This window comes from Xanthomonas sp. NCPPB 1132 (assembly GCF_056629235.1).
This window is the reverse complement of the sequence record NZ_CM152819.1, coordinates 2411151-2468628: the sequence shown is the minus strand read 5'-3', so window position 1 is coordinate 2468628 and position 57478 is coordinate 2411151. Positions and strand designations below refer to the sequence as shown.

General features: G+C 69.4%; 46 protein-coding genes (2 of these 46 only partly in view). 16 read left to right on the top strand and 30 right to left on the bottom strand.

Features of this window, described 5'->3' with window-relative positions:
- The 3 genes in view from cheD to AC1G9L_RS10460 are tightly spaced (at most 4 nt apart) and all read left to right on the top strand, a layout consistent with a single transcriptional unit that may run on beyond the window.
- Positions 1-443: the 3' portion of a chemoreceptor glutamine deamidase CheD gene (gene cheD / locus AC1G9L_RS10470; RefSeq protein WP_010343316.1), read on the top strand. 160 nt of this gene lie to the left of the window's left edge; the window shows 443 of its 603 coding nt (coding positions 161-603); the start codon falls outside the window, past its left edge; its stop codon occupies positions 441-443.
- Positions 440-1513: a protein-glutamate methylesterase/protein-glutamine glutaminase gene (locus tag AC1G9L_RS10465; protein WP_041500147.1), complete on the top strand. Its 1074-nt coding sequence runs from the start codon at positions 440-442 to the stop codon at positions 1511-1513. Before cheD ends, AC1G9L_RS10465 begins: the two co-directional genes overlap by 4 nt.
- Positions 1514-1517: 4 nt before the next feature.
- Positions 1518-4115: an EAL domain-containing protein gene (locus tag AC1G9L_RS10460; protein WP_019802521.1), complete on the top strand. Its 2598-nt coding sequence runs from the start codon at positions 1518-1520 to the stop codon at positions 4113-4115.
- Between the two features lie 136 nt (positions 4116-4251).
- On the opposite strand, the gene acnB is transcribed toward AC1G9L_RS10460, so the two are convergent.
- The 8 genes from acnB to AC1G9L_RS10420 all read right to left on the bottom strand — a co-directional run bounded on the left by acnB (position 4252) and on the right by AC1G9L_RS10420 (position 13123).
- Positions 4252-6843: a bifunctional aconitate hydratase 2/2-methylisocitrate dehydratase gene (acnB, locus tag AC1G9L_RS10455; RefSeq protein ID WP_019802520.1), complete on the bottom strand. Its 2592-nt coding sequence runs from the start codon at positions 6841-6843 to the stop codon at positions 4252-4254.
- A 52-nt stretch (positions 6844-6895) separates the two neighbouring features.
- Positions 6896-7303 (bottom strand): type II toxin-antitoxin system VapC family toxin, encoded by a 408-nt coding sequence (locus AC1G9L_RS10450; protein WP_010343321.1) that lies wholly within the window; start codon positions 7301-7303, stop codon positions 6896-6898.
- Positions 7300-7563, bottom strand: a complete 264-nt coding sequence (locus tag AC1G9L_RS10445) for an AbrB/MazE/SpoVT family DNA-binding domain-containing protein (protein WP_010343322.1) — start codon at positions 7561-7563, stop codon at positions 7300-7302. The genes AC1G9L_RS10450 and AC1G9L_RS10445 overlap by 4 nt, the downstream gene beginning before the upstream one ends.
- Before the next feature lie 158 nt (positions 7564-7721).
- Complete coding sequence (locus AC1G9L_RS10440) at positions 7722-9155, bottom strand: OprO/OprP family phosphate-selective porin (RefSeq protein WP_481070958.1); 1434 nt, start codon at positions 9153-9155, stop codon at positions 7722-7724.
- Between the two features lie 119 nt (positions 9156-9274).
- Positions 9275-10051, bottom strand: coding sequence for an ABC transporter permease (locus tag AC1G9L_RS10435; RefSeq protein WP_010343324.1), 777 nt, complete (start codon positions 10049-10051; stop codon positions 9275-9277).
- Positions 10035-10868, bottom strand: a complete 834-nt coding sequence (locus AC1G9L_RS10430) for an ABC transporter ATP-binding protein (RefSeq protein ID WP_209248420.1) — start codon at positions 10866-10868, stop codon at positions 10035-10037. Before AC1G9L_RS10430 ends, AC1G9L_RS10435 begins: the two co-directional genes overlap by 17 nt.
- A gap of 11 nt (positions 10869-10879) precedes the next feature.
- Positions 10880-11932: an ABC transporter substrate-binding protein gene (locus AC1G9L_RS10425; RefSeq protein ID WP_019799929.1), complete on the bottom strand. Its 1053-nt coding sequence runs from the start codon at positions 11930-11932 to the stop codon at positions 10880-10882.
- A gap of 84 nt (positions 11933-12016) precedes the next feature.
- Positions 12017-13123 carry a 4-oxalomesaconate tautomerase gene (locus tag AC1G9L_RS10420; RefSeq protein WP_019799930.1) on the bottom strand — a complete coding sequence of 369 codons (1107 nt, stop codon included), beginning with the start codon at positions 13121-13123 and terminating at the stop codon, positions 12017-12019.
- A gap of 104 nt (positions 13124-13227) precedes the next feature.
- Here AC1G9L_RS10420 and AC1G9L_RS10415 point away from each other — a divergent pair, with 104 nt between their 5' ends.
- The 4 genes from AC1G9L_RS10415 (at position 13228) to AC1G9L_RS10400 (ending at position 20387) form a co-directional block, all read left to right on the top strand.
- Positions 13228-14130, top strand: a complete 903-nt coding sequence (locus tag AC1G9L_RS10415) for a LysR substrate-binding domain-containing protein (protein WP_019799931.1) — start codon at positions 13228-13230, stop codon at positions 14128-14130.
- Between the two features lie 170 nt (positions 14131-14300).
- Positions 14301-17060 carry an aconitate hydratase AcnA gene (gene acnA / locus AC1G9L_RS10410; protein ID WP_019799932.1) on the top strand — a complete coding sequence of 920 codons (2760 nt, stop codon included), beginning with the start codon at positions 14301-14303 and terminating at the stop codon, positions 17058-17060.
- Between the two features lie 619 nt (positions 17061-17679).
- A complete protein-coding gene (rpfB, locus tag AC1G9L_RS10405) occupies positions 17680-19365 on the top strand; it encodes a fatty acyl-CoA ligase RpfB (RefSeq protein WP_019799933.1) in 1686 nt (561 codons plus the stop codon).
- A 149-nt stretch (positions 19366-19514) separates the two neighbouring features.
- Positions 19515-20387, top strand: a complete 873-nt coding sequence (locus AC1G9L_RS10400) for a crotonase/enoyl-CoA hydratase family protein (RefSeq protein ID WP_019799934.1) — start codon at positions 19515-19517, stop codon at positions 20385-20387.
- A gap of 52 nt (positions 20388-20439) precedes the next feature.
- On the opposite strand, the gene AC1G9L_RS10395 is transcribed toward AC1G9L_RS10400, so the two are convergent.
- The 13 genes from AC1G9L_RS10395 to dapB form a co-directional block, all read right to left on the bottom strand.
- Complete coding sequence (locus AC1G9L_RS10395; RefSeq protein ID WP_019799935.1) at positions 20440-22620, bottom strand: ATP-binding protein; 2181 nt, start codon at positions 22618-22620, stop codon at positions 20440-20442.
- Between the two features lies 1 nt (position 22621).
- Positions 22622-23758, bottom strand: coding sequence for a cyclic di-GMP phosphodiesterase response regulator RpfG (rpfG, locus tag AC1G9L_RS10390; RefSeq protein ID WP_481070954.1), 1137 nt, complete (start codon positions 23756-23758; stop codon positions 22622-22624).
- Positions 23759-23904: 146 nt separating this feature from the next.
- Complete coding sequence (gene lysS, locus AC1G9L_RS10385) at positions 23905-25422, bottom strand: lysine--tRNA ligase (protein ID WP_019799937.1); 1518 nt, start codon at positions 25420-25422, stop codon at positions 23905-23907.
- Between the two features lie 95 nt (positions 25423-25517).
- Positions 25518-26643, bottom strand: a protein-coding gene (prfB, locus tag AC1G9L_RS10380; RefSeq protein ID WP_100224025.1) for a peptide chain release factor 2 whose coding sequence is annotated in 2 segments (ribosomal slippage) — positions 25518-26567 and positions 26569-26643 — 1125 coding nt in all. Because the reading frame shifts where the segments join, the coding sequence is not laid out codon by codon here.
- 68 nt (positions 26644-26711) lie between these two features.
- Entirely contained in the window at positions 26712-27608 is an 897-nt protein-coding gene (locus AC1G9L_RS10375; RefSeq protein ID WP_481070952.1) for a LytTR family DNA-binding domain-containing protein, read from the bottom strand.
- Positions 27609-27658: 50 nt separating this feature from the next.
- Positions 27659-30580 (bottom strand): VIT domain-containing protein, encoded by a 2922-nt coding sequence (locus tag AC1G9L_RS10370; protein ID WP_481070950.1) that lies wholly within the window; start codon positions 30578-30580, stop codon positions 27659-27661.
- Positions 30581-30877: 297 nt separating this feature from the next.
- A complete protein-coding gene (recJ, locus tag AC1G9L_RS10365; RefSeq protein ID WP_481070948.1) occupies positions 30878-32611 on the bottom strand; it encodes a single-stranded-DNA-specific exonuclease RecJ in 1734 nt (577 codons plus the stop codon).
- On the bottom strand, positions 32608-33528 hold the full coding sequence (locus tag AC1G9L_RS10360; protein ID WP_209248437.1) for a phosphoglycerate mutase: 921 nt from the start codon (positions 33526-33528) through the stop codon (positions 32608-32610). Before AC1G9L_RS10360 ends, recJ begins: the two co-directional genes overlap by 4 nt.
- Before the next feature lie 4 nt (positions 33529-33532).
- On the bottom strand, positions 33533-33997 hold the full coding sequence (gene greA, locus AC1G9L_RS10355) for a transcription elongation factor GreA (protein WP_026143501.1): 465 nt from the start codon (positions 33995-33997) through the stop codon (positions 33533-33535).
- An 8-nt stretch (positions 33998-34005) separates the two neighbouring features.
- Complete coding sequence (carB, locus tag AC1G9L_RS10350) at positions 34006-37248, bottom strand: carbamoyl-phosphate synthase large subunit (protein WP_019800831.1); 3243 nt, start codon at positions 37246-37248, stop codon at positions 34006-34008.
- A 9-nt stretch (positions 37249-37257) separates the two neighbouring features.
- Positions 37258-37701, bottom strand: coding sequence for a DUF6973 domain-containing protein (locus AC1G9L_RS10345; protein ID WP_481070946.1), 444 nt, complete (start codon positions 37699-37701; stop codon positions 37258-37260).
- Entirely contained in the window at positions 37701-38825 is a 1125-nt protein-coding gene (carA, locus tag AC1G9L_RS10340) for a glutamine-hydrolyzing carbamoyl-phosphate synthase small subunit (RefSeq protein WP_481070945.1), read from the bottom strand. Before carA ends, AC1G9L_RS10345 begins: the two co-directional genes overlap by 1 nt.
- Positions 38826-38987: 162 nt before the next feature.
- Positions 38988-39704, bottom strand: a complete 717-nt coding sequence (dapB, locus tag AC1G9L_RS10335; protein WP_481070944.1) for a 4-hydroxy-tetrahydrodipicolinate reductase — start codon at positions 39702-39704, stop codon at positions 38988-38990.
- A gap of 362 nt (positions 39705-40066) precedes the next feature.
- Between dapB and AC1G9L_RS10330 the strand changes: the two genes are divergently transcribed.
- Positions 40067-40990: an IS110 family transposase gene (locus AC1G9L_RS10330; protein ID WP_481070942.1), complete on the top strand. Its 924-nt coding sequence runs from the start codon at positions 40067-40069 to the stop codon at positions 40988-40990.
- Positions 40991-41106: 116 nt separating this feature from the next.
- On the opposite strand, the gene AC1G9L_RS10325 is transcribed toward AC1G9L_RS10330, so the two are convergent.
- From AC1G9L_RS10325 to AC1G9L_RS10305, 5 genes are all read right to left on the bottom strand, one after another.
- Positions 41107-41820, bottom strand: coding sequence for an MOSC domain-containing protein (locus tag AC1G9L_RS10325; RefSeq protein WP_019800558.1), 714 nt, complete (start codon positions 41818-41820; stop codon positions 41107-41109).
- A 20-nt stretch (positions 41821-41840) separates the two neighbouring features.
- Positions 41841-43049 (bottom strand): aminotransferase-like domain-containing protein, encoded by a 1209-nt coding sequence (locus tag AC1G9L_RS10320; protein ID WP_481070940.1) that lies wholly within the window; start codon positions 43047-43049, stop codon positions 41841-41843.
- 73 nt (positions 43050-43122) lie between these two features.
- Positions 43123-43377 (bottom strand): DUF6587 family protein, encoded by a 255-nt coding sequence (locus AC1G9L_RS10315; protein WP_148828380.1) that lies wholly within the window; start codon positions 43375-43377, stop codon positions 43123-43125.
- Between the two features lies 1 nt (position 43378).
- Positions 43379-45238 (bottom strand): ferrous iron transporter B, encoded by a 1860-nt coding sequence (feoB, locus tag AC1G9L_RS10310; RefSeq protein WP_481070938.1) that lies wholly within the window; start codon positions 45236-45238, stop codon positions 43379-43381.
- Positions 45235-45486: a FeoA family protein gene (locus AC1G9L_RS10305; protein WP_010343348.1), complete on the bottom strand. Its 252-nt coding sequence runs from the start codon at positions 45484-45486 to the stop codon at positions 45235-45237. The genes feoB and AC1G9L_RS10305 overlap by 4 nt, the downstream gene beginning before the upstream one ends.
- Positions 45487-45610: 124 nt before the next feature.
- Between AC1G9L_RS10305 and AC1G9L_RS10300 the strand changes: the two genes are divergently transcribed.
- The 6 genes from AC1G9L_RS10300 (at position 45611) to AC1G9L_RS10275 (ending at position 49860) form a co-directional block, all read left to right on the top strand.
- Positions 45611-46399 carry an enoyl-CoA hydratase-related protein gene (locus AC1G9L_RS10300; protein WP_481070936.1) on the top strand — a complete coding sequence of 263 codons (789 nt, stop codon included), beginning with the start codon at positions 45611-45613 and terminating at the stop codon, positions 46397-46399.
- The gene (locus tag AC1G9L_RS10295) at positions 46396-46800 is read left to right on the top strand and encodes a VOC family protein (RefSeq protein ID WP_481070934.1); all 405 of its coding nucleotides are present in this window, start codon (positions 46396-46398) and stop codon (positions 46798-46800) included. Before AC1G9L_RS10300 ends, AC1G9L_RS10295 begins: the two co-directional genes overlap by 4 nt.
- A gap of 164 nt (positions 46801-46964) precedes the next feature.
- Positions 46965-47861 (top strand): hydroxymethylglutaryl-CoA lyase, encoded by an 897-nt coding sequence (locus AC1G9L_RS10290; protein ID WP_019802472.1) that lies wholly within the window; start codon positions 46965-46967, stop codon positions 47859-47861.
- Between the two features lie 112 nt (positions 47862-47973).
- Positions 47974-48744, top strand: coding sequence for an SDR family oxidoreductase (locus AC1G9L_RS10285; RefSeq protein WP_019802473.1), 771 nt, complete (start codon positions 47974-47976; stop codon positions 48742-48744).
- Positions 48745-48857: 113 nt separating this feature from the next.
- Positions 48858-49424 carry an elongation factor P-like protein YeiP gene (gene yeiP / locus AC1G9L_RS10280; protein WP_010343353.1) on the top strand — a complete coding sequence of 189 codons (567 nt, stop codon included), beginning with the start codon at positions 48858-48860 and terminating at the stop codon, positions 49422-49424.
- Between the two features lie 4 nt (positions 49425-49428).
- Entirely contained in the window at positions 49429-49860 is a 432-nt protein-coding gene (locus tag AC1G9L_RS10275) for a hypothetical protein (RefSeq protein ID WP_481070932.1), read from the top strand.
- A 342-nt stretch (positions 49861-50202) separates the two neighbouring features.
- On the opposite strand, the gene AC1G9L_RS10270 is transcribed toward AC1G9L_RS10275, so the two are convergent.
- The 3 genes from AC1G9L_RS10270 to AC1G9L_RS10260 all read right to left on the bottom strand — a co-directional run bounded on the left by AC1G9L_RS10270 (position 50203) and on the right by AC1G9L_RS10260 (position 53944).
- Positions 50203-52080 (bottom strand): Lnb N-terminal periplasmic domain-containing protein, encoded by a 1878-nt coding sequence (locus AC1G9L_RS10270; protein WP_481070930.1) that lies wholly within the window; start codon positions 52078-52080, stop codon positions 50203-50205.
- 41 nt (positions 52081-52121) lie between these two features.
- A complete protein-coding gene (locus AC1G9L_RS10265) occupies positions 52122-52439 on the bottom strand; it encodes a DUF2388 domain-containing protein (RefSeq protein ID WP_010341821.1) in 318 nt (105 codons plus the stop codon).
- 116 nt (positions 52440-52555) lie between these two features.
- On the bottom strand, positions 52556-53944 hold the full coding sequence (locus tag AC1G9L_RS10260) for an FAD-linked oxidase C-terminal domain-containing protein (RefSeq protein WP_019802505.1): 1389 nt from the start codon (positions 53942-53944) through the stop codon (positions 52556-52558).
- Between the two features lie 261 nt (positions 53945-54205).
- Here AC1G9L_RS10260 and serA point away from each other — a divergent pair, with 261 nt between their 5' ends.
- Entirely contained in the window at positions 54206-55447 is a 1242-nt protein-coding gene (serA, locus tag AC1G9L_RS10255; protein WP_019802504.1) for a phosphoglycerate dehydrogenase, read from the top strand.
- Positions 55448-55634: 187 nt separating this feature from the next.
- Here the strand turns inward: serA and AC1G9L_RS10250 are convergent, their stop codons facing one another.
- Complete coding sequence (locus tag AC1G9L_RS10250; protein WP_481070928.1) at positions 55635-56210, bottom strand: NUDIX hydrolase; 576 nt, start codon at positions 56208-56210, stop codon at positions 55635-55637.
- A gap of 169 nt (positions 56211-56379) precedes the next feature.
- On the opposite strand from AC1G9L_RS10250, the gene AC1G9L_RS10245 reads away from it, so the two are divergent.
- Positions 56380-57478: the 5' portion of an amino acid permease gene (locus tag AC1G9L_RS10245; RefSeq protein WP_019802502.1), read on the top strand. 374 nt of this gene lie beyond the right edge of the window; 1099 of the gene's 1473 nt are visible here — the first part of the coding sequence; it begins with the start codon at positions 56380-56382; its stop codon lies off the right edge, out of view.

Sequence of the window (57478 nt, the reverse complement as noted above, 5' to 3'; positions counted from 1 at the left end):
ACCCGCTGCTGAAGATCGGCGGCATGAATCACTTCATGCTGCCCGACGGCCAGAGCGGCGACGGTGCGCCGGCGCGCTACGGCAGCTATGCGATGGAAGTGCTGATCAACGACCTGCTCAAGCGCGGCGCCGCCCGCAACCGCCTGGAAGCCAAGGTGTTCGGCGGCGGCAACGTGCTCAAGGGGTTCACCAACAACCCGGTCGGTACGCGCAATGCCGACTTCGTGCTGAACTATCTGAAGGCCGAGCAGATCCCGGTGGTGGCCGAGGACCTGCGCGGTATCCATCCGCGCAAGATCTGGTTCTTCCCCGGCACCGGCCGCGTGGTCGTGCAGCGCCTGCCGCACGCGCACGAGGAGGCCGAAATCGCCGCGGCCGAGTCGGCGGTGCGTGCCCGTCTCACCAAAGCCCCCGTCACCGGCGCCGTGGAGTTGTTCGAATGAGCCTGGAAGCCCCTTGCCGCGTGCTGATCGTCGACGACTCCGCGGTCGTGCGGCAGATCCTCACCGAGATCCTGTCCGGCGCCCCCGGCATCGAAGTGGTCGGCTCGGCCGCCGATCCGCTGCTGGCGCGCGAGAAGATCAAGCGCCTGAACCCGGACGTGATCACCCTGGACGTGGAAATGCCGCGCATGGACGGCCTGGCGTTCCTGGAAAACCTGATGCGGCTGCGGCCCACGCCGGTGGTGATGATCTCCTCGCTCACCGAGCGCGGCGCCGACACCACGCTGCAGGCGCTGTCGCTGGGCGCGGTCGATTTCGTCTCCAAGCCCAAGCTCGACGTGGCCCGCGGGCTGGAGGGCTACGCCGAAGAGATCGTCACCAAGGTCAAGAACGCGGCCAAGGCCAAGGTCCGCGCGCTGGACCGGCCGGCCGCACCGAAACCGGCCGGCGCCACCGCCACGCCCGCCGCGGTGTCCTCGCTGAAGTTCCGCACCACCGACCGGCTGATCGCCATCGGCGCGTCCGCCGGCGGCACCGAGGCGCTGCGCGTGGTGCTGGAAGGCATGCCGGCCGACGCCCCGGCGGTGGTGATGACCCAGCACCTGCCGGCCGGCTTCAGCACCGCCTTCGCCGACCGCCTCAACCGGCACTCGGCGATGGCCGTGCGCGAGGCCACCGAGGGCGAAGCGATCCTGCCCGGCCACGCCTACCTGCCGCCGGGCGGCAAGCACCTGCAGGTGATCCGCGACGGCGCACGCTGGCGCTGCAAGATCGACGATGGCCCGCCGGTCAACCGGCACAAGCCGGCGGTGGACGTGCTGTTCCAGTCGGTGGCGCGCAATGCCGGCGCCAATGCCATCGGCGCGATCCTGACCGGCATGGGCGACGACGGCGCCCGCGGCCTGCTGGAAATGCTGCAGGCCGGCGCCAGCACCCTGGTCCAGGACGAGGCCACCAGCGTGGTCTGGGGCATGCCCGGCACCGCCTTCCGCATGGGCGCGGCGCAGGAAGTGCTGCCGCTGGACAAGATCGCCGAGCGGCTGATCGCGCTGTCCGTGCAGGCCCGCTGAGACCATGCCGGGCCGCCGCCTCGTCACGTCGAGCGCGCCCAGCGACGCCAGCGTGGAAGCGGCGCGGGTCGCATCGGCCCGATCCGAACTGGATCTGCTGCTGTGCCTGCAATACGCGCCCGAAGGCGTGCTGATCGTCGATCCGCAGGGGCGCGTGGTCGCCTTCAACCACACCGCCGAAGCGCTGTGGAACCGTCCCCGCGCGCAGGTGCTGGGGCGTCCGCTGGGCGAGCTGGCCGATGCCGAGGTGCGCGACGACTTCCTCGCGCATTGCCTGCACGACAGCGGCAGCGGCAGCTACGAACTGCTGACGCACGACTACGAGGGCGCGGCGCGCTGGCTGGCGGTGAGCGCAGCGCGGGCCCCGCAGCACTACAGCCAGCTGCAGGTGCTGTTCGTCCGCGACATCAGCGCCGAGCGCGCCCGCGATGCCAGGATGCGGCTGCTGTCGCTGGCACTGGACTCCAGCGACGCCGCCATCGTCGTCTGCGATCCGCAGTTGAACATCCTCTACGTCAACGCCGGCTTCAGCCAGGTGTTCGGCTATGCCGAGAGCGAAGTGCTGGGGCATCTGCCGAGCAACGTATTGGCCGGCCCCGGTACCGACCTGCAGACCGTGCAGCACACCCGCGAGCGCGTGCGCGCCGGTTTCGGCCACCAGACCGACATCCTCGCCTACCGCAAGGACGGCACCCCGCTGTGGGCCACCCTGGTCGCCACCCCTATCGCCGGCGAGGACGGCAGCCAGCAGCACTACATCCTCTCGTTCACCGACATCACCCAGAGCAAGATGCACGAGGTGCTGCACAAGAACGTGCTGGAGGCGCTGGTCCGCGAACAGCCCTTGGTCGAGGTCGCCACGCTGATCTGCAAGGAGGTCGAGCGCATCGCGCCACAGCTGATGGCCGCGATCGTCAGCGTCGACGGCAGCGGCCGCCTGCAGCCGCTGGCGGCGCCGAGCATGCCGGTGCGGTTCGGCGAGACCATGAGCAACATGCGCGCGGGACCGCGTGCCGGCGCGCTCGGCACCTCGATCTGGCGCGGCAAGCAGGTGCTGGTGCTCGACCCGCGCACCGACCCGCTGTTCGCCGACTACATGGGGCTGGTGGACCATGTGCAGTTGGGCACCTGCGTGGCCACCCCGATCAAGTCCAGCAGCGGCCGCGTCCTCGGCAGCTTCGCGCTGTGCTACCGGCAGGTGCGCGAGCCGCTGGCCTGGCACCTGCGCCTGATCGAACTGTGTGTGCACCTGTGCGCGCTGGCGCTGGAACGCGAGCAGACCAGGGCGCGCGTCCACCAACTCGCCTTCTACGACTCGCTCACCGGCCTGCCCAACCGGGTGATGTTCAGCGCCCGTGCCGAGCAGGCGCTGGCCGCCGCCGAGCATCAGGGCACGCCGGTGGCGATCCTGTTCGTGGACATCGACCGCTTCAAGCGCGTCAACGAAACCCAGGGGCATACCGCCGGCGACGGCCTGCTGCGCGACATCGCCCGGCGCATCTGCGACACCCTGGGCGTGACCGACCTGGTCGGCCGCCAGGCCGGCGACGAATTCGTGCTGATGTTGCCGCACTGCAGCGCCGAGCACGCCGCCGGCGTCGCCGAGCGCCTGCTGCTGGCGCTGGCCGAACCGGTGGTGGTGGGCCAGATGACCCTGCATCCCAGCGCCAGCATCGGCGTGGCGATGTTCCCCGAGGACGGCACCGACATCGAGACCCTGCTGCGCCATGCCGACCTGGCCATGTTCCGGGCCAAGCACGAGGGCGGTCACAGCGTGCGCTACTTCAGTTCCGACATGAACCGCATGGCGCAGGAACGCGTGGCGATGGAGACCGCGCTGCGCGAGGCCCTGCATCGCGACAGGCTGCAACTGCACTACCAGCCGCAACTGGACAGCCAGGCGCCGCATGCGCTGTACGGCGTGGAAGCGCTGCTGCGCTGGGAGCATCCGAACCTCGGTGCGATCTCGCCGGCGCGGTTCGTGCCGATGGCCGAGGAATGCGGCCTGATCGACGAACTCGGCCACTGGGTGCTGCGCGAGGCCTGCCGGCAGATGGCCGACTGGCGCCTGCGCGGCGTCCCGGTACCGCGCGTGGCGGTGAACCTGTCGGCCAACAATTTCGCCGATCCGCAGCTGCCGGCGCGGGTGGAGGGCCTGCTCGCCACCTTCGGCCTGCAACCGGCCGACCTGGCCCTGGAGATGACCGAGAGCGTCATGCTCTCCAACCCCAACGCGGTGCTGGCCAACCTGCGCCAGTTGCAGGCCAGCGGCGTGCTGCTGTCGCTGGACGACTTCGGCACCGGTTACTCCAGCCTCAGCCATCTGCATCAGTTGCCGGTCAACGAACTGAAGCTGGACATGAGCTTCGTCAGCGACCTGGAGCACTGCCAGACCTCGCGGACCCTGACCACCTCGGTGCTGCGCATCGGCGAGACCCTGGGCCTGCATACCGTTGCCGAGGGCGTGGAAACCGAAGCGCAACGCGCGTTCCTGGCGCGGCTGGGCTGCCGCGTGCTGCAGGGCTTCCTGTTCGCGCCGGCGCTGCCGGCCGCGGCGCTGGAACACTGGCTCCACGGGCGTGCGCCCGCGCTGCCGGCGTGAGCGTAGCCTCAGCGCGGCCAATCTGTCGCGCGTCGCAACGCTGGCAACACCCACGAAAAAGCCCGGCACTGCCGGGCTTCTTCGTTGCGACGGTGCCGCATGCGCGGCACCTCGCGTCAGCGCATCGCCGGGGCGATCAGGCCGCGACCGTGGCGGCCACGTCCTGGTAGTCCTGGATCTGATCGAAGTTCATGTAGCGATAGATCTGCTCGCCACTGGTCTTGATCACGCCCACGTCGGCCATGTATTCCTCCTTGGTCGGGATCCGGCCCAGGCGCGAGCAGATCGCCGCCAGTTCCGCCGAGCCCAGGTACACGTTGGTGTTGCGGCCCAGGCGGTTGGGGAAGTTGCGGGTGGAGGTCGAGAACACCGTGGCGCCCTCGCGCGCCTGCGCCTGGTTGCCCATGCACAGCGAGCAACCCGGCATTTCCATGCGCGCGCCGGCGGCGCCGAAGGTGCCGTAGTGGCCTTCCTTGGTCAGCTCCGAGGCGTCCATCTTGGTCGGCGGCGCAACCCACAGGCGGGTCGGGATGTCGCGCTTGCCTTCCAGCAGCTTGGCCGCGGCACGGAAGTGGCCGATGTTGGTCATGCACGAACCGATGAACACTTCGTCGATCGCCGCGCCGGCGACGTCGGACAGGGTCTTCACGTCGTCCGGATCGTTCGGGCAGGCCACGATCGGCTCGTGAATGTCGGCCAGGTCGATCTCGATCACCGCCGCGTACTCGGCGTCGGCATCGGGCTCAAGCAGCTGCGGATCGGCCAGCCACTCTTCCATCTTCTTGATCCGCCGCGCCAGCGAACGCGCGTCGGCATAACCTTCGGCGATCATCCACTTCAGCAGGGTGATGTTGCTGGTCAGGTACTCGACGATCGGTTCCTTGTTCAGGCGCACCGTGCAGCCGGCGGCCGAGCGCTCGGCGGAGGCGTCGGACAGTTCGAACGCCTGCTCCACCTTCAGTTCCGGCAGGCCTTCGATCTCCAGGATGCGGCCGGAGAAGATGTTCTTCTTGCCCTGCTTGGCCACGGTCAGCAGGCCCTGCTTGATCGCGTACAGCGGGATCGCGTTGACCAGGTCGCGCAGGGTCACGCCCGGCTGCATCTGCCCCTTGAAGCGCACCAGCACGCTCTCGGGCATGTCCAGCGGCATGACGCCGGTGGCGGCGGCGAAGGCCACCAGGCCAGAACCGGCCGGGAACGAGATGCCGATCGGGAAGCGGGTGTGCGAGTCGCCGCCGGTGCCGACGGTGTCGGGCAGCAGCATGCGGTTGAGCCAGCTGTGGATCACGCCATCGCCCGGACGCAGCGACACGCCGCCGCGGGTGGAGATGAACTCCGGCAGGGTGTGGTGGGTCTTGACGTCCACCGGCTTCGGGTACGCCGCGGTGTGGCAGAACGACTGCATCACCAGGTCGGCGGAGAAGCCGAGGCAGGCCAGGTCCTTCAGCTCGTCGCGGGTCATCGGGCCGGTGGTGTCCTGCGAACCCACCGAGGTCATCTTCGGCTCGCAGTAGGTACCCGGGCGCATGCCCTGGCCTTCCGGCAGCCCGCAGGCGCGGCCGACCATCTTCTGCGCCAGCGAGAAGCCCTTGCCGGTATCCGGCGGGTCCATCGGCAGGCGGAACAGGGTCGACGCCGGCAAGCCCAGGAACTCGCGCGCCTTGGCGGTGAGGCCGCGGCCGACGATCAGCGGGATGCGGCCGCCGGCGCGCACTTCGTCGAACAGCACGTCCGATTTCATCGCGAACTCGGCGATCACCTGCCCATTCTTCAGCGCCTTGCCCTCGTACGGACGCAGCTCGACCACGTCGCCGTGCTCCATCTGCGACACGTCCAGCTCGATCGGCAGCGCACCTGCGTCTTCCATGGTGTTGTAGAAGATCGGCGCGATCTTCGAACCCAGGCACACGCCGCCGAAGCGCTTGTTGGGGATGTACGGGATGTCCTCGCCGGTCCACCACAGCACCGAGTTGGTCGCCGACTTGCGCGAGGAACCGGTACCGACCACGTCGCCGACGTAGGCGACCAGGTGGCCCTTGGCCTTGAGGTCGGCGATGGCCTGGATCGGGCCGCGCTTGCCGTCCTCTTCCGGCTCGAACGGCGCGCCGTCGCGCTTGTTCTTCAGCATCGCCAGGGCGTGCAGCGGGATGTCCGGGCGGGTGGTGGCGTCCGGCGCCGGCGACAGGTCGTCGGTGTTGGTCTCACCCGGCACCTTGAACACGGTGATGGTCAGGCTCTGCGGCACTTCCGGCTTGCTGGTGAACCACTCGGCCTCGGCCCAGCTCTGCAGCACCGCCTTGGCGTGCGCGTTGCCGGCCTCGGCCTTTTCCTGCACGTCGTGGAAGGCGTCGAAGATCAGCAGGGTGTGCTTGAGGCCTTCGGCGGCGACCGCGCCCAGCTCGGCGTTGTCCAACAGCTCGACCAGCGGATGGATGTTGTAGCCGCCGAGCATGGTGCCCAGCAGTTCGGTGGCGCGGGTGGGCGAGATCAGCGGGGTGGTCTCGCTGCCGAAGGCGACCGCGGCCAGGTACGAGGCCTTGACCTTGGCGGCGTCGTCGACGCCGGCCGGCACGCGTTGGCTCAGCAGTTCGACCAGGAACTGCTCTTCGCCGGCCGGCGGATTCTTCAGCAGCTCGATGACCTGCGCGGTCTGCTGCGCGCTCAGCGGCAGCGGCGGGATTCCGAGCGCGGCGCGCTCTGCAACGTGGTGGCGGTAGGCTTCCAACATGCGGGTTCTCCGGAAAAAAACGGTGGGGATGAGCGGTAGCGGTTGCGCGGCGTCAGCCGGCGGGCTTGGGCACGATGATCTTCAGGCCCTTGAAGTAATCGCGGAAAAAACCGTCGTCGCGGGTGATCAGGCCATCGCATTGCAGCAGCGCATGCGCCCCGATCAGGAAATCGGCCACCACCCGCTCGCGCTTGCCGCCGCGGGCGCGGAAGCGGCGCTGCATCTCGCCGGCGCGCAAGGCCGACTTGGCCTCCAGCGCGCTGAAGCGGATGCTCATGTCCTCCAGCACCGACAACGCCTCCGCGCCGTCGCGCAGCGCGCTGCAGACTTCGGCCAGGACGATGTCGCAGACCACCACCGGGCCGGTGCTCAGGCACTGGCGCAGGCAGGCTTCGGCGGCGTCGGCCTGCGGGCCGTCGGCCAGCAGGTCCACCAGCACGGAGGAGTCGATGGCGATCATGCGCCGGCGTCGGGTTCGGGCTCGAACGGATCGCCCGGGGCGCGGCCGCGAATCGCGCGCATCGCCTCGTCGGTGCTGGCGAAGCCGTCGAGCTTGAAGCGGCCGCGGGCGCGCGAGATGGCATCGTCCACGCTCTTGCGCAGGATGATCCGGCCGCCGTCCAGTTCCACTTTCAGGATGGTGCCCTTGCTCAGGCCCAGCGCATCGCGCACGGCCTTGGGAAGGGTGATCTGACCGCGTTCGGCGACAGTGGCTTCCATCGGTGTAGGCCCGGTTCGGTATGCACGGATTATACATACCCAAGCGGTCATACCGCCAGCGACGGACGTGGTGCGGCACAGCGCCCGGTCAGCTGGCGGGCGCCGTGCCGCCGGTGCGGAACGACCTGGCGCCGGCCGCCCTGCCCTCGCTCAGCGGCTCAGAACGCCACCTGCAGGCGGGTATTGAAGGTGGTGCCCTGGTCCCGGCCCTGCACCGTGCCGCTGCGGTTGTCGGTCTGCCAGCGGATCACGTCGAGCATCAGCCGGCTGACATCGTTGAGGTACCAGTTGGTCCCCAGCGTCCAGGCGTTGCCGCGGCCGCCGCCCGGCAGTTCGGCGTAGTCCACATCCTCGTAGCGCAGCTTCAGTTCCCAGGCGCCGGCGCCGCCGGCGGTGACCGGGTCGGCGACCTTGACCCGGCCCCAGGTGCCGGTCTTGCCGGCATACGCGGGCAGCGCGCCGGACAGGAACCAGCCAGCCGATACCGCCCAGGCCTGGTGATCGAGATCGTAGCCGCCGGCCGCGCCACGCCCGCGCAGGTTGCGCGTGCCCCACTCGCCGCTGGCCCAGGCCGGGCCGAAGACGCCGGCCAGTTCCGCACCGTAGGCGTCGCTGCGCTGCGCGCCCAGCAGCGTTCCCGGCGCGATCCGGACCTGGTCGTTGAAGTGCCCGGCGATCGCCGAACTGCGCAGCACCCCGTTGGCGCCAGCGGCGATCTCCTCGTGGAAGGCCCAGGCGCCCAGGTGCACGGTCGCGGCCTTGCCGGCCAGCGGATTCCAGTGCGCGCGCGCCGCCCAGGTCAGGCTGTCGTTGTCGTCGCCGGCGTTGTTGAGGTCGTTGCCGGCCACCGACAGGCTGGCGTGCCAGTCGCGCCCGTAGAGGCGCTCGGTCAGGCCGACGCCGAACAGGCCGCGTTGCGGCAGGATCAGGGTGCCGACCACGTTGCGGTCCTGGAACGGGGTGTTGGAGGTGCTGCTGGCGCCGTCGATGCCGCGATCGTTCAGGCGATTGCCCACGCTCAGCTCGGCCGGCAGGCCGAACAGGCGATGGTCGATACTGGCGTACACCGATTTCCAGGCCACCGCGTTGTCGGCGAAGTCGCCTTCCACCACCCAGCCGAGCTGCCCGTAGCGGCCTTCGGCGCCTAGCCGCACCGAGCGGATCTCGGTGCCGGACAGGTTGCGCTGGCTGGCGGCGGAACCGTCGGTACTGGAGGCATCGACGAACAGGCGGCCGCGCGGACGGAACACCACGTTGCCATCGGCGCTGGCGAACTCCGGCGCGCCCTTCGACCACGACACCTTCGGCGCCTTGGTCTGCGCCGATTCGAGCGCGGCGACGCGACCTTCCAGCGCCGGTGCGGTGGTGGCGGGCGCCGGACTCGGCGCGGCGGGGGCCTGCAGCGCGTCGAGCCGCGCCTGCAGCTGCTGGATCTGCTGCGCCTGCTGCCGCACCAGCACGGTCAGTTCGGCCTGGCTCAACGTGGCCGGCGCGGCCGGCACGGTTTGCGCAGCGGCTTCGTTGGCGCCGCCGAGCAGCAGGCCGAGCGCGAGCGTCAGCGCTGCGCGGGGCAGCACGGGATGGGGATGCATGGATGGGTCTCTCCGGCCAGCCGGGCGCCTGGCCTGGCGCTGGCCCGTTGCGATGGTGCGGGGGATGCGATGCGCGCGACAAGCGCGCCACCGGCCGGGCCGGCGGCGCGCGGCCGCGGTCAGCTGGTGGCCTGGTTCTGCGCGTTGGGACGCCAGGTGATCAGGCGGTTCTCGATCACGTCCAGCAGCGCATCGATGAGCAGCACGAAGGCGGCCAGGATGATGATGCCGGCGAACACGCCCACGGCATTGAAGTTGCCCTCGGCCTGCGCGATCAGGTAGCCCAGGCCGGCGGAGGCGCCCAGGTATTCGCCGATGATCGCGCCGACCACGGCAAAGCCCACCGAGGTGCGCAGCGACGACAGGATCCAGCTCGCCGCCGCCGGGAAGTACACGTGGCGCAGCAGGTCGCGGCGATTGGCGCCGAGGATGCGCGCATTGGCCAGCACCACCGGATTGACCTCGCGCACGCCCTGCATGGCGTTGAAGAACGTGGTGAAGAACACCAGGGTCACCGCCAGCGCCACCTTCGACCACAGGCCCAGGCCCAGCCACAGCACGAAGATCGGCGCCAGCACCACGCGCGGGATCGCGTTGAAGCCCTTGATGAAGGGATCCAGGATCCGCGCCGAGCGCCGGCTCAGGCCCAGCCATACGCCGCCGGCCACACCCAGCGCGGTGCCGATGACGTAGCCGAGCGCGGTCTCGGTCAGGGTGATGTAGACGTGCTGGTAGAACCCGGTGTCGGACAGCCAGGCCCAGGCCTGCTGCACGATCGCCGTCGGCGCCGGGAAGAAGAACGGGTCGATCAGACCCAGGGCGATGCCGCCCTCCCAGCCGCCGAACACGGCCACGACCAGCGCGAGCTGGATGAGTTTGTCAGTCTTGGCGTGCATAGCTCTTCTCCACTTCGCCGCGCAGGCAGGCCCAGATGTCGCGGTACAGGTCGGTGAAACGCGTGTCGAGCTTGATCTCGGCGACGTTGCGCGGGCGCGGCAGGTCCACGTCGAAACTGCGCACCACGCGGCTGGCGGGACCGGAGGACAACACCACCACGCGATCGCCCAGCGCGATCGCCTCCTCCAGATCGTGGGTGATCAGGATCACCGAGCGGCGCTGCTCCTGCCACAGCCGCAGCAGTTCGTTCTGCATCAGGTGGCGGGTGTGGATGTCCAGCGCCGAGAACGGCTCGTCCATCAGGATCACCTTCGGCTCCACGATCAGCGCCTGCGCCATCTGCACGCGCTTGCGCTGGCCGCCGGAGAGCTGGTGCGGGTAGCGGTGCTCGAACCCGGCCAGGCCGACCTTGGCCAGCCAGGCATTGGCGCGCTGCTTGCGCTCGGCGTCGGCCACGCCGCGAAAGCGCAGGCCCAATTCCACGTTCTGGAAGGCGGTCTTCCACGGCAGCAGCGCGTCCTGCTGGAACAGGTAGCCGACCGCCTCCTGCACACCGGCGACCGGGCGGCCGTCGATGACGACCTGGCCAGCAGACGGCGACAGCAGCCCCGCCACCGAATTGAGGATGGTGCTCTTGCCGCAGCCGGTGGGGCCGACGATGGCGAGGAATTCGCCATCGGCGACCTGGATGTCCACGTCGCGCACGGCGGTGAAATCGCCGAAGGACATGGTGACGTTGTTGATCGCGACCATCGTCTGCGCCGGATCGAGGTGTGGCGCGCCGTTGAGGCGCTGCACGGTAGCGTTGCGTGCCATGGTTCCTCCGCTCACGGTTGGGCCGCCTTCGCCGCACCGCTGGCGCGATCCACGAAGGCGTTGGTGTAGGTCCTGGTCAGATCGATGTCCGCGCGCGCCACGTCCTTGTTGAACTCGCGCAGCACGGTCAACGGCGTTTCCAGGTCGGCGGCGACGAAGCGTCCGTCGCGGGTGAAGATGGCACGGGCGTTCTCCACCGCACGCGCATAGGTGGCGCGGTCGCCGGAGACATAGGCATCGGGCAAGGCCGCGACGATCTCCTCGGCGGAGTGGTCGGCGATGAAGCGCAGCGCCATCTGCTCGGCACGCACGATCTTCTCCGCATCCTGCGGCCGCTGTTCCAGGAAGCTGCGGTTGGCGTACATCACCGAGGTCGGGTACAGCCCACCGTAGACCTGGCGTGCGCCGGCATCGCTGCGCGCGTCGATCAGGATCCTGCCGATCTTGCGCTCGCTGATCAGGGTCGCCGCCGGGTCGTAGTTGACCAGCAGGTCGATCTTGCCCTGCTCCAGGGCCGCCACCGCGGCCGCGCCCGAGCCCACGCCGATCAACGACACCGCGCTCTCGGCGATGCCGTTGCGCGAGAGGTAATGGCGCACGAAGAAGTCGGACGAGGAGCCCGGCGCGGTGATGCCGACCTTCAGGCCCCTGATGGTCTGCGGCTTGGCCGGATCGAATGCGGTGTCGTTGCGCCCGGCCAGCACCAGCCCGGAATTGCGCGAGAGCAGCACGAAGGCGACCACGTCCTTGCGCTTGGACTGCATCTGGATGGTGTGGTCGTAGAAACCCACCGCCACGTCGGTGGAGTTGGCCACCAAGGCCTGCAGCACCTTGGAGCCGCCCTGGGCGAAGTTCTCGGTCTTGACCTTGACCCCGACCTGGTCGAAGTAGCCGTTGGCGTCGGCGATGAAGAACGGCAGGTTGTTGAGATTGTAGGACCCGACGCTGATGCGCACGGGGGTGGCGTCGGCGCTCGCCGCATCGCCGCGGCCCTTGCCGCAGGCGGTGAGAAGCAGCAGGCCGGCCGCGGCGAGCGCCACGGTGAAGAACGTTCTGGACAACATAGATCCCTCCCAGGATTGAAGCGTGTGCGTTGTCGGTCGCGGACGCCGTGCGTGCGTGCAGGCGCCCGGCCGGTTCGGGTCATGTCATGCCGCGGAGATCCATTGGCGGGCCTCGGTGGACACGGGCGAGGTCGCGAAGACCCGCCCTTCGAACAGCCGGCGGGCGGTGCGCACCACGCTGGCGACGATCGGCGCATCGGCCGCGGTGCGGCTCAATCCCACCTCCAGGGCGCCGCTTGGATGTTCCAGGACGACGTGGCGCGGCAGCACCGCATCGCCGACGAAGGCATTGGCCAGGGTACCCGGCGTGGCCGCCGCGGTGGCGATGCCGACCGCGCCGGTGATGGCCAGCGCGGTGTGGCACTGCTGCGGCATGAAATAGCGCACCTGCAGGTCGCCGCCATGCTGCGGCGCCGACAGCAGCACCGGCTTGGGAATCACCTTGCTGCCGGCGTCGGCGATGCCCATGCGCGCGCCCGCCTCGATCCGCAGCGCCTCCAGCCGCGCCAGCAGCGCGGCATCGGCATTCAGCTCGGCAGGCGAGGCATCGCCGCGCACGCCGAGATCGGCGGCACGCAGCAGCATCATCGGCATGGCGCAATCCACCAGACTCGTCGCGACCCCGTCGATGGTGTCCTGCGCATGGCCGCTCGGCAACAGCTTGCCGGTGCGCGCGCCGGCCGCGTCCAGGAACGACAGCCAGATCGGCGCGGCCGCGCCGGGCGCACCGGCGATGCGCGTCTCGCCACGGTACACCACCCGGCCATGCGGCGTTTCCACCGTGGCCACGATCAGCTTGCCGGTATTGACGTTGTGGATGCGCACCTGGGTGCGCGGATGCTGCGCCTGCACCAGGCCGCGCTCGATCGCGTACGGCGCCACCGCCGCCAGCATGTTGCCGCAGTTGGGCGAGGTGTCCACCACCTGCTGCTCGACCCGCACCTGCGCGAACAGATAGTCCACGTCCGCGTCGGCGCGGCTGGAGCGGTCGATGATGGCGACCTTGCTGGTCAGCGCGTTGCCGCCGCCGATGCCGTCGATCTGCAGCGGATGGCCGGCGCCCATCACCTCCAGCAGCAGGCGGTCGCGGCGGGCGGGATCGGCCGGCAGGTCCGGCGCGAAGAAGAACGGCCCCTTGGAGGTGCCGCCGCGCATGAGCACGCAGGGAATGCCGAGCAGATCGTTGGACATGGTGTAGATTGATGCGCCATGAAGATGAATGTCTTCGTCTGATTCGATACTGGCATGACCCCAATTGATCTGTGAATTGCTAATTTCCCGATGATTGATTACCTATGAGCATCAATTGCGAAATCCTCGACCTGCGCGCGTTCCTGCTGGTGGCCGAGACGCGCAGCTTCCACCGCGCGGCCGAGGCGCTGCACATGTCGCAACCGGCGCTGAGCCGGCGCATCCAGAAGCTGGAACAGGCGGTGGGGTCGCCATTGCTGGAGCGCACCACCCGCAGCGTGGCCACCACCGCCATCGGCGAGAACCTGCTGCCGCTGGTGCGGCGCATGATCGAGGAGTTCGACGGCTCGCTGTTCTCGGTGCGCGGCCACAACGATGCGCGCGGCGCCACCGTCACCATCGCCTGCCTGCCGACGGCCGCGTTCTACTTCCTGCCCAGCGTGATGGCGCGCTTCCGCGAGGCGCATCCGCACGTGCGCTTCCGCATTCTCGACATCCCGGCCACCGAGGGCCTGCAGGCGGTGGAACGCGGCGAGGTGGAGTTCGGCATCAACTTCATGGGCGCCAACGATCCCAACCTGGATTTCGACGTGCTCGCCGAAGACCCGTTCGTGCTGGCCTGTCGTCGCGATCATCCGCTGGCGAAGAAACGCCGGATCGAATGGGCCGACCTGGCCCAGCACCAGTTGATCACCGTGCACCGCACCAGCGGCAACCGCACCCTGCTCGACGGCGCACTGGCGCGCGAGAACCTGAAGCTGAGCTGGCACTACGAAGTGACCCACCTGTCCACCTCGCTGGGCATGGTCGAAGCCGGCATCGGCGTGTCGGTGCTGCCGAAGATGGCCACCCCCGACGGCGAACATCCGATCCTGGTGACGCGGCCGATCGGCAATCCGGTGGTCTCGCGCACCATCGGCATCGTGCGCCGGCGCAGCGCGCTGCTCTCGCCCAGCGCCGAGCGTTTCCTGCAGATGCTGATGAGCCGCTGGCGCGGCAAGCCGTGACACGGGCGCTACATCTGAACGTGTAAGCTTCGGCCCGACGCCTTGGGCCGCCGCGCCTTCCGGCCGCGCCGCGACGCGACGCAATGCCGGCAACGCAATGGCCCGGCACTCGCAAGCAGGCTCGTCACAGCGGGCCACTGCAAGCCACCCGCAATCAGGAGTTCCCCCGCATGAACGACTCGTTCTCCACCCGCAGCCAACTCCACGTCGGCGGCAAGACCTACGGTTACTTCAGCCTGCCCAAGCTCGGCGAGCGCTTCGACATCTCGCGCCTGCCCTACTCGCTGAAGATCCTGCTGGAGAATCTGCTGCGCCACGAGGACGGCGGCGCGACCGTCGGCAAGGAGCACATCGAAGCGGTGGCGCAATGGCAGCCGACCGCCGAGCCGGACACCGAGATCGCGTTCATGCCGGCACGCGTGGTGCTGCAGGATTTCACAGGCGTGCCGTGCGTGGTCGACCTGGCGGCGATGCGCGATGCAGTGGTCAAGCTCGGCGGACGTCCGGAGCAGATCAACCCGCTGATTCCCTCGGAACTGGTGATCGACCACTCGGTGCAGGTGGACGTGTTCGGCAAGCCCGACGCACTGGATCTCAACGGCAAGATCGAATTCCAGCGCAACAAGGAGCGCTACGGTTTCCTGCGCTGGGGCCAGAAGGCCTTCGACAACTTCAAGGTAGTGCCGCCGAACACCGGCATCGTGCACCAGGTCAACCTGGAGCACCTGGCGCGGGTGGTGATGACCGGCGAACGCGACGGCGAGGCGCTGGCCTATCCGGACACCGTGTTCGGCACCGACAGCCACACCACCATGATCAACGGCATCGGCGTGCTCGGTTGGGGCGTGGGCGGCATCGAGGCCGAAGCGGCGATGCTCGGCCAGCCCTCCTCGATGCTGATCCCGCAGGTGGTGGGCTTCAAGCTCACCGGCAAGCTGCCCGAAGGCGCCACCGCCACCGACCTGGTGCTGACGGTGACGCAGATGCTGCGCAAGCACGGCGTGGTCGGCAAGTTCGTCGAGTTCTTCGGCGACGGCCTGCAGCACCTGCCGCTGGCCGACCGTGCCACCATCGGCAACATGGCGCCGGAGTACGGCGCCACCTGCGGCATCTTCCCGATCGACGCCGAATCGCTGACCTACCTGCGCCTGTCCGGCCGCAGCGAGGAGCAGATCGCGCTGGTCGAGGCCTACGCCAAGGCGCAGGGCCTGTGGCACGACGCCGACAGCGCGCACGCCAGCTACAGCGCGACGCTGGAACTGGACATGGGCGAGGTCAAGCCGTCGCTGGCCGGCCCCAAGCGCCCGCAGGACCGCGTGCTGCTGGAAGACATGCAGCGCAACTTCCGCGACAGCCTGGTGCCGTTCGCCGACGCGCGCAGCAAGCGCCACAGCGATGCGAAACAGGAAGACCGGCTCAAGAACGAAGGCGGCGGCGGCACCGCGGTCGGCGCCCAGGCGGCGCAGGCGCAGGAGGCCGAGGCCAGCGGCGCCGGCTGGCGCCTGCGCGACGGCGCGGTGGTGATCGCGGCGATCACCTCCTGCACCAACACCTCCAACCCGGCGGTGATGCTCGGCGCCGGCCTGCTCGCACGCAACGCCCTGGCCAAGGGCCTGAAGGCGCAGCCCTGGGTCAAGACCTCGCTCGGGCCGGGCTCGCTGGTGGTCACCGATTACCTCAAGAAGGCCGGGGTGATGGACGACCTGGAACAGCTCGGTTTCTACGTGGTCGGCTATGGCTGCACCACCTGCATCGGCAACTCCGGCCCACTGCCGGAGGACGTGTCCGCGGCGATCGCCCAGGACGACCTGGTGGTGGCCTCGGTGCTGTCGGGCAACCGCAATTTCGAAGGCCGCGTGCATCCGGAAGTGAAGATGAACTACCTGGCCTCGCCGCCGCTGGTGGTCGCCTACGCCATCGCCGGCACCACCGACATCGACCTGACCCGCGACCCGCTCGGCACCGGCAGCGACGGCCAGCCGGTGTACCTGCGCGACATCTGGCCGAGCAACAAGGAGATCGGCGACACCATCGCCGCAACGGTCGGCCCGGAGATGTTCAAGCAGAACTACGCCGACGTGTTCAAGGGCGACAGCCGCTGGAACACCATCGCCTCGCCCGATGGCGAGCTGTACGCCTGGGACGGCGCCTCCACCTACATCAAGAACCCGCCCTACTTCGACGGCATGACCATGCAGGTCGGCCGCATCGAGGACGTGCACGGCGCGCGCGTGCTGGGCCTGTTCGGCGATTCGATCACCACCGACCACATCTCCCCGGCCGGCAACATCAAGAAGGACTCGCCGGCGGGCCGCTTCCTGCAGGAGCGCGGCGTGCAGCCGGCCGACTTCAACAGCTACGGCAGCCGCCGCGGCAACGACGACGTCATGGTCCGCGGCACCTTCGCCAACATCCGCATCAAGAACCTGATGTTCGGCGGCGAGGAAGGCGGCAACACCCTGTACCACCCGCCCGGCGGCGGCCAGCCGGAAAAGCTGGCGATCTACGACGCGGCGATGAAGTACAAGGCCGACGGCGTGCCGCTGGTGGTGATCGGCGGCAAGGAATACGGCACCGGCTCCTCGCGCGACTGGGCAGCCAAGGGCACCAACCTGCTCGGGGTCAAGGCGGTAATCGCCGAAAGCTTCGAGCGCATCCACCGCTCCAATCTCGTCGGCATGGGCGTGCTGCCGCTGCAGTTCCTCGACGGCCAGAACGCGCAGAGCCTGGGCCTGGACGGCTCGGAAGTCTTCGAGATCACCGGCCTGCAGGACGGCGCCAGCAAGCGCGCCAAGGTCGTCGCCACGAAGGCCGACGGCAGTGCGCAGACCTTCGAGGTGGCGGTGATGCTGCTGACCCCGAAGGAAGTGGAGTACTTCCGCCACGGCGGCCTGCTGCAGTACGTACTGCGTCAGCTGGCGGCGCGCTGACCGACCCTGCGGTTTCCGGCAGCGGCAGCCCGGCCCCCGCGCCTGCGCGGGGGCGCTTCGCAGCACTGCCGGCAGCGAAGGGACCATGTCCAATCATCAATCCGCGGCCGCGACGTCCGCAGTTGCAACTGCAGTTGCAGTTGCAGTTGCTGTTGTATTTGCTCCTGCTCTTCCGGGTTCCCTTCCGAAGCGGCGGCCGTCCCGGGGAAACACCCGAAGGGCGGCGCACATGGATGTGCGCCGTCCGCGGCAGGGGCAGGATGCCCCTTCCGCGGATCCCCGGGATGGACGCGAACCCGGAGCGCGCAGCGCGGAGGGCGCGTAGGCAGGGTGTGCTTTCTTTTGGTTACTTTTCTTTGCACAAGCAAAGAAAAGTAACTCGCCCGAAAGGGCGAAAGCCTTTGCTTGGCATTGCCCGGCAAGCACCAAGGCGCCAGCACTCGCCGCAGCATTTCAAGCGCTCAGCGTGCAGCGCACAACACCAAGAAAATCAACGACTCCCCGCAACAACCACCCCACCCCTGTTCGCCTTTTCCCTACGGAACGGTATGCTGCCGTTGCCGGTTCTGACGGATACTGTCCGTCGTGAGCCAATCAACACGTTTCCTGGAGGGGGAATATGAGTCTGGATCGTCCGTGGTTGCAGAGTTATCCGGCCGGCGTTGGCGCCGACATCGATGTCGAGGAATACCGCTCCGTCGCCGCCGTCTTCGAAAGCTCCGTGGCCAAGTTCGGCGACCGCCCCGCCTACAGCAACTTCGGCAAGACCCTGACCTACCGCGAGGCCGGCGAACTGGCCCGGCAATTCGCCGGCTACCTGCTGGGCGAACTGCAGCTCAAGAAGGGCGACCGCGTCGCCCTGATGATGCCCAACTGCCTGCAGTACCCCATCGCCACCTTCGGCGTGCTGCTGGCCGGCATGACCGTGGTCAACGTCAACCCGCTGTACACCCCGCGCGAACTGCGCCACCAACTCATCGACTCCGGTGCCAGCGCACTGGTGGTGATCGACAACTTCGGCACCACCGTGCAGGACGTGCTCGCCGACACCCCGGTCAAGCAGGTCATCACCACCGGCCTGGGCGACATGCTGGGCTTCCCCAAGGGGCCGCTGGTCAACTTCGTCCTGAAGTACGTCAAGAAGCTGGTCCCGGACTACGACATCCCCAACGCGATCCGCTTCCGCGACGCGCTGACCCTCGGCCGCCTGCACACGCTGCCGCCGATCGACATCGCGCCGGACGACATCGCCTTCCTGCAGTACACCGGCGGCACCACCGGCGTGGCCAAGGGCGCGATGCTGACCCACCGCAACCTCGTCGCCAACATGCTGCAGGCCGGCGCGTGGATCTCGGCGACCGGCAAGCTGGAGGAAGGCAAGGAAGTCATCATCACCGCGTTGCCGCTGTACCACATCTTCGCGCTGACCGCGAACGGGCTGGTCTTCATGAAGCTCGGCGGCCTCAACCACCTGATCAGCAATCCGCGCGACATGCCCGGCTTCGTCAAGGAACTGCAGAAGACCCGCTTTACCGCCTTCACCGGCGTCAACACCCTGTTCAACGGCCTGCTCAACACCCCCGGCTTCGACAAGGTGGATTTCTCCTCACTGAAGTTCACCCTGGGCGGCGGCATGGCGGTGCAACGTGCGGTGGCCGAGCGCTGGAAGCAGGTCACCGGCGTCACCCTGGTCGAGGCCTACGGCCTCACCGAGACCTCGCCGGCGGCCTGCATCAATCCGCTGACCCTGACCGAATACAACGGCGCGATCGGCCTGCCGATCCCCTCCACCGACGCCTGCGTCAAGGACGACCAGGGGAACGTCCTCGCCCATGGCGAGGTCGGCGAGCTGTGCATCCGCGGGCCGCAGGTGATGAAGGGCTACTGGCGCCGGCCGGAGGAAACCGCCAGCGCCATCGATGCCGACGGCTGGCTGCACACCGGCGACATGGCGCGGATGGATCCGCAGGGCTTCTTCTATATCGTCGACCGCAAGAAGGACATGATCCTGGTGTCCGGTTTCAACGTGTATCCGAACGAGGTCGAGGACGTCATCGCGATGATGCCGGGCGTGCTGGAAGTGGCCGCGGTCGGCGTGCCGGACGAGAAGTCCGGCGAGGCGGTCAAGGTGGTCATCGTGAAGAAGGACCCCAACCTGACCGCCGACGAGGTCAAGGCCCACGCCCGCGCCAACCTCACCGGTTACAAGCATCCGCGCATCGTCGAGTTCCGCAAGGAGCTGCCCAAGACCAACGTCGGCAAGATCCTGCGTCGCGAGCTGCGCGACGCGCCGCCGCCTCAGTAAACGGGTCCGGCGGGCGCCCGCGCGGCGCCCGTGCGGGCGCTGGCAGGGCGGGTTCCGGCCACGGCACCCGGGTGTAGCATCCGCCGGGTGGAAACGCACTCGCCCGCTGCGCCACGCCATCTCCGCGGGCGTCTTTCCGAGAGCCCGCCATGAGCACGATCGACCCGCTGCCCCGTACCCGCGCCTACTCCAGCATCCGCATCGATGCCGACGGCGACGACGATAGCCACTGGCTGTACATGCATGCAGGCGGTGCCGCGAAGCAGCGGCCCTGCTTCCATCCCACCTTGATGCGCGAGATGCACAGCTATCTCGCCGCGATCAGCCAGCCCGGCACCCTGGCCTCGGCGCGGCTGGGCAGCCTGGTGCTGGCCTCCGATGGCGGCGCGTTCAACCTGGGCGGGGACCTTGAACTGTTCGGCCATTACATCCGCCGCCGCGATCGTGCCGGTCTGATGGCCTACGCGACGAGCTGCATCGATGGCGTCCACCGCTTCCATACAGGACTCGGCGGCAATTTCCGCACCATCGCCCTGCTGCAGGGCGACGCGCTCGGAGGCGGCCTGGAGATGGCGCTGTCGTGCCATCTGATCGTGGCCGAGGAAGACGTCGGCATGGGCCTGCCGGAAATCATGTTTGGCCTGTTTCCCGGCATGGGCGCGTATTCATTCCTCAGCCGTCGCATCGCGCCGCATGCCGCGGAGAAGCTCATCCTGGGAGGCCACGTCTTCAGCAGCCAGGAGATGCATGCCATGGGCATCGTCGACGTGCTGGTCCCCAAGGGCCAGGGCAAGGAGGCGGTGCGCGACCTGATCCAGCAACAGCGGCGCGCGCCGCTGGCGCATCTGGCGATGAACGCGATGCGCAACGTGGTGCAGCCGGTCAGCCGCGAGGAGTTGCTGACGGTGACCGAAATCTGGGTGGACGCCGCGCTGGCCCTGGGCGAGAAGTCGCTGCGGACGATGGATCGGCTGGTGCGGGCCCAGGTCCGGCGCGCGCAAGCCGGCGTCGTTGCCGCCTGAGCGGCATGCCGGCGGCAGCGAGGGGATGACCCGGCCCCGCGCCGGGCGTTCCTCAGCGCAGTTCGCCGTCCTGCACGGCGCTCTGCCGGGCGCGGAATTCCAGGGCTTCGCGGCCTTCGGTCAGGCTGGCGTTGAGCGCCATCAAGCGCTGGCGCCACTCGCTGCGCACCTGCCATTCCGGCATCTGCATCAGCTCGCCGCCAAGGCTGGCGAGCCGTATCAGGCCGAGGTTGCTGGCGACGCCCTTGATCGCATGCGCGTGTTCGCGCAGGCGCTCCCAATGCTCGGCTTCGCCGGCGATCTGCATGCCGCCGAGGCAGCCCTCGGCATCGTTGAGGCATTGCGAGATGAACTCGCGCTCGAAGCCATCGCCCATGCCAAGCCCGGCGAGTTCGTCCAGGACCGACGAATCCAGCACCCCTTCGCTCGACACCGGCATCTGCCGCACGGTCGTGTCGTTGCCGACGCGCAGGCGCCCTTCCATCGCAATGTCCGAGAGCGTGTCCAGCAGGCGGTTGGCCACCACCGGCTTGGCCAGAAAGGTCCTGGCGCCGGCCTGCTCGCAGCGCTGGATCGATTCGGGCGTCACATCGGCGCTGAGCACCACCACCGGCGTCCGCGGTCCGCCGGCCTGCATCACCCGCAACTGCCGCAGCATGTCCAGGCCGCTCATGCCGGGCATGTGCAGGTCGACGATCACCGCGTCGAATTCGGTCTCGGCCAGCGCGTCCAGCACCGCCTCCGCGCCGTCGACGCAGATGACACGATGGCCGGCCTTCTGCAGCATGCGCTGCAGCACCATGCGGTTGGCGGCGTGATCGTCGGCGACCAGGATGCGCATGCCGCGCACCCGCGCGCGGTGGCGCAGGAACGGGTCGGAGAAGGCGATGACGTTGCCGCTGGTATCGAACTCCTCGGCCGCCGCCGGCACGCTGGCCTGCTGCGCACCGAGGTCCGCCGATGCCGGCACCGCCGCGGCCACGAACGGCAGTTCGAACCAGAAATGGCTGCCGCGCGGCGCATTCTCCTGATAGCCGATGCTGCCCCCCATCGCCTCGACCAGGCCCTTGGCGATCGTGGTGCCGAGGCCGCTGCCTTCGTAGCGGCGCGACAGGCCGACGTCGGCCTGCTCGAACGCCTCGAACAGGCGCGGCCGCATGTCCGGCGTCACACCGATGCCGGTATCGACGATGTCGAAACTCAGGCGCGTCGGCTGCCCCTGCTCGTTCTTGTGCAGGCGTACGCGGATGTCGACCCGGCCGGTCTCGGTGAACTTGATCGCATTGCCGGCCAGGTTCAGCAGCACCTGGCGCAGATGGCCCGGGTCGCCGGAGAGGTAGTCAGGCACGTCCGGGGCGACATCCACCTGGTAGGTCAGCAGCTTGGCGCGTGCCTGCGGCTGCAGGATCAGGCTGATCCCTTCCAGGGTTTCGCGCAGCGAGAAATCGCGCTTGTCGAGCCGCAGCTTGCCGGCCTCGATCGCGGAAATGTCCAGCACTTCCTCGACCAGTGACAGCAGGCTGCGCGCGGACGCCTGGATGGTGTTGACGCACTCGCGCTGCTCGGCGTCCAGGCGCGTGGTCGCCAGCACCTCGGTCATGCCGGACAGGCCATTCAACGGGGTACGGAACTCGTGGCTCATGTTGGCCAGGAAACGGCTCTTGGCCTCGCTGGCGCGGCGCGCCTCGGCAGTGGTGCTGGTCAATTGCCGCAACAGTCCCGACAGATACAGCGGGATGGCGGCCAGGCCGACCAGCAGGCCGATGCCCAGGCCGCGATTGGCGATCCAGTAGTCGCTGGTCATCAGCGTGATGCTGAAACTGGCCACCGCCATGGCCACGGCCAGGTACAGATAGCGGTTGCCGTAGCGCAGGCCGTTGCCGATGGTGACCCACATGATGACCACGTAGATGCAGGCCATCGGCTCGCCGATCGCGCTCATCGCCATCGACATCAGCCCGTAGTCGGCCACCATGCCGATGATCCGGCGCACGTCCGAGCGCTGCGGCCGGAGCACGATCCAGGTCATCAGGGCCAGGGCCACCGCCTGCGAGATCAGGGTCAGGCCGATGACGTAGGCGCGCTGCCGCGGGGCGATGTCCCAGCCCTGCGAGAACGACAGTTCGTAGGCCAGGATCAGCGCGACCATGCAGATGCGGACGAACGCCTGGCCGTGCTCGGTATCCTTGCGCTCCGCGAACCGTTGCCGCACCCACCTGATCGCCGAGATCATGTCAGACTCCTGGTCTCGCCGAGGCGGTGGAGAATTTCTCGCAGATCACCTGCAACTGCTCGCGGCCGCGGAACAGCGCGTCCACGCAGCGCGGGTCGAACAGGCGGCCGCGCTGGGCGTAGAGGTAGGCCAGGGTCGCATCCATGGTCCAGGCTTCCTTGTAGGGACGCGGCGAGATCAGGGCGTCGAACACGTCGGCGACCGCCACGATCCGCGCTTCCAGCGGAATCGCCTCGCCGACCAGACCGTCCGGATAGCCGCTGCCGTCGTAGCGCTCATGGTGGCGCAGGGCGATCAGCGCGCCGACCTGGATGAAGCGGTTCTGGCTACCGCTGAGCAGTTCGTAGCCGATGCGCGGGTGCATGCGCATCACCGCCATCTCGTCCTCGCTGAGCTTGCCCGGCTTGAGCAGCACCGCGTCGGGAATGGCGATCTTGCCCATGTCGTGCAGGCTCGCCGCCATCTCGATGACCCGCACCTCGTCCTCGGACAGGCCCAGTTGCTCGGCGATCAGCCCGGCCACGTGCGCCATCCGCTCCAGGTAGGCGCTGGTGCCGACGTCGCGGTACTCGATGGCCCGGGCCAGCCGCGACAGGGTCTCGCGCTCGCGTTCCTCGACCTCGCGCATGCTGGCCAGCAGGCGCTGCTCCAGCGACATCGCGCGCTGCTTGATGTTCTCGCTCTGCAGCCGCAACTGCAGCAGGTTGTGGCAGCGCGCGCGAAGTTCGCGCGGGCGGATCGGCTTGACCAGGAAGTCGATCACCCCCGCCTCCAGCGCCGCCTGGCGGATCGGCTCGTCGCCGACCACGGTGATCAGGATGATGGGAATGTCGCGGTGCTTGGGCAGCCGGCGCAGGCGCCGCGCGAACTCCAGCCCGTCCATGCCCGGCATGCGGTAGTCGAGCAACAGCAGATCGACCTTGCCCGCTTCGCACCAGGCCAGCGCGGCCTGCGAGTCGCCGAAGTCGCGTACGGTCAGTTCCGGGGCGATGTCCTCGATGACATGCCGCAGCATCGTGCGCGCGGAGGTCTGATCGTCGACGATGACGATGTTCAAACGATTGTCGCTTCTGTCCGCCCAGTGGAGACGGTCCCCGTTCGAGGACGCGCCGGAGAGGCTCATGCTGGCATCATGCATCTGCAATCCTCCGCCCGTCGCATCTGCGCGGGCTGCTGAGACGACAACGGGAACGCACCGGCGCGGGGTCACCCGGCGCGTCCACCTCACTTCCTTTTGCGTGCAACGCCTAGTGCAAGAACCGCACCACCTCGTCCGCGGCTAGGTTAAGCCTCCGGACGCATATACGGAAACAGCAGCACGTCACGGATTGAGCTGCTGCCGGTGAGCAACATTACCAGCCGGTCGATGCCGATGCCCAGGCCGCCGGTCGGCGGCAGCCCCACTTCCAGCGCCCGGATGTAGTCGGCATCGAAATGCATGGCCTCGTCGTCGCCCCCCTCCTTCGCCGCCACCTGGGCCTGGAACCGCGCCGCCTGGTCCTCCGGGTCGTTGAGCTCGGAGAAGCCGTTGGCGATCTCCTTGCCGTTGATGAACAGCTCGAAGCGGTCGGTGTAGCCCGGCTCGGTGTCGCTGGAACGGGCCAGCGGCGACACCTCGACCGGGTGGTCGGTGATGAAGGTGGGCTGGATCAGGGTGTGCTCGACCGTGGCCTCGAAGATCTCCAGCAGCAGCTTGCCCCAGCCGTAGGACGGCTTGGTGCGGATCTTCAGCCGCTCGCAGTGACGCAGCAGGGCCTCGCGGTCGGTGCAGTCGGCGGCACTGATCTCCGGGTTGTGATGGCGCACCGCCTCGTCCATGCGCCAACGACGGAACGCCGGCGCCAGGTCGATGTCGGCGCCGTCCCAGTGGACCTGGGTGGTGCCCAGCACCTCGCGGGCGACGTCGCGGATGACGTTCTCGGTCACGTCCATCACCTCGTGGTACGTGGCGTAGGCCTCGTACAGCTCCATCATGGTGAATTCTGGATTGTGCCGGGTGCTGACGCCTTCGTTGCGGAAATTGCGGTTGATTTCGTAGACCCGTTCCAGGCCGCCGACCACCAGGCGCTTCAGGTACAGCTCCGGGGCCACCCGCAGGTACAGGTCCAGGTCCAGGGCGTTGTGGTGGGTGGTGAACGGCTTGGCGGTGGCGCCGCCGGGGATGTAGTGCATCATCGGCGTCTCCACTTCCAGGAAGCGGCGCGCGTCCAGCCAGGCGCGCATGGCACGGATGATCTTGGAGCGCTTGACGAACACCTCGCGCGCCTCCGGCGACACGATCAGGTCGACGTAGCGCTGGCGGTAGCGCTGCTCCACGTCCGACAGGCCGTGCCACTTGTCCGGCAGCGGCCGCAGCGCCTTGGTCAGCAGGCGCAGGCCGGTGGCCTTGATCGACAGCTCGCCGGTCTTGGTGCGGGTCAGCCCGCCTTCCACGCCGATGATGTCGCCGATGTCCCAGCCCTTGAAGGCGTCGTAGGCCTCGCCCAGGGCGTTGGCCTGCAGGAACAGCTGGATGCGCCCGGACTCGTCCTGCAGCTGCACGAAGCTGGCTTTGCCCATCACCCGCTTGGCCAGCAGGCGCCCGGCCAGGCGCAGGCTGCGGCCCTGGGCCTCCAGCGCCTCGGCGGTCCAGCGCTCGGTGTCGGCGAACTCGGCCTGCAGATCGCCGGCGAAGTCGCTGCGGCGGAAATCGTTCGGATAGGCCACGCCCTGCGCGCGCAGCGCGGCGAGTTTGGCGCGCCGTTCGGCGATGAGGCTGTTCTCGTCGACGGGAAGGGACGGCGCGGGGGTCTGCTCGGTCATGGGATGGGGGATGCGTGAGGAAGGGAAAGAATGCACCAGCCGACGCGGCCGTGTGCCGCCGCACGGCCTCCGTCGCCAGGACGGAGGCCGCCGGTTCAGGCGTCGCTGCGTTTCGCGCCGGCTTCCAGGCCGGACTTGAGGCTGGCTTCGACGAACTCGTCCAGGTCGCCATCGAGCACCTTCTGGGTGTCCGAGCGCTCCACGCCGGTGCGCAGGTCCTTGATCCGGCTCTGGTCGAGCACGTAGTTGCGGATCTGGCTGCCCCAGCCGATGTCGGACTTGGTCGCCTCCACCGCATCGCGCTCGGCGTTGCGCTTCTGGATCTCCAGCTCGTACAGCTTGGCGGCCAGCATCTTCATCGCGTTGTCGCGGTTCTGGTGCTGGCTGCGCCCGGTCTGGCAGGCCACCACGATGCCGGTGGGCACGTGGGTGATGCGCACCGCCGACTCGGTCTTGTTGACGTGCTGGCCGCCGGCGCCGGAGGACCGGTACACGTCGGTCTTCAGGTCGGCCGGATTGATGTCGATGTCGATGTTGTCGTCCACTTCCGGCGACACGAACACCGAGGTGAAGCTGGTGTGGCGGCGGTTGTCCGAGTCGAACGGCGACTTGCGCACCAGCCGGTGCACGCCGGTCTCGGTCTTCAGCCAGCCGTAGGCAAAGTCGCCCTCCACGCGCAGCGTGGCCGACTTGATCCCGGCCACTTCGCCGCCGGAGACTTCCATCAGCTCGGTCTTCCAGCCGCGCGACTCGCACCAGCGCAGGTACATGCGCAGCAGGATCTCGGCCCAGTCCTGGGCCTCGGTGCCGCCGGCGCCGGCCTGGATGTCGACAAAGGCATTGCTGGCGTCCATCTGCCCGGAGAACATGCGCTGGAATTCCAGCTTCTCCACCTGCGCCTGGAAGCGGTCGACGTCGGCCAGCACCGCCTGCGCGGTGGCCTCGTCGTTCTCGCTCTCGGCCAGTTCCAGGAATTCCAGCGATTCGTTCAGGCCATCGAGCACGCTGGCGATGCCGCCGACGGTCTTCTCCAGGCTGGCGCGTTCGCGGCCCAGGCCCTGGGCGCGCTCAGGGTCGTTCCAGACGTCGGGGCTTTCCAGCTCCCGGGTGACTTCCTCTAGACGCTCCTTCTTGGCGTCGTAGTCAAAGAAACCCCCGTAGCGACAGCACCCGATCGGACAGATCGGCGATGCGGTGGCGAATCGGATTGAGTTCGATCATTGCGGCGTTTCCGGCAGACAAGAGCGCGATTCTAGCAATTCCGGCCGCCGCGCCACAGCGCCGCCGGCCTACTCGACGGGGGCGGCCTCGCCCTCCCCGGCCGCCACCCGCAGCCCGGCGCGGTAGCGGCGGCTGCACGGGACCTGGCTGCCGTCGCGCAGGTGCACGCGCGCCTCGCCCGCCTCCAGCGGCTCGATCGAGACCACGCTGGCGAGGTTGACGATGTAGCTGCGGTGGATGCGCACGAACCGCGCCGGATCCAGCCGCGCCTCGATCGCGGCCATGGTGCTGCGCAGCGGGTAGTCGTGGCCGCGCACGCGCAGGTTGACGTAGTTGCCGGCCGCCTGCAGCCATTCGATGTCGGCCGCGGCAACCAGGAAGTCGCGGCCCAGCTTGCGCACCAGGAAGCGCTCCGGCCGTTCCAGCGAGCCCACCGGCGGGCCGGCGTCCGGCGCGCCGAGCAGCGCCGCTTCGCCCTGCCAGCGCCGCAACAGGAACCGATACATCTCCACGCACAGCGCGATCGAGGCCAGGCTGCGCACGTCCTTCAGATACTCGTAGGCCAGGCCCTGCGGCCACGGCCCGAAGTCGTAGTGCTGGCCCTGCAGGCGGTAGACCAGGCTGCGCACGGCCACCATCCCCACCACGTGCAGCACCGACAGCGCCACGCTGCCCAGCAGGTAGCCCGGCAGCCGGTGCCGCCAGGTGTCCCAATGCAGCGGGTAGCGCCGAGTCAGCAGCACCACCAGCGGCACGATCAGCAGGAACATCAGTTGGCTGGACCACTCCCACACCACCGGCTCCCAGACGGCGAAGTGCAACCCGGTGGTGCGGATGTCGATCAGCACCGTGATGCTGTTGGCGGTGGCGTTGATCAGGGTCAGCGCGACCCAGAAGCCGATCTCGAAACTGCGGCGCCAGGGCTGGAAACGGGAGTAGGCGCTGGCGCCGGAGGGGTCTGACATCGGCAAAGTGTAGCGCGCCGGCATGACCGCACCGGCGCGCCCTGGGCGGATCAGCGCACCTCGAACTCGCCGACCAGCACCGTCTCCTTGCGATCGGTCAGGCGCAGCGTCACCTGCTGGTCGCGTTGCGCCGCCGTGCCCCAGCCCGTGCTCAGTTGCAGGTGCAAGGTGGTCGCGCCGGTGACCAGGGGCTGGCGCTCGCCGAAGAAGTTTGCTTCCACCTTGTACTTGCCGGGCTTGGCGGTGCGCAGCGAGAACTCCTCCGGCCCGTAGCCGCCGGTGAAATCCGGCGACAGCTGGCCGCCCTGGTAGGTCGCGCGGTTGCCGTAGTAGCAGCGCTCGCCGTTGGGGTCGGTCACCCACAGGTCCATGTCGCTGTTGTCGCTGTCCCAGTTCAGCACCACGCGCAGGTCCAGCGGCAGGTTGCGCAGCAGCCGCGGATCGATGAAGCCTGTGTCCAGCGGCCGCGGCGCCCGCGCCACGATCGCGTTCAGTTCGTTGAGCGCGATCATGCTCACCCCGTCGAAGCGCGTGTCCCAGTCGCGCACCACCACCTGGTACAGCTGCGCGATCGCCGCCTGCGCGTCGCCGCGCGCGGCATAGGCCAGGCCCAGGTCGCGGAAACTCTGCGGCTCCTCCTCGCCCAGCCGCAGCACCTGCTCGAACACCGGCACCGCCAGATCGGCGCGACCGGCCTGCAGCAGCCGGTAGCCGAGCACGCGCAGCACGTGGCGATTTTCCAGTTGCAGTTCGGCCAGGTTGGACAGCACCCGCAGCGCCAGGTCGCGCTGGCCGCGCGCGAACAGCACGTCGGCCACGTCCAGGTAGAACGCCACGCTGTCGGCGTGCGCGGCGCGTTCGCTCAGGTACAGCGGATACACCGCGTCCGCCGCGGCCGCATGCAGGCGCCGCGCATACGGCGAATCCGGCTGCCAGGGCTGCAGCGCCAGGGAGATGGTGGCCGCAGACGCCACGCGCTTGCGCGCCGCCGCCGACGCGGCAACATCGCCGGGCGCAGCGGACGAACCGGCAAGGATATTCAGTTCCAGCGGAGTGGATGCAGGTGCGGCCGCGGGCATCGGCGCAGGTGCTGCAAGGGCCATGGGCGGCGGCGCACCGGACGTGGCCTGCATCCGCTGGTCGGCGTCTTCAGCAGCGACGACGGCCGTTGGCGGCGCGTCCTTGGGAAAGCGCCGCTGCCACCAGGCGATGCGTTGCGCGAACGCCTCGGCGATCTCGTCGATGCGTCGCTCGCGCGTCTGGCCCTGCATCTTCTGCTGCCGCGCCTGCGCAGCCGCCACCGCCGCGCGCAGCGCCGGGGGTGCCGGGATTCCGTAGCGGACGTAATCGTCGACGTTCTCCAGCACCAGCAGCGAGGTGTCGGCGCTGACCAGGCCGAAGCGTGTAGCCAGTGCCTCGCGACGCGCGGACGCACCCAGCGGATCGGCAGACAGGCTGCGCAGCATGGCGCGCGCCCAAGCGCCCGGGATCAGGTCGCCGGGAACGTCATCCGCCGCGCGCAGCGGCAGGCGCAGGTGCCGCGTGCTGGCGGCCGTAGCGATCTCCAGGTGCAGGCTCGCATCGGACCCGAGCAAGCGTCCGGCAACGCGCAGGTAGCCATCGTCGGCGTCGCGCGCGTCGGCGACCAGATCGGCGACCTGGATGCCGTCCATCGCGACCAGTTCGCCGCCACGCTGCAACAAGCGTTCGCTGGCAACCTGGACGCCCTGCAGTCCGTCCAGCGCGATCGCACGTCCGCCGCGTGCTTCCGCGATCGCCGCCAGGCGCGCGGCATCCGCGTGCACACCGGCCGAGTCGATCGCATACAGGCGCTGCGTCGGCGCCAGCGTCGGCATGGCCTGCGCGCCGTAATTGCCCAGGCCATCGCTGAACAGCAGATACTCCTGCACGTGGGGCGCCGCTTGCCAGGCCCCGAGCGCGCTGGCGCCGTCGGGCTGCTCGGCCTGCAACGCCGCCTTCAGGGCGCTCCAGTCGCCATTGCGCACCTGGAACCTGCGCGGCGCCGAGGCGCGGTCGCGCAACACGATCAGATCGACCTGGGCCGTGCCGACCGCGGCGAAATAGCGCTGCAGCAAGGCCAGTTCGGCGGGGATGTCGCGCTGCCGCGCCGAGCCGGACGCATCCCACAGCAGGCCGATACGCTGCGGCAGCGGACGCGGGCCATGCAGGTCGGCGATCGGCACCAGCGCCTGGAAGTAGCGCTGGCCATCGTGGAGACCGGTCGCCACGCGCGGTGTGGCGCCCGCGCGCAGCGACAGCACCAGCTCCGGCGGCAACTGCGCCGGGCTGCCGGACCAGGACGCGGCGTAGCCGCCGTCCGCCGTCGGCAGCAGCCGCATGCCGGGCGTCGCCACGCGTTCATCAGGCGCGGCCTGGGTACTCAGCGCGACCTGCAGCGACCGCGCGCCGGCCGCATACGCCAACGGCAAGCGCCACTGCCAGCCGGCGGCGGTGCGCTGTAGCGATTCACGATAGACCAGGCGTACATGGCGGCTGCCGTGCGCCGGCAGTGGGTAGACGCGCAGCCGGAACTGGTTGCCGGCGGTCTGCTCGAGCAGGCCCGGATCCACGCCGCGCCGCTCGACCGCCTCGAACACCTGGCGCCCGCGCGCCTTGGGCACCGGCACCGCGTCGCGCATCTGCCCGTCGATGTCCAGGGCGAAACCGCTGAGCTGCTGCCCGTCGCGCAGCGGAAACGTCATTTGCCCTTCCAGCACGCGCGCGTTGGGATTGAAGAACTCCAGTTCGACCGTGGTCTCGGCCAGGCCGGCGGCGGCCTGCGCACGCACTGTCGCCGAGCGCAGCTCGACCGGACGTTCGCCGGCGTCGGTGTGCATCAACGGCGCCACCAACTGCCGCTGCGGCGCAGCCTGCGCCCCGGCCGGGCCCGCGACGAGTAACGACAACGAAAGCAACAACACGCACACGTTTCTGCGCATGGTGGACGGCATGGATCGCTCCTTGATGGGACGGTATGGCTTGAACGTCCGCCGCGGCGCGATGGGGTTGCCTGTGTGCGTCCAGACTCAGGCGACGCGCAAGCCCCTCTCCCATCGGGAGAGGGGTTGGGGTGAGGGTCCGGCGCAAGGCGCGATGCAACAGACGGCGCGAGGCTGCGCCCTACCCTCATCCGGCCCTGCGGGCCACCTTCTCCCGGTGGGAGAAGGAACAGCCAAAGCCCCTCTCCCATCGGGAGAGGGGTTGGGGTGAGGGTCCGGCACCACCTGCAGCGTCAGACCGCCAACTGCTCAGCCATCCAAGGGCAAACAGTGCTCCACCACCAATTGCACCGCATCGCCGCCGCGGTAGTCGTCGGCGACCAAGCGATAGGCGATGTGCACGCGACGACCAAGTTCGCGGCCGTGCCAGCCGTTGAAGTGGATCGCGTTCAAGGGCGCGGCGCGGCCGGGGCAGCGCAGGCTCAGCTTGAGGTGGCGCTCCTTCAGCACGCGCCACTGCAGCACCTCGAATTCGCCATCGAACAGCGGCTCGGGGAAGCCCTGCCCCCATGGCCCACCCTGGCGCAGCGCCTCGGCATGGCGATGGTCGAGTTCGTGCGGTTCCAGCATGCCGTCGCTGAGCAGTTCGGCCTGCAGCAGTTCCGCGTCCAGGCTGGCCAGCGCATGCGCGCGGAACACCTCTTCGAACTCGGCCAGCGCGTCCTGCGGCAGGCTCAGGCCCGCGGCCATGGCGTGGCCGCCGAACTTCTCCATCAGGCCCGGCCGCTGCGCCTCCACCGCCGCCATCGCGTCGCGGATGTGGAAGCCGGGAATCGAGCGCGCCGAGCCGCGCAACTGGGTGCTGCCCGGCTCGGCCGGGGCGAAGGCAATCACCGGCCGGTGCAGGCGGTCCTTCATCTTCGAGGCGACCAGGCCGATCACGCCGGGATGCCACTGCGCATCGAACAGGCACACCGCCACCGGCGGCTGCTCGGGTGCGGCCAGCAGCGCCTTGGCCACCACCGCCTCGGCCTCGTCGGTCATCTGTTGCTGGACCGCGCGGCGCTCGGCGTTGATTTCTTCCAACGTTGCGGCGATCGCGCGCGCCTGCTGCGGGTCCTCGCACAACAGCAGTTCGATGCCCAGGGCCATGTCCTCAAGCCGGCCGGCGGCGTTGAGCCGCGGGGCAAGGGCGAAGCCGATGTCGCTGGCGCTCAGCCGTGCCGGGTCGCGGCCGCTGGCCTCGATCAGGGCGCGCAGGCCGATGCAGCCCTCGCCGCGCTGCAGGCGGCGCAGGCCGGCCGAGACCAGCGCGCGGTTGTTCGGATCCAGCGGCACCAGATCGGCGACGGTGCCGACCGCGACCAGATCCAGCAGCACGCCCAGGTCCGGCGGCGCGGCGGCGAACGCACCGTGCGCGCGCAGGTACCGGCGCAGCGCCAGCAGCACGTAGAAGATCACGCCGACACCGGCCAGCATCTTGCTCGGGAAGGCATCGCCGGCCAGGTTCGGATCGACGATGGCATCGGCCGGCGGCAAGGCCGGACCCGGCAGGTGGTGATCGGTGACCAGCACCTGCCAGCCCAGCGCCTTGGCCGCGGCGACGCCGGCATGGCAGGCGATACCGTGGTCCACCGTCACCAGCAGGTCCGGCTGCAACGGCGCCAGTTCCGCGACCAGCGCTGGCGACAGCCCGTAGCCATGGACCATGCGGTTGGGCACCGCGTGCAGCACCTGCGCGGCGCCGAGCAGGCGCAGCCCGCGCACCGCCACCGCGCAGGCGGTGGCGCCGTCGCAATCGAAATCGCCGACCACCAGGATGCGCTTGCCCGCGGCGATCGCCTCGGCCAGCAACGCCACCGCGGCGTCGATGCCGCTCAGTGCATCGGGCGGTAGCAGTTGCGCCAGCTTGGGCTGCGCCAAGCCACTGTCGTGCGCGCCGCGCGCGGCGTAGATGCGCCGCAGCAGCGGCAAGGTGGCCTCGTGCCACGGGCCGGCCGCGGCCGCCGCGGGCCGCCGCACGATGCGCGCGCTGGACCTCATGCGTCCAGGCGCGACAGCGGCCGCCGCCACAGGCGCCAGCGTTGCGCGGGGGCGATGCGGAAACAGGTGCCGTCCTCGAAATCCAGTTGCAGCTGCTGCAGTTCGCCATCGCGCAGCGCCTGCAGCAGCGGCTGTACCACCTCGCCGACGAACTGCTCGGGCGCGCGCAGCTGGCGCAGGTCGACCAGCGCATCGACCCGCGGTGCCTGTGCGTCGGCGACGCCGGCGGCCTGGGCGAGCGCGCGCAACAGCGGATCGCGGCTGCGCACCTGCGCATGCGCGGTGCCGACCGTGGCCGGCAGGCGGCCGCCGCCCCAGAACCACAACGAATTGATCGCCGGCTGGCCGCGGGCGACGCGTTCGCGGTTCCACGGATGCTGGTGCAGCACGATCTGCGCCTCGGTCAGCAACGCACGCCAGCGGCGCGCGTCCTCCCCCTGCGGCAGGTGATCGAACAGGTCCGCGCCGAGCACCTGCGCCGGGGCCGCGAACACCGGCAGCACGCTGTCGGCCGGCAGGCGCAGGTACCAGCGGGTCGGATCGGGCGCGTCCAGGGTCAGCCCGCTCTCGGCGAACAGGGCCTGCACCGCCGGCAACAGCGCGTCCAGGTCCACCGCGTCGAGCGGCAGCATGTCGCCATGCGCCATCAGCCGCGCGCCCTGCATGTCCGGCACCACGTAAGCGGGATCGGCGCGCAGCCACAGGCCGTCGCCGGCATCGCCGGCGTCAAGTTGCCGGGTCAACGCCGCCGCCGGCAGCGATGCTTCTGCCAACGCGAAATGGCGGCGCAACTGCGCCTCGCCGCCCGGCGCGGCCTGCGTGCGATCGGCGCGACCGAACGCGCGCGCCACCTCGCCGGCCAGCACGGCGCCGGCCAGGCGGACCCGCTCGGGCAACAGCAAGGTGGCAACCGCCATCGGATCAGCCGACGTAGGCGACGCTGACGATCTCGTACTCGCGGCGACCGGCGGGGGCGTCGATGCTGACGCTGTCGCCTTCCATCTTGCCGATCAGCGCACGCGCCAGCGGCGAGGAGATCGCGATCAGGCCGAGCTTGATGTCCGCTTCCAGGTCGCCGACCAACTGGTAGCGTTTCTCCTCGTCGGTCTCGACGTCGGCCAGGGTCACGGTGGCGCCGAACACCACCTTGCTGCCGACCGCCAGCTTGCTGACGTCGATGACCTCGGCGTGCGACAGCTCGCTTTCCAACTGTTTGATGCGGCCTTCGATGAATCCCTGCTGCTCGCGCGCGGCGTGATACTCGGCGTTCTCCTTGAGGTCGCCGTGGGCACGCGCCTCGGCGATCGCGGTGATGACCTCGGGACGCTTGACCGACTTCAGGTGATCCAGTTCCTCGCGCAACCGCTGCGCGCCTTGCATGGTGATCGGGGCTCTCACGCTTCCAGCTCCTTGTGCAGTTCCTGCAGCGCCCAGACCGGACCGGTGCCGCGGAATTCCAGTGAATGCACCAGCGCACGCGCGCCGGCGACCGTGGTCGAATAGGTGACGCGATGCTGCAGGGCTTCGCGACGGATCGAGAACGAGTCGGAGATCGCCGCCCGGCCCTCGGTGGTGTTGACGATATACACGATTTCGCCGTTCTTGATCAGGTCGACGATGTGCGGGCGGCCCTCGGCGACCTTGTTGACCTGCTCGCACTGCAGGCCGTGCTGCTGCAGCCAGGCGCACGTGCCGCGGGTGGCGACCAAGGTGTAGCCGCGCTCGACCAGCGCCTGCGCCACCGGCAGCACGCGCTGCTTGTCCGGATCGCGCACCGACACGAACGCCTTGCCCAGCGGCGGCGCCTTGATGCCGCCGGCTTCCTGCGCACGCGCGAACGCCGCGCCGAAGCTGCGCCCCACGCCCATCACCTCGCCGGTGGAACGCATCTCCGGGCCGAGGATCGGATCGACGCCCTGGAACTTGGCGAACGGGAAGATCGCCTCCTTCACCGAGTAGTAGTCGGGCACGATCTCCTTCAGCGCGCCCTGCTCGGCCAGGGTCTTGCCGGCCATGCAGCGCGCGGCGATCTTGGCCAGCGGCACGCCGATCGCCTTGGACACGAACGGCACCGTGCGCGAGGCACGGGGGTTCACTTCCAGCAGGTAGACGATGTCGTCGCCGGCATCGTTGACCTGCACCGCGAACTGGGTGTTCATCAGCCCGACCACGTTCAGCGCCTTGGCCAGTTCGACCACCTGGCGGCGCAGCTCGGTCTGGGTGGCCGGCGACAGCGAATACGGCGGCAGCGAGCAGGACGAATCGCCCGAATGCACGCCGGCTTCCTCGATGTGCTCCATCACGCCGCCGATCAGCACCTGGCCGCTGTGGTCGGCGATGATGTCCACGTCCACTTCCACCGCGTTGTCGAGGAAGCGGTCCAGCAGCACCGGCGAATCGTTGGAGACCTTGACCGCATCGCGCACGTAGCGCGCCAGGTCGGATTCGCCGTAGACGATCTCCATGGCGCGGCCGCCGAGCACGTAGCTCGGGCGCACCACCAGCGGGTAGCCGATCTCGCGCGCCAGCACCAGCGCTTCCTCGGCGTTGCGGGCGATGCGGTTCGGCGGCTGCTTCAGGCCCAGCTTGTCGACCAGCTGCTGGAAGCGCTCGCGGTCCTCGGCCAGGTCGATCGAGTCCGGCGAGGTGCCGATCACCGGCACGCCGTTGGCTTCCAGCGCGCGCGCCAGCTTCAGCGGGGTCTGTCCGCCGTACTGCACGATCACGCCCTTGGGCTGCTCCAGCTCGACGATCTCCAGCACGTCTTCCAGGGTCAGCGGTTCGAAGTACAGGCGATCGGAGGTGTCGTAGTCGGTGGACACGGTCTCCGGATTGCAGTTGACCATGATGGTCTCGTAGCCGTCCTCGCGCAGCGCCAGGGCCGCGTGCACGCAGCAGTAGTCGAACTCGATGCCCTGGCCGATGCGGTTGGGGCCGCCGCCGAGGATCATGATCTTGTCACGATTGCTGGGCGCGGCCTCGCACTCGTCCTCGTAGGTCGAGTACAGGTAGGCGGTGCTGGTGGCGAATTCCGCCGCGCACGAGTCCACCCGCTTGTACACCGGGCGCACCTTGTGCGCGCGGCGCAGCGCACGCACCGCCGCCTCGTTGGTGCCGGTCAGCTGCGCCAGGCGCGCATCGGAGAAACCGGCGCGCTTGAGCGTGCGCAGGCGCTTGGCGTCCAGCGCGCCGAGACCGTCGGCGGCCAGTTGTGCCTCCTGCGCGATCAGGTCTTCCATCTGGTCCAGGAACCAGGGATCGATGAACGACAGCGCGTGCACCTGCTCCACGCTCATGCCGGCGCGGAAGGCGTCGGCGACATAGAACAAGCGCTCCGGACCGGGCGCCTTCAGCTCGCGCTTGAGCGTGGCCAGGTCGTCTTCGCTGCTCAGGTCCAGGCCGGTCGGGTCCAGCCCGATCTTGCCGGTCTCCAGGCCGCGCAGCGCCTTCTGCAGCGATTCGGAGAAGGTGCGGCCCATCGCCATCACCTCGCCCACCGACTTCATCTGCGTGGTCAGGCGCGCGTCGGCCTGCGGGAACTTCTCGAAGGCGAAGCGCGGGATCTTGGTGACCACGTAGTCGATCGACGGCTCGAACGAGGCCGGGGTCAGCCCGCCGGTGATCTCGTTCTTCAGTTCGTCCAGGGTGTAGCCCACCGCCAGCTTGGCCGCGACCTTGGCGATCGGGAAGCCGGTGGCCTTGGAGGCCAGCGCCGAGGAGCGCGACACGCGCGGGTTCATCTCGATCACCACCACGCGGCCGGTCTGCGCGTTGATGCCGAACTGCACGTTGGAACCGCCGGTGTCCACGCCGATCTTGCGCAGCACCGCGATCGAGGCGTCGCGCAGGCGCTGGTATTCCTTGTCGGTCAGGGTCTGCGCCGGGGCCACGGTGATCGAGTCGCCGGTGTGCACGCCCATCGGGTCCAGGTTCTCGATCGAGCAGACGATGATGCAGTTGTCCGCGGTGTCGCGGACCACTTCCATCTCGAACTCCTTCCAGCCCAGCACCGACTCCTCGACCAGCACTTCGCTGGTCGGCGACAGTTCCAGGCCGCGGCCGACGATCTCGATCAGCTCTTCGCGGTTGTAGGCGATGCCGCCGCCGCTGCCGCCGAGGGTGAAGCTGGGGCGGATGATGGTCGGGTAGCCGACCGTCGCCTGAATCTCCAGCGCCTCTTCCAGGGTGTGCGCCACTGCCGCCTTCGGGCATTCCAGGCCGATCTCGCCCATCGCCACGCGGAACAGTTCGCGGTCCTCGGCCATGCGGATGGCCTCGCGCTTGGCGCCGATCAGCTCGACGCCGTACTTCTCCAGCACGCCGTGGTCGGCCAGGTCCAGCGCGCAGTTCAGCGCGGTCTGCCCGCCCATGGTCGGCAGCAGCGCATCGGGTTTTTCCTTGGCGATGATCTTCTCGACCGTCTGCCAGTTGATCGGCTCGATGTACACGGCGTCGGCCATGTTCGGGTCGGTCATGATCGTGGCCGGGTTGCTGTTGACCAGCACCACGCGGTAGCCCTCGTCGCGCAGCGCCTTGCACGCCTGCGCGCCGGAGTAGTCGAACTCGCAGGCCTGGCCGATGACGATCGGGCCGGCGCCGATGATGAGGATGGTTTGGAGGTCGGTGCGCTTGGGCATGGGGGATTCTCAGTAGAGGCGGTCCTGCCACGCCGCAGGGGCGCGCCAGGTGATCTGATCGGGCGAACGCGCATCGATCGCGCCATGGTCGACCGCGGCGCGAACCTCGCGCTGCATCGCGGCCCAACTGCTGGCGGTGGCGCCGATGCGCGCGCCGATCCGGTTGTTGTGGGCGTCCATCGCCCGGCTGGCGTTGCCGTGGCCGTCGCGCTCCATGACCGCCGTGACCCAGTCCACGCAGCGTGGCGACAGGGTGTAGGCGACCACGGCGCTGGCCAGGCTGTGGCGGTACGCATCGGCCGGGCCGTCGCGCCCGCCCGGCAGGCCGGCGCTGAGCCATTGCGGATACACCGCGCCCAGCACGAAGGCCGGATACGCGGCCAGCACCAGCAACGCCGTGGCCGGCCACCGCCAGCGGCGGGTCGGCGACGGCATGGCCGGCGCGGCGACCATCAGGCGGCGGCCGCCATCAGCGCGGTGAAGCGGTCGAACAGCGGCGCCACGTCGCGCGGACCCGGCGAGGCTTCCGGATGGCCCTGGAAGCTGAAGGCCGGCGCGTCGGTGAGCGCGATGCCCTGGTTGCTGCCGTCGAACAGCGAGCGATGGGTGACGCGCACGTTGGCCGGCAGCGTCGCCTCGTCCACCGCGAAACCATGGTTCTGCGAGGTGATCATTACCCGGCCGCTGTCCAGGTCCTGCACCGGGTGATTGGCGCCGTGGTGGCCGTGGCCCATCTTCAGGGTCTGCGCGCCGGCGGCCAGCGCCAGCAGCTGGTGGCCCAGGCAGATGCCGAAGGTGGGGATCTTGCGCGCCAGCAGTTCCTTGATCGCGGCGATCGCGTAGTCGCACGGCGCCGGGTCGCCGGGGCCGTTGGACAGGAACACGCCGTGCGGGTTCATCGCCAGCACCTCGGCGACCGGCGTCTGCGCCGGTACCACGGTCACCTCGCAGCCGCGCTCGGCGAGCATGCGCAGGATGTTGAGCTTGACCCCGTAGTCGTAGGCGACGACCTTGAACCTGGGCTCGGCCGTCACGAAGGTGTTGCTGTCCAGGTCGAGCTGGCCGTCGCGCCAGGGATAGACCTTATCGGTGGAGACCACCTTGGCCAGGTCCATACCCTTCAGTCCGGGGAACTTGCGCGCCGCGTCCAGCGCGGTGTCCACGTTCACCTCGCCGGCCATCAGCGCGCCGTTCTGCGAACCCTTCTCGCGCAGGATGCGGGTCAGCTTGCGGGTGTCGATGCCGGCGATGGCGACCACGCCGCGCTGGATCAGCCAGTCCGGCAGCGCCACCTGGTTGCGCCAGTTGCTGGGGCGGCGCGGCACGTCGCGCACGATCAGGCCGGCCGACCAGACCTGGGCGGCCTCGTCGTCCTGGTCGGTGCAGCCGGTGTTGCCGATATGCGGATAGGTCAGCGTGACCAGTTGGCGGGCGTAGGAGGGATCGGTGAGGATCTCCTGGTAGCCGGTCATGGCGGTGTTGAACACCACTTCGCCGACGGACAGGCCGGCAGCGCCTACGGATTCGCCCTCGAACACGGTGCCGTCTTCAAGGACAAGGATTGCGGGTTGAGTCACGGGGTTCGCCTTGGGGAGAGAGGAACCCTGCCCCACCAACTTGCAGGCTGCAAGAAACCGCGAACTCGGCGCTTCTCCGGGTCCGTGGCGATGGGTAACAGGCGAGCGAGAATTGTACCGGCGCGGGGCGGTCCGCGCCAGCCGTTTGGGTGAAGCGCCTGTTCAGCCGAGCAGATCGCGCAGCCGGTAGGCCCCGGGCGCACGCCCCGGCAGGCGCGCGGCGGCATGCAGCGCGCCGCGGGCGAAGATGTCGCGGTTGCTGGCGCGGTGCACCAGTTCGACCCGCTCGCCGAGCCCGGCGAACTGCACCAGATGCTCGCCGACGATGTCGCCGGCGCGCAGGCTGGCGTAGCGCGGGGTGGCGCCGCCGTGCGCGGCCGCCTCGCCCAGAGTGAGCGCGGTGCCGGACGGCGCGTCCTGCTTGTGCACGTGATGCGATTCGACGATGTCGCAGTCCCAGCCCGGCAGCGCCGCGGCGGCGCGCTCGACCAGATCGTGCAGCACCGCCACGCCCAGGCTGAAGTTCGACGCCCAGATCAAGGGAATGCGCTCGGCGGCGGCGGCCAGCGCCTGCCGCTGCGCGTCTTCCAGCCCGGTGGTGCCGGACACCAGCGCCGCGACGCGCGCCGTGCACAGGGCCAACACCGGGTCGAAGCCCTGCGGCAGGCTGAAATCGATGGCCACGTCGAAGGCCGGCACGCCGCCCAGTTCGGCCGCGGCGAAGTACGGCACGCCGTCGATCACCCGCTGCGCCGGCGCGCGCCGCACCACCGCGGCCACCACCTGCAGCGCCCGGTCCTGCGCGGCCAGCCGCAACAACGCCTGGCCCATCCGGCCCGACGCACCATGGATCAACACACGCAGCGGAGAAGTCGTCATCGGCAAAGGCTAGCGGTTTGCGCGCGGGTGCGACAGAGGGCGTGTGCGCCGGAGACGCATGCTCCCGACGAAATGCCAGCGACGTTCGACGTCGCGCGTGCGCTGCTTCGGAGGTGAGCGGCTTTGCTCGTCGCGGCTGAAGCCGCTTGTGTCAAATAAGGGTCTATCGTTGCAGGTGAGAGCGGAGTGCGGCAGGCCGTTTAGCCGCAGTGCCAGCAAGCACGAGTAGGAGTCAGCGCCGCCGCACTCCGGTTCTCCTGCCTGACAAGCCCGAACAGTTGCCCGAGTGACGAGCTCGAACTCCACAAGCATGGGCATCGGCAGGAGCGCTCTCGTCCATGAGTCTACTGCGGAGAACGTCTATGCGACGCCATGTCGGGATCGATGTATCCAAGGCCGAACTGGTCATTCATGTCCTGCCGGACGAGCAGGCCTGGACCCAGCCCAATACGCCACAGGGGCAGCGTGCGCTGGCCCAACGTCTGGCTGGGATGGACTGCGAGCGGATCGTGCTGGAAGCCAGCGGTGGGTACGAACGTGCCGTGCTGCAAGTGTTGCGGCAGGCCGATCTGCCCGTGGTGCGGATGCCCGCCGATCGTCCGCGCAAGCTCGCCCAGGCCTTGGGCCTGCATGCCAAGACCGATGCCCTGGACGCGCGCCTGCTGGCCATCGCCGCCCAGCACATCCCGACCACCCCCACGCCCGTGGTGCCCGGGCACCAGCAGTCTCTTCGCGAACTGCTGGACCTGCGTGCCACCCTGGTGAGCCAGCGTGATGTCCATCGGCGGCGCCTGGAGCACATCACCAGCGCCAAGGTGCAACACCGCTGCCGAGAGGTGATCGCCCTGCTGAACCAGCAGATCCAGACGTTGACGCAGGAGATCGAGCAGCAGGGCAAGACCTGCTCGAGCCTACCCAAGGTGCCTGGGCTCGGCACGATCCTGCGCGCGGTTCTGGCCGCGCGGCTGCCAGAGCTGGGCACGCTGCCGCCACGCAAGCTCGCTGCCCTGGTCGGGCTGGCCCCGTTCAATCACGACAGCGGCTGCTGGAAAGGCCAGCGCCGCATCAAAGGTGGACGTGCCGACGTGCGGCGCGTGCTGTACATGGCCACCTGGGCCAGCATCCGCGCCAAATCCCCCTTGGCCAACACCTACGCGCGTCTGCGCGCAGCCGGCAAACCGGCCAAGGTCGCCATCGTCGCCTGCATACACAAGTTCCTGCGCTGGCTCAATGCCATCGCGCGCGATCAGGCCCCGTACGCTCCTCCTGTCATCGCAGGTGCATGACAGTTGACTCCTACGACGGGCTGAACGCAATCGCAGCCAATGAGGCATTCCACTGTGGGAGGGGCTTCAGCCCCGACGCGGTGCGACGACAGACACAGGAACGGCGCCTTGCTGCCCTACTCCGGCGCCTGCCCCAACAAGCGCTTGTCCCAGTTTTCCACCGCGCGCTGCGCCAGGCGCCGCTCGAACAGGGTGCGCCAGTTCGGCACCAGCGGCAGCGCCAGCACGTCCTGCAATTGCGCCGGGTCGATCTCGCGCCGGTACAGCAGGCCGACCAGCCGCGCCAGCGGCCACTGCGGATACGGACGCTCCAGCAACTCCAGGCGATCGCCGGCGGCGACCTCGCCCGGTTGCAGCACGCGGTAGTACCAACCGGTGCGGCCGCTGTCCTGCACGCGCCGCGCCAGCGCCGGCACGCCGAAGCGGTCGGACAGCTTCCAGCACGGCTGCCGCGACTGCGAGACCTCGACCAGCGCGGTACCCAAACGCAGCCGATCGCCCAGGCACAGGTCGGCTTCGGTCACGCCGCAACTGCTGAGGTTCTCGCCGAATGCGCCCGGCGCGTCCAGCAAGGCATGCGCGCCGAGTTCGTCGCGCCAGGCCGGGTAATGGTCGCGCGGGTAATGGTGCAAGGCCTTGTCGGGACCGCCATGCACGCGGCGGTCGCCCTGCTCGTCCAGTTCCAGCCCTTCCGGGCCGATGCGCAGGCGCCCGTCCTGGGGCCGCTTGTCGATCGCGCTGCGGCTGCCCGGGCGGGTGAACGCCTGCGCGCGGCCGACCAGCACCGCATCGATGGTCCAGCTGGCGACCGCGGAACCGGACGACGTCATCGACAGACGCGAGGCCAGGCTCAGGCCGTCGCGCGTCGGTGCGCGGCGACCTCGTCCTGCAACAGCGCGCCGAGGATGCGCACGCCGGTCTCGATGCGCTCGGCCGGCACGGTCACGAACGACAGGCGCAGGGTATTGCGCTGCGGCGCGACCGCGAAGAACGGCGCGCCCGGCACGAACGCCACGTTGCGCTCGATCGCCTTGCTCAGCAGCGCGCCGCCGTCCATGCCCTCAGGCAGCTCGACCCAGATGAACATGCCGCCGGCCGGGCGGTTCCAGCGCACCTGCGCGGGGAAATACTTCGTCAGCGCCGCGAGCATCTGCTCGCAGCGGCTGGCGTACAGCGTGCGGATGCCGGGGATATGCGCATCCAGGAAGCCGTCCTGCACCGCCTCGTACACGATGCGCTGACTGAACGAGGGCGTGTGCAGGTCGGCCGCCTGCTTGGCCTGCACCAGCTTGGCATGCACCGACTCCGGCGCGACCACGTAGCCCAGGCGCAGGCCGGGGGCGAACACCTTGGAGAACGAGCCCATGTAGATGGCGCCGTCCGGGTTCATCGACAGCAGGCTCGGCAGCGTGTCGCCGCTGTAGCACAGTTCGCCGTACGGATCGTCCTCGACGATCGGCACGCCGGCTGCGGCCGCACGCGACACCAATGCCTGTCGGCGATGCAGCGGCAGGCGCCGCCCGGTCGGATTCTGGAAGTTCGGCAGCACGTACATGAAGCGCGCGCCGGCCAGTTGCGCATCGTCCAGCGCGTCCACCACCACGCCGTCGTCGTCCGACTGCATCGCCGCGAACGCCGGCTGGAACAACGAGAACGCCTGCAGCGCGCCGAGATAGCTGGGTGTTTCCACCAGCACCTTGCTGCCTTCGTCGATGAACACCTTGCCGAGCAGATCCAGGCCCTGCTGCGACCCGGTGGTGATCAGCACCTGGCTGGCCCGGATGTCGGCGCCGTCGCGGCTCAGTCGCGCCGCCACCCATTCGCGCAGCGGCAGATAGCCTTCGGTCGGGCCGTACTGCAGCGCCGCCTGCGGCGCGTCGCGCAGCACCTTGTCGCAGGCCTCGCGCATGCGCGCGACCGGGAAGGTGTCCGGCGACGGCAGGCCGCCGGCGAAGGAGATCACTTCCGGGCGTTCGGTGACCTTGAGGATTTCGCGGATCGCCGAACTGGTCAGCGCCTGCGCACGGCGGGAGAACTGGAATGGGCTGGTCATCGGCATAGGATAGTCGCCGCCCTGGCCGCGCGCATGTGCGGCGCACAAGCGCGCGCCGGCCGGCAACGCGTGGCGCGGCTCAGTGCCGGCGCGGCGGCGTTGGCCCGCAGCTGTCGCAGCCGCCACAGGCGCCTGCACCGGCACTGGCCGGCGGTGCGATGCGCCGCCCCAGCGCCTGCAGCCAGGCCGCCCGGCCGGGCTTGAGCAGGCGTAATGCGAGTGCGCCGCGCAGCTTGCGCGCGGTGCCCGGAAACTGCTTCTTCAGCACCACCCAGGCGCTGACCAGCACCGCCAGCGCGATCACCAGGTACTGCAGCAGCAGCGAGGCGCTCATCTCAGCCGGCCCCCAGCGCCACCGCGACCTGGTAGGTGACCAGCGAGACCAGATAGGCCAGCGCGAACAGGTAGAACGCGGCGAAACTCATCTGCTTCCACGAGTTGGTCTCGCGCTTGATCGTGGCCAGGGTGGAAAGGCACATCGGCGCATAGATGTACCAGACCAGCAGCGACAGCGCGGTGGCCAGCGACCAGCCGTCGTGGATCAGTGGCGACAGCGCCTGCGCGCCGGCATCGTCGTCGGCGGCCGACAGCGCGTACACCGTCGCCAGCGACGACACCGCCAACTCGCGCGCGGCCAGGCCGGGGATCAGCGCGATGCAGATCTGCCAGTTGAAACCCAACGGCGAGAACACCGTGGTCATGGCGTGGCCGATGCGGCCGGCGAAGCTGTAGTCGATCGGCGGCAGGGTGGCGTCGGCCGGTGCCGCCGGGAACGACAGCAGGAACCACAGGAGGATGGTCAATGCCAGGATGATGCCGCCGACGCGCTTGAGGAAGATCGCCGCGCGCTCCCACAGGCCCAGCGCCAGGTCGCGCAGATGCGGCACGCGGTAGGACGGCAGTTCCAGCAGCAGCGGATGCTCGCCCTTGTCGCGGCGCCATTTCTTCATCGTCCACGACACAACCAGTGCACTGGTGATGGCGGCGAAGTACAGGCCGAACAGCACCAGCCCCTGCTGGTTGAACACGCCCCATACCTGCTTCTGCGGGATGAACGCGCCGATCAGCAAGGCGTACACCGGCAGGCGCGCCGAACAGGTCATCAGCGGCGCCACCAGAATAGTGGCCAGGCGGTCGCGCGGGTCCTGGATGCTGCGCGTGGACATGATCCCAGGCACCGCACAGGCGAAGCTGGACAGCAGCGGAATGAACGAGCGCCCGGACAGGCCGGCCGCGGCCATCATGCGGTCGAGCAGGAACGCCGCGCGCGGCAGGTAGCCTGATTCCTCCAACGCCAGGATGAAGGCGAACAGGATCAGGATCTGCGGCAGGAACACCACCACCCTGCCGAGGCCGGCGATGATGCCGTCGACCAGCAGGCTGTTGAGCGGTCCTTCCGGCAAGGTCGCATGGACCCAGGCACCGAGCGCATTGCTGCCGCCGTCGATCAGGTCCATTAGCGGCGTGGCCCAGGCATACACCGCCTGGAAGATCAGGAGCATCACCACCGCCAGGGTCAGCAGCCCGGCCACCGGATGCAGCAGCCAGCGGTCCAGCGCATCGTCCACCCGCGAGGTCCGCGTCGGCATCGACACCGCCGCCGCCAGGATCGCGCGCACCTGCTGGTGATAGTCGCCCTGCCCCTCGGCCGGCGCCACCGCCGGCGGCAGTGCCGGCGCCAGCGCGTCGAGCCGCTCGACCAGGGCGCGCGCGCCGTTGCGGCGCACCGCCACGGTCTCGATCACCGGCACGCCCAGCGCCTGCTCCAGCGCCTGGCGGTCGATCTGGATGCCGCGGCGCTGCGCCGCGTCGACCATGTTCAGGGCAACCAGCATCGGCTTGCCCAGCTCGCGCAGTTCCAGCGCGAAGCGCAGGTGCAGGCGCAGGTTGGTGGCGTCGACCACGCAGACCAGCACGTCCGGCGCCGGCTCGCCCGGATAGAAGCCGCGGCACAGGTCGCGGGTGATCGCCTCGTCCAGGCTGGCCGGCTGCAGGCTGTAGGCGCCCGGCAGGTCCAGCACCGCGAACTCGCGCCCGGACGGCGCGCGGAAGCGGCCCTCCTTGCGCTCGACGGTAACGCCGGCGTAATTGGCGACCTTCTGCTTGCTGCCGGTCAGCTGATTGAACAGCGCGGTCTTGCCGCAGTTCGGGTTGCCGACCAGGGCCAGACGCAGCGGCGCGGCCACCGCGCTCACGGGCGCACCTCGTCCAGCGCGCTGACCTGCACCCGCGCCGCCTCGCTGCGGCGCAGCGCGAAGCGCGTGTAACCCACCTGCACCAGCAGCGGTTCGCCGCCGATCGGCCCGCTGGTCAGCACCTGCACCTGCTCGCCGGCGACGAAGCCCAGCTCGCGCAGACGCCGCGCAATGGCGTCGTTGGGCTGGCGGTCGTGCACGGATTCCACGAGGGCGCTGCTGCGCAACGGCATGTCGGACAACGTCACAGCACGTTCCGTCGATAAGAATGGTTATCAATTGTAGCATCGCCGCGGCGCGTCATGGCGGCGCTGACGCGGCCGGCTATGATCGCCGTATGGCTGCCGTTTCCCCTTTGTACGAGCGTGTTCGATGAGCGATGCCCTGTTGTTGCAACGATCCGGCAAGGTCCTGACCCTGCAGTTGAACCGACCCGAGGTCCGCAACGCCTTCGACGCCGTGCTGATTGCCCAGCTCAGCGACGCCCTGCTGCAGATCGGCGCCGATCCGCAAGTCCAGGTCGTGGTCCTGGCCGGCGCCGGCGCGGCGTTCTCGGCTGGGGCCGACCTGCAGTGGATGCGCTCGATGGCCGGCGCCAGCGAGCAGGCGAACCTGGACGATGCGCTGGCCCTGGCACGGCTGATGCGCCTGCTCGATGAACTGCCCAAGCCCACGGTGGCGCGGGTGCAGGGCGCGGCGTTCGGCGGCGCGGTGGGCCTGGTCGCCTGCTGCGACATCGCCGTGGCCGCCACCGATGCCCGCTTCGCACTCAGCGAAAGCCGCCTGGGCCTGCTGCCGGCGGTGATCTCGCCGTACGTGATCGCCGCGATCGGCGCGCGCCAGGCGCGGCGCTGGTTCGCCAGTGCGGAAACCTTCGACGCCGCCACCGCGGCGCAGATCGGCTTGGTCCACCAGGCGGTGGCGCCGGAGGCGCTGGACGCGGCGGTGCAACGCCAGGTCGCACTGCTCGGCCAGGCCGGGCCGCTGGCTGCCGCCGGCGCCAAGGCGTTGGTGCGGCGGGTCGCCGCTGGCGGCGAGCGCGATGCGCTGGACCAGGCCAATGCGGCGCTGATCGCGCAGTTGCGGGTCTCGGCCGAGGGCCAGGAAGGACTGAATGCGTTCCTGGACAAACGCGAACCGGCCTGGAGGGCCTGCCCATGAACCCGCTCGACCATCTCGGCCTGCGCTGCAGCGACCTCGACCGCAGCCTGGCCTTCTACCGCGCCGCCCTGGCCGCGCTGGACCTGGACGTGGTGATGCAGGTGAGCGCCGAACAGAGCGGCGGCCAGCGCCACATCGGCTTCGGCCGCGACGGCAAACCCAGCTTCTGGATCGCCGACGGCGGCCGCGACGCCGGCGACAACGGCGTGCACGTGGCCTTCGTCGCCGTCAGCCGCGCGCAGGTGGATGCCTTCCATCGCGCCGGCCTGGCCGCCGGCGGCCGCGACCATGGCGCGCCGGGCCTGCGCCCGCACTACCACCCCGACTACTACGGCGCGTTCCTGCTGGATCCGGACGGCCACAACATCGAAGCGGTCTGCCACCGCCGGGCAGCAGACTGATCCGTGCTGCCGCGTCGTACCCGCGCACGGCGCTGGCCGTGCTGCCGGTGCTTCACCGCCTCCCTCTCAGGAATTCGCATGATCCTCGTTGCTTCCCGTCTCATGCGCATTGCCCGGCAGACGCCGCGGCGCGCGCACTCCCTCCCGGTGCAGGAGCGTGCGCGATGAACGACAGCGTCCGCATCGTCGAAGTCGGCCCGCGCGACGGCCTGCAGAACGAGAAGGCCTGGGTCGCCACTGCCGACAAGATCGAGCTGATCGCGCGGCTGGGGCGCACCGGCCTGCGCAGCATCGAGGCGACCAGCTTCGTCAGCCCCAAATGGGTGCCGCAGCTGGCCGATGCAGCCGAGGTCTACGCCGGCATCGCGCGGGTGCCGGGGGTGGACTATCCGGTGCTGGTGCCGAACCTGCAGGGCTACGAGCGCGCCGCCGCGGTCGGGGTGCGCGAGGTGGCGGTGTTCACCGCCGCCTCGGAGGCCTTCAACCGCACCAATACCAATGCCGGCATCGATGAATCGCTGGCGCGCTTCGCACCGGTGCTGGAGCGCGCGGCGGCGGATGGGGTCAAGGTGCGCGGCTACGTCTCCACCGTGCTCGGCTGCCCGTACCAGGGCGCGGTGCCGCTGGACGACGTGGTGCGGGTGGCGCAGCGGCTGCACGCGATGGGCTGCTACGAGATCTCGCTGGGCGACACCATCGGCGTGGGCACGCCGGGCAAGGCGCGGGCGATGCTGCGCGCGGTCGCTGCCGCTGTGCCGATGGACGCATTGGCGGTGCATTTCCACGATACCTACGGCCAGGCCCTGGCCAACATCGCCGCCTGCCTGGAAGAAGGTGTGCGCGTGGTCGATGCCGCCGTCTCCGGCGCCGGCGGCTGCCCCTACGCCAAGGGCGCCAGCGGCAACGTGGCCAGCGAGGACGTGGTCTACCTGCTGCACGGCAATGGCGTGGACACCGGCATCGACCTGCCGGCACTGGCCGCGACCGGCCGCTGGCTGGCGCAGAAACTCGGCCGACCCACCGGCAGCAAGGTCGGCCAGGCGCTGGCCGCCGAAGCCTGAGCGCGCTAGCTCCGCACCCGACGACAGGCTTGCCCACAGCGGCCGGTCGTCGCGTCTCGCCGCGACGGGGCGGCAGCCTCTAAACTGGACGTTTTCCTGGGAGGGAACATCCATGCAGCTTGCCGATCTCAAAGCGGTGGTCACCGGCGGCGTGTCCGGCCTCGGCCTGGCGGTGGCGCAACGCATCGTCGCCGAAGGCGGCAAGGTCGCACTGTTCGATCTGAACGACGACAAGGGCGCGGCCGCGGTCGCCGCGCTGGGTGCGGAGCGGGCCTGCCACCTGCGCACCGACGTCAGCGACGAGGCCAAGGTGGCGGCGCAGCTGGCGGCGGCACGCGATTTCCTCGGCGGACTCAACGCCGCGGTCAACTGCGCCGGCATCCTCGGCGCCGGCCGCGTACTCGGCAAGGAAGCGCCGATGCCGCTGGCCACCTTCCAGGGCACGGTTATGGTCAACCTGGTCGGCAGCTTCAACGTCGCCAAGGCCGCCGCCGACCTGATGCAGCACAACGCCCCGGGCGAGGACGGCGAGCGCGGCGTGATCGTCAACACCGCCAGCGTCGCCGCCTACGAGGGCCAGATCGGCCAGGCCGCCTACGCCGCGTCCAAGGGCGGCGTGGTGGCGATGACCCTGCCGATGGCGCGCGAACTGGCGCGCTTCGGCATCCGCGTCAACACCATCGCCCCGGGCATCTTCTGGACGCCGATGGTCGACGGCATGCCCGAGGCCGTGCAACAGTCGCTGGCCGCGTCGATCCCGTATCCTTCGCGTCTCGGCCGTCCGGACGAATTCGCCGACACGGTGATGTTCCTGCTGCGCAACCGCTACCTCAACGGCGAGACCATTCGCCTCGATGGCGCGGTGCGGTTGGCGCCGAAGTAGCCGGGAACGGAGAATCGGGAATCGGGAATCGCAAAAGCGCTTCCCTCCGATTGCCAGTTCTCCGCCTTTGCTTTTCCCATTCCCGATTCCCAACTCCCGATTCCCAGCCCCAAATGAAAGCCAACGAAATCAAGAAAGGCAACGTCGTCGAGTACAACAACGGCGTGTACCAGATCCGCGACATCGAGCGCAGCTCGCCGCAGGGCCGCGGCGGCAACGTGCGCTTCCGCTTCGTGATGTACAGCGTGCCGGGCGGCAACAAGCTCGATGCCAGCTTCGACGGCGACGACGACCTGCGCGAGGTCGAGCTGATGCGCCGCCAGGCCACCTTCTCCTACAAGGACGGCGAGGCCTTCGTGTTTCTCGACGACGAGGACTACACGCCCTACACCCTGGACGCCGATGCGATCGGCACCGACGCCGGCTACATCACCGACGGCCTCAGCGGCATCTACGTGCAGGTCATCGACGACCAGCCAGTGGCGATCCAGCTGCCGCAGAGCGTGACCCTGGAAGTGATCGAGACCCCGCCGGAACTCAAGGGCGGCACCGCCACCAAGCGCCCGAAGCCGGCCAAGCTCAATACCGGCATCGAGATCATGGTGCCGGAGTACATCGGCAACGGCGAGCGCGTGCTGGTCAACACCACCACCGGCGAATTCGCCGGCCGCGCCGACTGAGTCCGTGCGCGGGCGCCGTGCCAATCACGCCTCCCGCGCCGGCCGCGCCGGGCACGCGCCACGGCGCGCGTCCCTCGGTCTGCTGCTGGCCGTGACGGCGCTGGCGCTCGCCATGCCGGTGCCGCCGGCCACCGCAGCCGCGGCCAAGCCCGCGTGCACGATTCCGGACGCGGTCGATCCAGAGCATTACGAAGGGTTCTGCGCGATGCCCGCGCCGATCCGCGCCTTCGTCGCGCGCCAGGACACCTGCACCCATTTCGCCGGCGAAGAGCCCTACGACGCGGCGCGGCGGCGCGAACTGGAACAGGCGATGGCCAAGTACTGCGACGGCAACGAACAGACGTGGGCGACGCTGCGCGCGCAGTACCGCCAGGATCCGCCGCGCGACACCTGGCTGCGCCGCTACGGCAAGGATGTCGGTCTCGAACTGCCGTGATGGCGGTTTGCGTGCGGGCAAGGTAGCGCCCTTGCGGGCATCGGCGTCGGCCTGAAGGTAGTCGCCATCGGCCAGCTCCCCCGCTTCGCTCGTCGCGGCTGAAGCCGCTCCTAAAAACCGAGCGGAGGGGACGCCGCTTTTTTGTGGGAGGGACTTGAGTCCCGACGACTGGAACTATCGGCCTCCTTTCATAACGAAAAGGCTGCGCTGCAACCAGCCGATGCAACAAACCCACCGCCGGCCGCGTCGTAGGAGCGGCTTCAGCCGCGACCGCGCCGCCGTCAACCGCACGCGCGATACATCTCTCTTCGATCGCCTCGCATCGCAAGCCCGCATGCCGCACTAGGGCTGCCCACCACGCTGCCGCAACAGCGACGGCGAATCCAACTGCAGCCCGCCACCTTCGCGGTTGAGCGTGCGCAGGCGTTCGCCCAGCGTCGCCAGGTTGGCATCGATCTGCGCCAGGTCCGCCTGCAGTGGCGCCGGCAGCAACCCGCGCAGGCGCACCTGCAACGCGACACCATCCTCGCGCAGCGCCGCGATCCGCGCCTGTCCCTGGACCTGCAGCCAGGCGCGCTCCTGCGCCTGCGGCAGGCCATAGCCAGGCTGCCCCTGCAGCAGGCTCGCCGGCTGGCTGAGCAGCCCCTGCTCGGCCAAGACGGCGCGCACGGCGCTGGCGGCGTCGCGGGTGTCGGCAGCCGCCTTGCCCTCGCCCGCAGCGGCCACCGCGGACGGCAGCGGCGTGCCCAGATAGCGCCGCTTCAACGCATCGCGGCCGCGCTGTTCGGCGCGGCGCCGCGCGGCGTTCTCCAGCACCAGCAAGGCCGCACTGGCGCGCAGGTCACCGCGCTGCAGCCACGGCGCGCGCTGCGCGGCCGGCAGGTCCAGCCACGCGTCGGCAGTGCGCGCCGGCAGCGCCAGCCCACGGCGCGCCACCGCGAACATCTCCGCGAAGTGCGCGCTCGCCGCCGGGAAGTAATAGCCCTCCCGCACCGCCGCGTCGGCATCGTCGAGCACCGACGCATCGGCGATGCCGGCCCGTACCAGGCGCCGGCGCAATCCGGTCGGGCTGATGCCGGACAGGTGCGCGGCCGACAACCGCGGCACGCCGTCGTGCAGCAAGGCGTAGGTCTCCACCGCGCAGTTGTTGCTGAGGAAGTAATAGCGGCCGTCGTAGCTCCAGTGCAGTTGCGCGGCGCGCTCCAGCAGCGCGGCGATCTCCTCGCGCGAGAGCCGCAGCGGCAGCGACTGCAGGCCACGCAGTTGCACCTGGGTGTAGTCGTCCACCACCTGGCGCAGCGGCAGCACGAACAGCCGCGACGGGTACGAACCGGTCAGCCCGCGCAGGCTGGAGATCTGCACATCATCGACGAAGGCGCGGAACGACAAGACCCGGTGCTCGGCCAGGTCCAGCCGGCATGCCGGCCCCAGCGGCCGCCCCGGCGCGCAGATCACCAGGCGCAGCATGCTGTGGCCCCAGTGGCTCATCGGCTGCGCGTTGCCTTCGGCCAGCAGGTAGTCCACCGCGTAGACCCGCGCCGGGTCGATCTGCAGCAGCGCCGCCTGCTCGGCCAGCGGATCCTGCACGAACGCCAGGCCCGGCGCGCAGTCGCGGGCCGGTGGCGTCCACGCCAGGCGCTCGGCGAAATACGCGGCCAGCGCCGGGCGGCGGCACGCATAGTCCGGATCGAGCAGGACGTGTTCGAGATTCACCGCCACGAACTCGGCCGGCGACTGCAATTCGTAGCGGTCCGGGCTGCGCTCGGTGAAGCGGTTGTGGCCGCGGCGCAGGCCCAGGCGCATCGGGCTGACCTGCCAGCCGGCCAGATCCAGCAGCCGCGGATCGGACGACAGCCGCCCTGCGGCGGCACGATCGTAGAAATGCGCCAGTTCATGCAGCACCGCGGCCAGGGCCGGTCGCCGCGCCGGATCGATGGCCGGATCGGTGTCGGAATCCTCTGCCGCCATCCAGTCGCGCAGCAGGCGCTTGTTCAACAGCAGGCGTCTGGCCTGCGCGCGCCCATGCACTTGCGCGGGAAGGTCGTCGCGCCATTGCAGCGGCAGCCCTGTCGGCAGCGCCGCGGCCCAGGCCGGGGGCAGCCGCGCCTGCGCCGCGGCCAGCACGGCCTGGCTGGCCGTGCGCTCGGCTGGGCTCAGCTCGCGCTCATCGACGGACACCGTCGCGGCCGCTGCGGGTACCGCAGCGGCGAGCGCCAGCATCACCAGCCACCGCGCGACTAGGCGCCGTGGCCGGCGCGCGGTCACAGCGCCAGGATCGCCTGCGCCAGTTCCAGGTCGCTGGCCTGCTGCGCCTGCGGGTTGCGTTCGCGCAGCACGCGCAACGCCGCTTCCAGTTGCACGCCGCGGATGCGGCCGGCGCTGGCGACGAAGCCGGCCGCGTCGTCGCGCGCCTGCAGCACCACCTTGTCGTTGTTGGAACTGCTGTCCGAGGACGCCGAGCTGCCGGCCGAACCGGCCGAGGCCGAACCGGCGGAGCTGCCAGCGAAGCTGGACGCCTGCGCGAACGCGGGCAGGATCAAGGCGAACAGCAGGGCGCAGCGCGCGGTCACTCGGGTCATCGCAATCGTTCCAAACAGGATCGTGAAAAGGGGGACGGCCAGGGCCGCGCCGCATAGCCTAGCGGCCCGCCGCGCGCAGCGCCTGAACGGGCCGTGCGGCAGTGCTGCGGCCGGGCTCAGGGATCGAACAGCTTGCCGGGATTGAGCAGACCGGACGGATCGAACACGCGCTTGACCGCACGCATCAGCGCGATCTCCTCGGCGCTGCGGGTGCTGTCCAGGTACGGCTTCTTGACCAGGCCGATGCCGTGCTCGGCGGAGATGCTGCCGCCGTGCTCGGCCAGTACCTGCGCCAGCAGCTTGGTGACCTGCTCGCAGGCGGCGATGAACTCGGCCGGCGCGGTGGCGTCGGGCTTGAGCACGTTGATATGCAGGTTGCCGTCGCCGATGTGGCCGAACCACACCACCTCGAACTGCGGGTAGGCCTCGCCGAGCAGCGCCTGGGTCCGTGCCAGGAACGCCGGCATCGCCGAAATCCGCACCGAGACGTCGTTCTTGTACGGCGTGTAGCGCGCCACCGCCTCGGTAATGCCTTCGCGCAGGCGCCACAGCTGCGCGGCCTGCGCCTCGCTCTGGCTGATCACCCCGTCCAGCACCCAGCCCTGCTCCATGCAGGCCTCGAACGCGGCCAGCGCCGCGGCCTCCTGCGCCTCGTTGCCGCTGGCGTATTCGGTGACCACGTAGTACGGATAGACGGTGTCGAACGGCGCCTGCGCGCCATGCGCGAGCACGTGCTGCAACGCGCGGTCGGTGAAGAACTCGAACGCCTCCAGCTGCAGCCGGCTGCGGAACGCGGCGAATACCTGCATCAGCACCTCGAACGAGGGCAGCGCCAGCAGCATCACGTTGCTCGGCGGCGGCGGATCAGTGAGCCGCAGGGTGGCCTCGACCACGATGCCAAGGGTGCCTTCGGAGCCGATCAGCAACTGGCGGAAATCGTAGCCGCTGGAATTCTTGATCAAGCCGCGGTTGAGCTCGAGCAGCTCGCCGCTGCCGGTGACCACCTTCAACCCGGCGATCCATTCGCGGGTATTGCCATAGCGGATCACGCGAATGCCGCCGGCGTTGGTGGCGATATTGCCGCCGATCGAGCACGACCCGCGCGCGGCGAAGTCCACCGGGTACAGCAGCCCGTGCTCGCGCGCGGCGTTGTGCACCGCTTCCAGCGGCATGCCGGCCTGCACGGTGAGGGTGCGGTCGACCGGATCGAACGCCAGCGCCTTGTTCATCCGCTCCAGGCTCAGCACCAATTCGCCGTGCGCGGCCACCGCGCCGCCGGACAGGCCGGTGCGGCCGCCGGAGGGCACCACCGCCACCGCGTGCTCATTGGCCCAGCGCAGCACCGACTGCACCTCTTCCACCGTCGCCGGCAGCGCGATCGCCAGCGGCGCCGGGGTCCAGCGCCGGGTCCAATCGCGGCCGTAGTGTTCCAGGTCGGCGGGATCGGTCTTCAGGCGCAGGCCGGGAACGGCGAGGGCCAGGGCATCCAGGCGCGGGTCGGTCATGGGCGGAGAGGCATCGGCGGAGGCAAGCATTCAAGCGTGCCAGCGTTGCGCAACGGCGTCCAGTTCGCTGCCAGCAGGTCGCGCCTTTGCGAATCCCCACTCCCCACTCACGAATGCCCTCGCCGGCCGCTGCCAATCGATGCACCTGAAACCGTCCGCCGGCGTTGCATCCACGGCCTCCCGGCATCCTATTGCGGCGCACCAAAGCGCGGAGCCATCTGGCATAGTGACCGGCCCGTTGGCCATCGCTCACTCGCCGCAATGTCGCCCAAGAAGACCTCGTTTCCGAAGCAGGATATCCGCGTGCTGCTGCTCGAAGGCATCAGCCAGACCGCCGTCGACGTGTTCCGCGCGGCCGGCTACTCGCAGATCGAACTGCACGCCAAGTCGCTGCCGGAAGACGAGCTCAAGCAGCGCATCGCCGAGGCGCACATCGTCGGCATCCGCTCGCGCACCCAGCTCAGCGCCGAGGTGCTGGCCAACGCCAAGCGGCTGATCGCGGTCGGCTGCTTCTGCATCGGCACCAACCAGGTCGACCTGGATGCCGCCGAACTGGCCGGCATCCCGGTGTTCAATGCGCCCTACTCCAACACCCGCAGCGTCGCCGAACTGGTGATCGCCGAGGCCATCCTGCTGTTGCGCGGCATTCCGCAGAAGAACGCCGAATGCCACCGCGGCGGCTGGTCGAAGTCGGCCGCCGGCAGCCACGAGACCCGCGGCAAGGTGCTGGGCATCGTCGGCTACGGCCACATCGGCACCCAGGTCGGCGTGCTGGCCGAGGCGCTGGGCATGCAGGTGATCTTCCACGACATCGAGACCAAGCTGTCGCTGGGCAACGCCCGCACCGCCACCGACCTGGACGACCTGCTGGCGCGCTCGGATGTGGTCACCCTGCACGTGCCGGAAACCGCGGCCACCCGCGACATGATCGGCGCGGCGCAGCTGGCGCAGATGAAGCCGGGCGCGCACCTGATCAACGCCTCGCGCGGCACCGTCATCGACATCGACGCACTGGACGCGGCGCTGCGCAGCGGCCACATCGGCGGCGCCGCGGTGGACGTGTTCCCGATCGAACCCAAGGGCAACGGCGACCTGTTCGAATCGCCGCTGGTCGGGCACGACAACGTGATCCTGACCCCGCACGTGGGCGGCAGCACGCTGGAGGCGCAGGACAACATCGGCGTGGAAGTGGCGGCCAAGCTGGTGCGCTACAGCGACAACGGCAGCACCCTGTCGGCGGTGAACTTCCCCGAGGTGACCCTGCCCGAGCACGCCGAGAGCCTGCGCCTGCTGCACATCCACCGCAACGTGCCGGGCGTGCTGTCGCAGATCAACGAACTGTTCTCGCGCCACAACGTCAACATCGACGGCCAGTTCCTGCGCACCGACCCCAAGGTCGGCTACGTGGTGATCGACGTGGGCGCCAGCGAGGAGCAGGCGGCGGTGCTGAAGGAGGAACTGGCGCAGGTGGCGGGGACGTTGCGGACGCGCATTCTTTACTAGCTGGGATTGGGGATTGGGGATTTGTGGGTGCGCTGCGCGCTCTTACCCTCACCCCAACCCCTCTCCCGAGGGGAGAGGGGCTCTGGCTTTCCCTTCTCCCATCGGGAGAAGGTGCCCCGAAGGGGCGGATGAGGGTACGGGCGCAGCCTCGTGTTGCCAGATTGGTGCAGCGCTTCGCGCCCGACCCTCACCCCAACCCCTCTCCCGGGGGGAGAGGGGCTTGCCGCTCCAGCCATTTGCGCGCCATGCGCCGCAGCGACGGATCCAGATCCGCTTCATCCAGCAATTCGGCAATCGAGCGCCAGGCCAACGCCAGCGATTCTTCGCTGACCGCGAAGGCTTCGTCCGCGCCGGCGCGGACCACATACCGCGCATCGTAGTGCCAGTGCCCCGGCACATCGCCTCGCTCAGGAATCCAGTGGCGGTCCAGGTCGAAGATCGCGCCGTCGTCCACGACCAGGCCAGCCAGCCCCGACTCCTCCTCGGCCTCCTTCAACGCCACCCGCGCCAGATCGCGGTCGCCGTCGGCGTGTCCGCCCAGTTGCAGCCAGCGCTGCAGCTTGCGGTGATGGGTCAGCAGGGTGCGCGTGCCATCGGCGCTGACCAGCCAGGCCGAGCCGGTGAAGTGGCCGTCCAGGCGCGCGCGCACGAACGGATCGGCGGCATCGTCGAGCAAGGCCAGGAACTGCGCGGCGACCTCGGCCTGCTCCGGACACTGCCGGGCATGGGCCTGCAACTGCTGGCGTAGGGACGACTCCGGCATCGGCGTTCTCGCGTTCGGGGGCCGCCATTATCGCCGCCGACGGTGCAGCGCGGCTTGTGGCGGCCGGCCGGCTTTGGCATGGTACGACGCTTGCGTCGCCCGCTGCGGGCCCGGCGCTTCGCCATTGCCGGGGCCGCTTGCCCCGTACCGCCACCTGGGGATGCACCGAATGCTCAAGTCTCTGCTGAGGGTCAAGCCGATCGAACCGGCCGGTCACGTCGATGCCGGCGAACCGTTCGAAGGCAGTCTGGAGGGGGAAGCCACCCTCAAACGCACCCTCACCGCCAGACACCTGATCCTGCTCGGCATCGGCGCGGTGATCGGCGCCGGCATCTTCGTGCTCACCGGCCAGGCCGCGGCCAATCATGCCGGCCCGGCGGTGATGCTCTCGTTCGTGTTCGCCGGCCTGGCCTGCGCCTTCGCCGGCCTGTGCTACGCCGAGTTCGCGGCGATGCTGCCGGTCTCCGGCAGCGCCTACTCGTATTCCTACGCCACGCTCGGCGAAGGCGTGGCCTGGTTCATCGGCTGGTGCCTGGTGCTGGAATACCTGTTCGCCGGCTCCAGCGTCGCGGTCGGCTGGTCGGCCTACCTGATCAGCTTCGTCACCGGCACCCTCGGCCTGCCCTTCCCGGTGGAACTGGCCAGCGCGCCGCTGACCTGGACCGGCCACGCGTTCGTGGCCTCGGGCAACCTCGTCAACCTGCCGGCGGTGCTGATCGTGGCCGCGGTCAGCACGCTGTGCTACATCGGCGTCACCCAGTCGGCCTTCGTCAACGCCATCGTGGTGGCGATCAAGGTGCTGGTGATCTGCCTGTTCGTCGGCGTCGGCCTCTTCTACATCAACCCGGACAACTGGCACCCGTTCATCCCCGAGAACACCGGCCCGGGCGAGTTCGGCTGGAGCGGCATCTTCCGTGCGGCCTCCATCGTGTTCTTCTCCTACATCGGCTTCGATGCGGTCTCGACCTCGGCCGGCGAGACCAAGGACCCGCAGAAGAACATGCCGATCGGCATCCTGGTGTCGCTGGCCATCTGCACCATCATCTACATCATCGTCTGCGCGGTGCTGACCGGCCTGCTGCCCTACACCCAGTTGGGTACCGCCAAGCCGGTGGCCACCGCGCTGGAGCACTACCCGCAGTTGGCGTGGCTGAAGACCTTCGTCGAGATCGGCGCCATCGCCGGCCTGTCCTCGGTGGTGCTGGTGATGCTGATGGCGCAGCCGCGCATCTTCTACACCATGGCCCGCGACGGCCTGCTGCCGAAGC

Coding starts and splice junctions, on each gene's coding strand:
- recJ (WP_481070948.1), bottom strand. CDS start 32,611: ATGAGGTCCAGCGCGCGCATCGTGCGGCGGCCCGCGGCGGCCGCGGCC.
- rpfB (WP_019799933.1), top strand. CDS start 17,680: ATGAGTCTGGATCGTCCGTGGTTGCAGAGTTATCCGGCCGGCGTTGGC.
- AC1G9L_RS10450 (WP_010343321.1), bottom strand. CDS start 7,303: ATGATCGCCATCGACTCCTCCGTGCTGGTGGACCTGCTGGCCGACGGC.
- AC1G9L_RS10440 (WP_481070958.1), bottom strand. CDS start 9,155: ATGCATCCCCATCCCGTGCTGCCCCGCGCAGCGCTGACGCTCGCGCTC.
- AC1G9L_RS10290 (WP_019802472.1), top strand. CDS start 46,965: ATGAACGACAGCGTCCGCATCGTCGAAGTCGGCCCGCGCGACGGCCTG.
- AC1G9L_RS10465 (WP_041500147.1), top strand. CDS start 440: ATGAGCCTGGAAGCCCCTTGCCGCGTGCTGATCGTCGACGACTCCGCG.
- AC1G9L_RS10315 (WP_148828380.1), bottom strand. CDS start 43,377: ATGAGCGCCTCGCTGCTGCTGCAGTACCTGGTGATCGCGCTGGCGGTG.
- AC1G9L_RS10375 (WP_481070952.1), bottom strand. CDS start 27,608: ATGTCAGACCCCTCCGGCGCCAGCGCCTACTCCCGTTTCCAGCCCTGG.
- AC1G9L_RS10265 (WP_010341821.1), bottom strand. CDS start 52,439: ATGACCCGAGTGACCGCGCGCTGCGCCCTGCTGTTCGCCTTGATCCTG.
- lysS (WP_019799937.1), bottom strand. CDS start 25,422: ATGACCGAGCAGACCCCCGCGCCGTCCCTTCCCGTCGACGAGAACAGC.
- yeiP (WP_010343353.1), top strand. CDS start 48,858: ATGAAAGCCAACGAAATCAAGAAAGGCAACGTCGTCGAGTACAACAAC.
- AC1G9L_RS10430 (WP_209248420.1), bottom strand. CDS start 10,868: ATGGCACGCAACGCTACCGTGCAGCGCCTCAACGGCGCGCCACACCTC.
- AC1G9L_RS10295 (WP_481070934.1), top strand. CDS start 46,396: ATGAACCCGCTCGACCATCTCGGCCTGCGCTGCAGCGACCTCGACCGC.
- AC1G9L_RS10445 (WP_010343322.1), bottom strand. CDS start 7,563: ATGGAAGCCACTGTCGCCGAACGCGGTCAGATCACCCTTCCCAAGGCC.
- AC1G9L_RS10415 (WP_019799931.1), top strand. CDS start 13,228: ATGAGCATCAATTGCGAAATCCTCGACCTGCGCGCGTTCCTGCTGGTG.
- AC1G9L_RS10285 (WP_019802473.1), top strand. CDS start 47,974: ATGCAGCTTGCCGATCTCAAAGCGGTGGTCACCGGCGGCGTGTCCGGC.
- AC1G9L_RS10420 (WP_019799930.1), bottom strand. CDS start 13,123: ATGTCCAACGATCTGCTCGGCATTCCCTGCGTGCTCATGCGCGGCGGC.
- AC1G9L_RS10300 (WP_481070936.1), top strand. CDS start 45,611: ATGAGCGATGCCCTGTTGTTGCAACGATCCGGCAAGGTCCTGACCCTG.
- AC1G9L_RS10325 (WP_019800558.1), bottom strand. CDS start 41,820: ATGACGTCGTCCGGTTCCGCGGTCGCCAGCTGGACCATCGATGCGGTG.
- AC1G9L_RS10435 (WP_010343324.1), bottom strand. CDS start 10,051: ATGCACGCCAAGACTGACAAACTCATCCAGCTCGCGCTGGTCGTGGCC.
- AC1G9L_RS10270 (WP_481070930.1), bottom strand. CDS start 52,080: ATGCTGGCGCTCGCCGCTGCGGTACCCGCAGCGGCCGCGACGGTGTCC.
- AC1G9L_RS10360 (WP_209248437.1), bottom strand. CDS start 33,528: ATGGCGGTTGCCACCTTGCTGTTGCCCGAGCGGGTCCGCCTGGCCGGC.
- AC1G9L_RS10330 (WP_481070942.1), top strand. CDS start 40,067: ATGCGACGCCATGTCGGGATCGATGTATCCAAGGCCGAACTGGTCATT.
- acnA (WP_019799932.1), top strand. CDS start 14,301: ATGAACGACTCGTTCTCCACCCGCAGCCAACTCCACGTCGGCGGCAAG.
- carB (WP_019800831.1), bottom strand. CDS start 37,248: ATGCCCAAGCGCACCGACCTCCAAACCATCCTCATCATCGGCGCCGGC.
- AC1G9L_RS10460 (WP_019802521.1), top strand. CDS start 1,518: ATGCCGGGCCGCCGCCTCGTCACGTCGAGCGCGCCCAGCGACGCCAGC.
- AC1G9L_RS10425 (WP_019799929.1), bottom strand. CDS start 11,932: ATGTTGTCCAGAACGTTCTTCACCGTGGCGCTCGCCGCGGCCGGCCTG.
- acnB (WP_019802520.1), bottom strand. CDS start 6,843: ATGTTGGAAGCCTACCGCCACCACGTTGCAGAGCGCGCCGCGCTCGGA.
- AC1G9L_RS10345 (WP_481070946.1), bottom strand. CDS start 37,701: ATGGTCGCCGCGCCGGCCATGCCGTCGCCGACCCGCCGCTGGCGGTGG.
- AC1G9L_RS10400 (WP_019799934.1), top strand. CDS start 19,515: ATGAGCACGATCGACCCGCTGCCCCGTACCCGCGCCTACTCCAGCATC.
- AC1G9L_RS10250 (WP_481070928.1), bottom strand. CDS start 56,210: ATGCCGGAGTCGTCCCTACGCCAGCAGTTGCAGGCCCATGCCCGGCAG.
- dapB (WP_481070944.1), bottom strand. CDS start 39,704: ATGACGACTTCTCCGCTGCGTGTGTTGATCCATGGTGCGTCGGGCCGG.
- AC1G9L_RS10395 (WP_019799935.1), bottom strand. CDS start 22,620: ATGATCTCGGCGATCAGGTGGGTGCGGCAACGGTTCGCGGAGCGCAAG.
- rpfG (WP_481070954.1), bottom strand. CDS start 23,758: ATGCATGATGCCAGCATGAGCCTCTCCGGCGCGTCCTCGAACGGGGAC.
- AC1G9L_RS10370 (WP_481070950.1), bottom strand. CDS start 30,580: ATGCCGTCCACCATGCGCAGAAACGTGTGCGTGTTGTTGCTTTCGTTG.
- AC1G9L_RS10260 (WP_019802505.1), bottom strand. CDS start 53,944: ATGACCGACCCGCGCCTGGATGCCCTGGCCCTCGCCGTTCCCGGCCTG.
- AC1G9L_RS10320 (WP_481070940.1), bottom strand. CDS start 43,049: ATGCCGATGACCAGCCCATTCCAGTTCTCCCGCCGTGCGCAGGCGCTG.
- serA (WP_019802504.1), top strand. CDS start 54,206: ATGTCGCCCAAGAAGACCTCGTTTCCGAAGCAGGATATCCGCGTGCTG.